Raw genomic sequence first — 57124 nt, forward strand, 5'->3', positions numbered from 1 at the left:
CGGCATGAGCGGCGCCGCGATGAACGACGTGGTCGAGCTCGGTTCCGCTCGCCTCCCCGGCGAGATCGTCGCGCTGGAGGGCGACGCCGCCACCGTCCAGGCCTACGAGTACACCGGCGGCCTCGCCCCCGGCGCGCCCGCCGCCACGACCGGACGCGCCCTGTCCGCGCCGCTCGGCGCGCACCTGCTCGGCGGCGTCTTCGACGGCCTGCTGCGCCCGCTGAGCGGCGCCGGGGTCTGGCTCGACCCCGCGGCCCGCGCCGCGCGGGCGGACGACGGCCGGGCCGAGTACTGGCCGATCCGGCGGCCGCGGCCCTACGCCGAGCGGCTGGACGCCGGCGCGTCCCTTCACACCGGCCAGCGCGTCATCGACCTGCTCTTCCCCGTGCCGTTCGGCGGGACGGTCGCCGTGCCCGGCGGCTTCGGCACGGGCAAGACGATGCTGCTCCAGCAGGTCGCCAAGTGGTGCGACGCCGACGTGATCGTCTACGTCGGGTGCGGCGAGCGCGGGAACGAGATGGCCGACGTCCTCGAAGAGCTCGCGGAGCTGGGCGACCCGCGCACGGGCGGCCGGCTCGCCGACCGTACCGTCGTCATCGCCAACACCTCCAACATGCCGATGATGGCCCGGGAGGCGAGCGTGCACAGCGGCGTCACCGTGGCCGAGTACTTCCGGGACCAGGGCAGGGACGCCGTGGTCATCGCCGACTCCACCTCCCGCTGGGCCGAGGCCCTGCGGGAGTTCGCCTCCCGGACCGGGGAGCTGCCCGGCGAGGAGGGCTACCCGGCCGCGCTGCCGTCCGCCCTCGCCGCCTTCTACGAGCGCGCCGGGCGCGTCCGGACACGGGACGGCGCCGAGGGATCGGTCACCGTCGTCAGCGCGGTGTCCCCGCCGGGCGGCGACATGACCGAGCCCGTCACCGCCTACACCGAGCGGTTCGTGCGGGCGCGCTGGAGCCTGGACAAGGATCTGGCGTACTCGCGTCACTATCCGGCGGTCTCGTGGTCGGGGTCCTTCGCACGGGACGTCCCGGCCCTCGCCCGCGGCCACGCCGCCGCAGGGGACCCCGGGTGGGCGCGCCGCCGGGCGCGCACGGCGGGCCTGCTCGCCGAGGCCGACCGCCTGACCGCCCTCGCCGAGCTCGTCGGCGCCGGCACCCTGCCCGCCGCCGAACGGGTGACGCTCCTGGCCGGGCGCCTGCTGCGGGAGGGCGTCCTGCAGCAGAGCGCCCTCAGCGCCGCCGACGCGTCGAGCACCCCCGAGCGCACCGCCGCGCTGGCCGACGCCGTCCTCGCCGTGGTGGACCGGTGCCAGGACCTGGCCGGCGAAGGCGTCGCCGTGGCCGCGATCGAGGACCTGGACTACTCGCCCCTCGTGCGGGCCCGCGAGGACGCCCCCGCCCCGGCGGACGTCCGCGGCCGCCGCGACGCGGTCCTGAGCAGGCTGGAGGGCCTGCGGTGACCGGTTGGCCGAGGCCGTCCTACACGGGGATAGCGCGGGTGCGCGGCCCCCTCGTGGTCGTGACGGGCGCCGGCGGCGTGGGGTGGGACGAGTTCGCCGAAATCCGGGTCGGGAGACGGGGCGCCGGGGCGGCGAGCGAGCCCGCGCAGGCCGACCGCCACGGGCTCGTGCTGGACACCGCGCGCGACCGGGTCCTGGTGCAGGTACTGGAGGGCACGGGCGGCATCCGCACCGAGGGCATGCGCGTCACGTTCAGCGGCGCGCCGCTGCGCGTCCCGGTCGGGACGGCCTGGCTCGGGCGGGTCTGCGACGGGATGGGGCAGCCGCTCGACGGCGGCCCGCCGGTGCTGGGCGGCGCGGGCGCCCCCGTCGCCGGGGTCCCCCTCAACCCCGTGCACCGCGAGCCGCCCGCCGAGCCGGTGCTGACCGGGATCTCCGCCGTCGACGCGCTCACCACGCTCGCCAGGGGCCAGAAGCTGCCGGTGTTCTCCCGCGCGGGCCTCCCGCACCTGGAGCTGGCCGCCCAGATCGCGGCGCAGGCGTCGGCGGGCGGCGAGCCGTTCTGTGTCGTCTTCGCCGCGATGGGCCTCACCCACGCCGACGCCGCCGCCGTCCGGGAGACCCTGGAAGGGCGGGCCGCGTCCGGTGAGCTGGTGCTGCTGCTCAACCTCGCCGACGCACCCGTCATCGAACGGATCGTCACGCCCCGCATCGCGCTGACCGTGGCCGAGCACCTCGCCTTCCAGGAGGGACGGCACGTCCTGGTCGTGATGGGCGACATGACGTCGTACTGCGAGGCGCTGCGCGAGGTGTCGGCGGCGCGCGGGGAGATCCCCGCGCGCCGCGCCTACCCCGGTTACCTCTACAGCGACCTGGCCTCCCTCTACGAGCGCTGCGGGCGCGTCCGCGGACGTCCCGGATCGGTCACGCTCGTCCCGGTGCTGACCATGCCCGGCGGCGACATCACCCACCCCGTGCCCGACCTCACGGGCTACATCACCGAGGGCCAGATCGTCCTGTCCGGCGACCTGCACGCGCTCGGCGTCTACCCGCCCGTCGACGCGCTGGAGTCGCTGTCGCGGCTCATGCGCAAGGCCGCCGGGCCGGGCCGCACCCGCGCCGACCACCTCGACGTCGCCGCGCAGACGACGGCCGCCCTCGCCGGAGCGCGCCGCGCCCGCGAACTCGGCGAGCTCATCGGGGCCGGGGCCCTCGGCGACACCGACCGCCACTACCTCGACTTCGAGCGCGTCTGCCAGAAGACCCTCATCTCCCAGGGCAGGACGGAGTCCCGCCCGCTGGAGCAGACCCTGGACCGGGCCTGGCGCGCCCTCGCCTCGCTGCCGCGCCGCGAACTCACGATGCTGCCCGGCGAGATGATCGACGATCACCTGGGCCGGGAGCGGTGAGCACCGGACCGCGGGGACGCGCGGGACGGCTCTGGCTCCGGCGGCGCATCGCGTCCGCCGAGGCCGCCCTCGACCTGCTGGAACGCAAGCTCGGCATCCTGCGGGACGAGCAGGACCGGCTCCACCGGCTCGCCCGCGCCACGGGCGGGGAATGGGAGCGCCGCTGCCGGGAGGCCGACCGGCTGCTGGCGCGCGCCGCGCTGCTGGGCGGACGCCGGGTGCTGCCCCTGGCCTCGACCGGCGATCGGGCCGGGCTGACCGTGGAGCACGGCACGCTCATGGGCGTGACCTACCCCCGGCGCGTCGCCTTCGACCTGCCCGACCGGCCCGCGCCGTCCCCGTCCGGCATCGCCCTGGCGCCCGCGCGGCGGGCCTCCCGGGCCGCGCTCGAAGCCGCCTGCGCCCACGCCGCCGCGACGGCCGCGGCCGCCGCCGTCGACGCCGAGGTGACCGCGACGCGGCAGCGGGTCCGCGCGATCGAGCGCCGCCGCCTTCCCCGGCTGCGCTCCGACCTGGACCAGATCGAGGTCGCCCTGGAGGAGCGCGAACGCGAGGACGGCGCCCGCCTGCGGCTGCTCGCCGGCCACGACGGCCGCCCCTGAGCCCGGGCGGAGCTGCTAAGAGGCCGTCAAGTTCCGCCAAAACTCCCTGAACAGGGGCTTTGCTTCGCGTGCTCCTGGAAGGAAGACGACCATGGGCGACGTCGTGTTCGTTCTGCTGACGCTGGCGGTCTTCGTCCTGCTCGTCCTCGTGGTGAAGGGGCTGGAGAGGCTGTGACGGCGGAGAACGCGATCGGCCTCGCGCTGGCCGCGCTCCTGACCGTCTTCATGATCGTCGCCCTGCTCTTTCCGGAGCGTTTCTAGATGAACCCGACCGCCGCCGGGATCGTCTTCATCGTCACTCTCGTCCTCGCCCTGGCGGCGGTGTACCGGCCGCTGGGCGACTACATGTACCGCGTCTACACCGGGACGGCGCACGCACGGGCCGAGCGGGTGATCTACCGGCTGGCCGGAGTCGCCCCGGACGCCCAGCAGACCTGGCCCGTCTACGCGCGCAGCGTCCTGGCGTTCTCGGCCGTCGGCGTCCTCTTCCTGTACGGCCTCCAGCGGCTGCAGAACCACCTGGTGCTGAGCCTGGGGTTCCCGCCGGTCGCGCCCGACCAGGCGTGGAACACGGCGATCAGCTTCGTCACCAACACCAACTGGCAGTCGTACGCGGGCGAGTCGACGATGGGCGACCTCGTGCAGATGGCGGGGCTGGCGGTGCAGAACTTCGTGTCCGCCGCCGTCGGCATCGCGGTCGCCGTCGCGCTGGTGCGGGGCCTCGCCCGCGAGCGGACGGACCGCCTCGGCAACTTCTGGGTCGACCTGGTCCGCGGCACCCTGCGGATCCTGCTGCCCATCGCGTTCGTCGCGGCCCTCGTGCTGGTCGCCGGCGGGGTGGTGCAGAACTTCTGGGACCCGGCCCGCCACACGGTGCACACGATCGCGGGCGGCGCCCAGACGCTGACGGGAGGCCCGGTCGCGAGCCAGGAGGCGATCAAGCTGCTGGGGACGAACGGCGGCGGCTTCTACAACGTCAACTCCGCCCACCCGTTCGAGAACCCCGCCGCCTGGACGAACTGGCTGGAGATCTTCCTGCTCCTGGCCGTCGCGTTCGCGCTGCCGCGCACGTTCGGCCGGATGGTCGGCGCGAACGGGCAGGGCTACGCCGTCGTCTCGGTGATGGCGACGCTGGCGATCGCCGCCGCCGTGCTCATGCAGGTCTTCCAGCTCATGCACCACGGCACGGTCCCGACCGCGGCGGGCGCCGCGGCGGAGGGCGTGGAGACCCGGTTCGGGGTGCCGGACTCCGGGGTGTTCGCGAGCGGCACGACGCTGACGTCGACGGGCGCGACGGACTCGGCCCACGACTCCTACACCAGCCTCGGCGGCATGATGACGCTGGCCGGAATGATGCTGGGCGAGGTCGCGCCCGGCGGCGCCGGCTCGGGCCTGTACGGGATCCTCGTCCTGGCGGTCGTCACCGTGTTCGTGGCGGGGCTGATGGTGGGCCGCACCCCCGAGTACCTGGGCAAGAAGATCGGGTCCCGGGAGATCAAGTTCGCCGCGCTGTACTTCCTGATCACACCGATCCTGGTGCTGGCCGGCACGGGCCTGGCGATGGCGACCGGCGACGGGAGGGCCGGGATCCTGAACCCGGGGCCGCACGGGCTGTCGGAGGTGCTGTACGCGTTCACCTCGGCGTCCAACAACAACGGCTCGGCGTTCGCCGGCCTGACCTCCGGCACCCTCTGGTACAACACCGCGCTGGGGCTGTGCATGGCCCTCGGCCGGTTCCTCCCCATGGTGTTCGTGCTGGCGCTGGCGGGTTCGCTGGCGCGGCAGGGCCGTGCCCCCGCCTCGGAGGGCACGCTGCCCACGCACCGGCCGCAGTTCGTCGGGCTGGTCGTCGGCGTCACCGTCGTCCTCGTCGCGCTGACGTTCCTGCCCGCGCTGGCGCTGGGGCCGCTCGCCGAAGGCGTCCACACATGACCGCGCGGGTCCGCCGCTCGCCCGGGCCCTCACCGCCGGAGCGCGGCGGCGTGCGGGGCGGCCGCGCGCGGGGCGGCCTGCTCGATCCGGGGCAGGTGCTGAGGTCCCTCCCGGACGCGCTGGTCAAGCTCGACCCGCGCACGCTGTGGCGGAACCCGGTGATGCTGATCGTCGAGGTCGGCGCGGTGTGGACCACGGTCCTGGCCGGCCTGCATCCGAGCCCCTTCGCCTGGCTGATCGCGGTGTGGCTCTGGCTGACCGTGCTCTTCGCCAACCTCGCGGAGGCGGTCGCCGAGGGCCGGGGCAAGGCGCAGGCCGCCTCCCTGCGCAGGGCGAAGACCGACGCCGTCGCCCGCCGCCTGCCCGACTGGACCGCCGGGCAGGAGCAGGTCCGGGAGGAGGCGGTCCCCGCCCCGGACCTGCGGGAGGGCGACCACGTCGTGGTGGAGGCGGGGGAGGTCGTCCCCGGCGACGGGGACGTGGTCGAGGGCATCGCGAGCGTGGACGAGTCGGCGATCACGGGGGAGTCGGCGCCGGTGATCCGGGAGTCCGGCGGCGACCGCAGCGCGGTGACCGGCGGGACGAAGGTGCTGTCGGACCGCGTCGTGGTGAAGATCACCCAGCGCCCCGGGGAGTCGTTCATCGACCGGATGATCGCGCTGGTGGAGGGGTCGAGCCGGCAGAAGACGCCGAACGAGATCGCCCTGCACATCCTGCTCGCCGCCCTGACGGTCATCTTCCTGCTGGCGGTGGCGACGCTGCAGCCGCTGGCGATCTTCTCCAAGGCCATCAACCCCGGTGTGCCGGATTCGCCGGCTCTGGATGCTCATGGGGTCACCGGGATCGTGCTGGTGTCGCTGCTGGTGTGTTTGATTCCGACGACGATCGGGGCGTTGTTGTCGGCGATCGGTATCGCGGGGATGGATCGGCTGGTGCAGCGCAACGTGCTGGCGATGTCGGGGCGTGCGGTGGAGGCCGCGGGCGACGTCAACACCCTGCTTTTGGACAAGACCGGCACCATCACCCTCGGCAACCGGGAGGCGGCGGCGTTCCTGCCCGTCCAGGGCGTCGGCGAGGACGAGCTGGCCGACGCGGCGCAGCTGTCCAGCCTCGCCGACCAGACTCCCGAGGGACGCTCGGTGGTGGTCCTGGCCAAGCGTCGCCACGGCCTGCGGGAACGCTCGCCGGGGGAGCTGACGCAGGCGCGGTGGGTGCCGTTCTCGGCGCAGACCCGGATGAGCGGCGTCGACCTCGGCGAGCCCGGGGAAGACGGGCCCGACCGGATGCTGCGCAAGGGCGCGGCAGGGGCGGTCGCCGAATGGGTGCGCCGCCGGAGCGGGACCGTGCCCGCCGAGTTGAGCCGCGTCGTGGACGGCATCTCCGCCTCCGGCGGCACCCCGCTCGTCGTCGGGGAGGTCGTGCACCGCACGGCGAGGGTCCTCGGAGTGATCCACCTCAAGGACGTGGTCAAGGCGGGGATGCGGGAGCGGTTCGAGGAGATGCGCCGGATGGGCATCCGCACCGTCATGATCACCGGGGACAATCCGCTGACCGCCAGGGCGATCGCCGACGAGGCCGGCGTGGACGGCTTCCTCGCCGAGGCCCGGCCGGAGGACAAGCTCGCCCTGATCAAGAAGGAGCAGGCGGGGGGCCGGCTCGTCGCGATGACCGGGGACGGGACGAACGACGCCCCGGCGCTCGCCCAGGCCGACGTCGGGGTCGCCATGAACACCGGCACCTCGGCCGCCAAGGAGGCCGGGAACATGGTCGACCTGGACTCCGACCCCACGAAGCTGATCGAGATCGTGAAGATCGGCAAGCAGTTGCTGATCACGCGCGGCGCGCTGACCACGTTCTCCATCGCCAACGACATCGCCAAGTACTTCGCGATCATCCCGGCGCTGTTCGTGACGCTCTTCCCCGGCCTGGACGCCCTCAACGTCATGCGGCTGCCCAGTCCGCAGTCGGCGATCCTGTCGGCGGTGGTGTTCAACGCGCTGATCATCGTCGCGCTGATCCCGCTGGCGCTGCGCGGCGTGACGTACAAGCCGAGCAACGCGTCCCGGCTGCTGTCGCGCAACCTCTACGTCTACGGCCTCGGCGGCGTCGTCGCCCCGTTCGTCGGGATCAAGCTCATCGACCTCGTCATTCAGCTACTTCCCGGGATGTCATGACATGCCATATCCAACCTGGGTCCGGCAGCACGTCGCCGCACTGCGCGCCCTGCTCGTCCTCACCGCGGTGTGCGGCGTCGCCTACCCGCTCGCCGTCTTCGCGGTCGCCCAGATCCCGGGGCTCAAGAGCCGGGCCGACGGGAGCGTCGTGAAGACCGCCGACGGCCGCACGGCCGGCAGCGCCCTCATCGGCCAGGCGTTCACCGGAAGGGACGGGAAGCCGCTCAGGCAGTACTTCCAGAGCCGGCCGTCCGAGGCCGGGAACGGCTACGACCCGACCTCGACGGCCGCGAGTAATCTGGGTCCTGAGGACATCGTGGACACCCTGCCCGGCCCGAAGGCGGGCACGGCGGGGGAGAGCGGCGGGCGGAGCCTGCTCACCCGGGTCTGCTCGCGCAGCAAGGCCGTCGGCGACCTCGAAGGCGTCAGCGGGGCGCGCCCGTTCTGCACCCCGGGCGGGGTCGGCGCGGTGCTGGCGGTGTTCGGGCGTCGGACGGCCGGCGGCACCGTCCCGCACCCGACCCGGGTGGTGAGCCTGAACGAGGAGCAGGGCATGGTGAAGGCGCCGTTCATCGCGACCTACAAGGGCGTCCCCGTGGAGCCGGCCCGGTCCGGGGAGGACTACGCCGACGGCCTGGTCGTCCCGATCAGGGGCGGCGCGCCCGCCGATCCCGCCGTCCCGGCCGACGCGGTCACCGCGAGCGGCAGCGGCCTGGACCCGCACATCTCGCCCGCCTACGCCGCGCTCCAGACCCGCCGGGTCGCCGGGGCCCGCGGCGTCGCCCCCGGCCGGGTCGGGCGGCTGGTCGAGGACAGCACCGACGGCCGCGACCTCGGCTTCATGGGCGAGCCGCGGGTGAACGTCCTCAAGCTGAACATCGCGCTGGACCGCGAGTACCCGGTCCGCGGCTGAACCCGCGAGGGACCTCGGCGACTGGAGGTGTGATGAGGCGCGGCAGGTTGCGCGTCTACCTGGGCTCGGCGCCCGGCGTGGGCAAGACCTACGCCATGCTCGCCGAGGGCGGCCGCCGCGCGGGACGCGGGACCGACGTCGTGGCCGGCTTCGTGGAGACCCACGGCCGGCCCCGCACCGCCGCGCTCCTGGAGGGGCTGGAGATCGTCCCGCGCGCCGACCTCTCCTACCGCGGCGCGAGCTTCACCGAGATGGACGCCGACGCCGTCGTCGCCCGGCACCCTCAGGTCGCGCTCATCGACGAACTGGCGCACACCAACGTGCCCGGCTCCCGCCACGCCAAGCGCTGGCAGGACATCGAGCGGATCCTGGACGCCGGGATCGACGTCGTCACCAACGTCAACATCCAGCACCTGGAGTCGGTGAACGACGTCGTCGAGCAGATCACCGGCGTGCCGCAGCGCGAGACCGTCCCGGACGAGGTCGTGCGCCGGGCCGACCAGGTCGAACTCGTCGACATGACACCCGAGGCGCTGCGCCGCAGGATGGCGCACGGCAACATCTACCCGCCCGAGAAGATCGACGCCGCGCTCGGCAACTACTTCCGCGTCGGGAACCTCATCGCCCTGCGCGAGCTGGCGCTGCTGTGGCTGGCCGACAAGGTCGACGACCAGCTCGACCGCTACCGCGCCGACCACGGCATCGCCGGGACGTGGGAGGCGCGCGAACGCGTCGTCGTCGCCCTCACCGGCGGACCCGAGGGCGACACCCTGATCCGCCGCGCCGCCCGCATCGCCGACCGCACCAAGGGCGCCGACCTGCTGGCCGTCCACGTCGCCCGCAGCGACGGGCTGGCCGGGGTGAGCCCGGCGAACCTGACCCGGCAGCGCGCCCTGGCCGAGAGCCTCGGCGGCAGCTACCACCAGGTCGTCGGCGCGAACGTGCCGGACGCGCTCCTGGACTTCGCGCGCGGCGTCAACGCCACCCAACTCGTCCTCGGCGCGTCCCGGCGCGGAAAGATCGCGCAGCTGTTCTCCCCGGGCGTCGGCGTCACGACGACGGCGCGGTCCGGCTCCATCGACGTGCACCTCGTCACGCACGAGGAGATCGGGCAGGGGCGCCGCTGGAGGGCGCTGCGGGCGGCGGGGCTCCCGGCCGGACGCCGCTACGCCGGGTTCGCGCTGGCCGCGGCCGGGCTGCCGCTGCTGACCCTCCTGCTGGTGAACATGCGCTGGCAGGTGCCGCTGGCCAGCGACATCCTGCTCTTCCAGGCCGCGGTGGTCGGGGTGGCGCTGGTGGGCGGGCTGTATCCGGCGCTGTTCGCCGCGGTCGGCGGTTCCCTGCTGCTGAACTACTTCTTCACCCCGCCGACCGGGCAGTTCACCGTCCAGCGGCCCCAGGGGCTGCTCCAGATCGCCGTCTTCGTCGTGGTCGGGGTGACGGTCAGCACGGTCGTGGACGTCACCGCCCGCCGCGGCAGGGAGGCGGCCGGCGCCCGAGCCGACGCGGAGGTGCTCTCCACCCTGGCCGGGGACATCCTGCGCGGCGAGCACGGCGCCGCCACCGTCCGCGGGCATCCCTACGACGCGCTCGGCGGCATCCTCGAAAGGCTCCGCGAGACCTTCGCGCTGACCACCGTGACGCTGCTGGAACGCGACCCCGACGCGCCGGTGACCCCCGACAGCCTCAGCGACCCCGGCTCCTGGGGCATCGTCGCCAGCGCCGGCGGCGAGCCCTGCACCAGCCCGGACGCCGGGGACTCCGACATCCTCATCGAGGACGGCGCGCTCTCCCTCGTCCTGCGGGGCCGGACCATGCCCGCCTCGGACCGCCGCGTCCTGGAGGCGTTCGCCGCCCAGGCCGCCGTCGCGCTGCACCACCGGCGGCTCGCCGACAGGGCCCGCCAGGTCCGGCCGCTGGAGGCCGCCGAGGAGATGCACACCGCGCTGCTCACCGCCGTCAGCCGGGACCTGCGCGCCCCGCTCGCGTCCGCGCGGGCGGCCGTCGAGAGCCTGCGCGGCGCCGGCGCGGCCCGGACCGGTGAGCGCCACGACGCGCTGACCGCCACGGCCGCCGACTCCCTGGCCCGGCTCGACCACCTGGTGGCCGACCTGCTGGACATGAGCCGCCTGCAAACCGGCTCGCTCGGGATCTCCGCGCGCCGGGTCGCCGCCGACGAGGCCGTCCCTCACGCCGTCGGCGAGGACGACCGGGAGGCCGTCGAGCTCCGCATCCCCGGGGGCCTGCCCGAGATGGTCGCCGACCCGGCGCTGCTGCGGCGCGTCCTGGCCGACGTCATCGCCGACGCCGTCCGCTTCAACCCGCCGGGCGCACCCGTCCTCGTCACCGCCAGCGCCCTCGGCGACCGGCTGGAGATCCGCGTCATCGACCGCGGGCCCGGCATCCGGCCCGCCGACCGCGGCCGCCTGTTCCAGCCGCTCCAGCGCCTCGGCGGCCGGGACGGCGAGGCCGGCGTCGACCTGGCCCTCGCCCGCGGCCTCGCCGAGGCCATGGGCGGGGACCTCGCCCCCGAGGAGACCCCGGGCGGCGGCCTGACCATGGTCCTCACCATGCCGACCCGGCCGCCGCGACCTCCGCGGCCGCCCGCGGAGGCGCCCCCCGCACCGCCCGAGGGCGCCCCGGAGCCCGACCTCGCCGACCCCCTGATCGTCGACCGCGTCGCCGCCTGGCGCGACCGCATCGGCCACGGCAAGGAACGTCCGGCCCCTCCGGACGGCCGCGGGCGAGGGTGACGGCGCGGCTATACAGGGCAGGTCCGGCCGATGTGGTGGTCGCACCTGATGGCAAGGCGGCAGCCCTGCGGTCACGATGGAGGCTGAGAACACCAGGTAAGGGCTCCGGACGGCAGGGGAGGGTGCATGACCAAGGGCCTCCCAAGGGAGCAGCTGCTGCCCGGCTTCCTCACGTGGACGTCGCTGGCCCTCCTGGCGTGCCTCGTCCTGATCATGTTTCTGGTCGTCGCGTCGGCGCGGGTGGTCCCCGAGGGGGAGCGCCTCGTGGTCACCCGCCTCGGCGGCCCTCCCGCCGTGCGGGGGCCCGGCCGCACGCTGGTGGTGCCGGGCGTCGACCGTTGGGTCCGCGTCCCGCTGAGATGGGGTCCCCTCGACGTGTGGCTGGAGGCCCCCACCCGCGACGGGGTGCTCCTGCGGCTGAAGGCCGTGGCCCTGATCTCGGTGTCCGACCCCGCCCGCCACGCGCTGCGGCCGGTTCCGGAGGCGGCGGCGATCAGCGTCATCCTGGAGGACCATCTGCGGCGCCATGTGGCGGACCGGCTCCTGGGCGAGCTGGGCGGCCTGGCCCCGGGCCGGGCCGCCCCCCTGACCGCCGACCTGCACGACGCCGTCGCCGAGTGGGGCCTGGAGATCATGATGCTGGAGGTCGTCCGGGCCGACGTCCCCCTCGCCGGCCTCCACCGCTGGCTGACCGGCATCACCCCCGCCCCGCCGGCGTGAGCCGCTCCCTCCCGCCCCTGACCGCCACCAGCGCGACCATGACGAGCGCGGCGGCTCCGCCGAGCAGCATGATCGTCGACGGCGACGTGCGGTCCATGACGGCCCCGCCGAGCAGGGCGCCCGTCGACAGCGTCGCCTGGAACGAGGCCGTGAACAGCACGGAGGCCGCCTCCGGGGCGTGCGGGGCCGATCTGGCGAACCAGGCCTGCGAACAGACCGGGACGGCGCCGTAGCCGGCGCCCCACAGGACGAGCAGGGCGATGGCGCCCGGATCCCACCGCCCGAGGAACGGGAGGGCCAGCGTGGCGAAGGCGATCAGCCCCCCGGCCGCACCGAACGTCGCGTGCGGATGCCGGGTGAGGGTCGCGCCCGCCAGGAAGTTGCCCAGAACGCCCGCGGCGCCGTAGGCCAGCAGGAACACCGTGATCAGCCCCGGGCTCACATTCGTCACCCGTTCCAGGAAGGGCGTCACGTAGGTGTAGGCGCCGAAGTGCGCGAGGACGATCAGGGCGGTCACCAGGAGCGCGTACCGGGTGCCGGCGCTCCGCATCATGCCGCGCAGCGCGGTGAGGCGGGCGGCCCCCTCGGCGGGCAGCGGGGGGACGAGCACGGCGAGCGCGACGAGCACCGCCGCCGACAGCAGGCCCATGACCGCGAAGCCGGCCCGCCAGCCCGCGAGGTCCCCGACCAGCGTCCCCAGCGGCACTCCGACCACCGACCCCAGGGGAACGGCCGAGAAGATCACCGCCGTCGCCCGGCGCGCCGACCGCGCCGGGACCAGCCGGCCGGCCAGGCCCGCGCCGATCGACCAGAAGCCGCCGATGACCACTCCGACGAGGACGCGTGAGACGAGCATCGCCCAGTAGGCCGGGGCCGCCGCGGCGACGAGGTTCGCCGACGCCAGCAGGAACATGCACGCGCACAGCAGGAGCCGCCGGTCGATCCGCGCCGCCGCGACGGTGACCGTCGGCGCGCTCGCCGCCGCGAGGTATCCGGGCATGGTCATCATCAGCCCGGCCGTCCCGTCGGAGACGGTGAGGCCGGAGCCGATGGACGTCAGCAGCCCGATCGGCAGGATCTCGGTGGTGACGATCGCGAAGATCCCCATCATCACCGAGACCACCGCCGGCCAGCCTGCCGCGGCCGGCCGGGTCGTCGCAGGGCCCTCGGCCGTGGTGGTCGCTGTGGACATCGGGTTCCGTCCTGTGAGGAGGCAGTGGTCGCGCTCACCCACTCAACAGGCGTCACCCGCGCGGATCTGGCGGGTTCACGACGTCATGGTCGGCCCGCCATCGGCGAGGCCGAGGCCCGGGGTGTCCATGAGGCGGCGCAGCATCATCAGGGGCAGCAGCGCGTCGAGCGCGTCCCGGTCGACGGCGGCCGCGCCGTGCCCCTCGATCAGCGGCCCGGTCTCGGCGCCGCGGGGAGACCACACCGTCCTCGGGAAGCGGTCCTTCCGGGCCGTCGAAGGCCGGGCTCGCCAGCCCGGCACGGATCAACGGAGCGAGCCGATCGTCGGGCGCCCACCCGGTCCGGATCAGCGCCCGCCGGTCGCCGACGTCGAGCCGCCCGCACACGGGTGCGCGCGCTCGGTCGAGCGGCTCGGCCCAGCGCCGCCGTGCGGCGTCCTCCGCAGAATGGCTTTCCGCCGGGGCCGGCGATCGGCCGACCGTCCAGTTCGATGTATGTTTATAGCACAGATTGTTCTGATAAGGTAATCCGGAACAGCAAACAAAAGAGCCGTTCCGGCTCTTGGTTCGCTCCGCAACACGGGGTGCAGCCAAGGAGCCGGGATCGATGATTTCGGGACTTCTTGGTGCGCCTTGGTGATCAAGGAGATCTCGTGAATCGACAACATGGGCCGTCGCGGGCGAAGCCCGCGCGGCCCGATAGGCGCTCGCCATTCGACGGGCTGAGTGCGCAGGACAAGAAAGTGCTCGCGTTGGTCGTGTTCTCCGACGTGAGCAACGTGGCCAAGGGCTAATTCCTGGTGGCCGTGGGCGTGACGGAGCGCTTGGGGGCCGCCACAACGGGCCTCGTCAGCGCCCTGTTCGGAGCGGCGGTCTACTGGATCGTGTATCCGCCGTCGCGGAAGACGGTCCGGTCCCAGTGGAAGACGTTCCTCCCGATGGGTGTCGCTCTGGCGGTGAATCACATCGTCTACCAGTACGTCCTGAGGTGGGTCCACCTTCAGATCCTCGCGCCCCTCATGTCCGTCTGCACAGCGGTGTTCATGATGGGCCCCGATGTCGTGCGCGACATCAGGGAGAAGAAGTACTCGACCGTCCTCCGGCCGTTGCTGGCGCTGCTGGGAACGTTGGCGCTGGTGAACGATCCGGCCGTCGAAGAGGACGGAGGGAATTTCTCTGATGCGATCCCGGACATTCACGTCCTGGGTCAGGGAATTCCCGACTGGGTCCTGGGCGTCGGTGTCGTCGCCCTCGCCGCCGCCACCTACGCACTCCACAACTGGTGGCTGTCGGTGATCCCTCGTCCACTCAAAGGGCAGGTCAACACCCTCGCCTTCTTCGTCTCCCTCCCCGTCTTCGCGACCGTCGCGTGGACCGGGGAAGGCGGAGTCGGGATCCTCACCGGTGAGAGTCGGCCGTACCTGCTGATCTGTGCGGGGACGGGGGCGCTCGGCACGCTGCTCGTCGGCGTGACGACGATCAAGGCGTACGAGCAGAACCTTCGGCCCACTCTGTACCTATTGGTATGTACACTGATGGGATGGGTGCCAGGGAGCGGTTGGTCGAGAGTGCGCGGGAACTGCTGTGGGAGCGCGGGTACGTGGGGACCAGCCCGAAGACGATCCAGCAGCGGGCCGAGGCCGGTCAGGGCAGCATGTACCACCACTTCGCGGGCAAGGAGGAACTCGCTCGCGCCGCCATCGACCGCACCGCCGAGGAGATGCGCGCCGCCATCGACGCGCAGCTGTCCGCCCCCGGGACGGCCGTCGAGCGCATCGCCGCCTACCTGCGCCGGGAGCGGGACGTCCTGAGGGGCTGCCCCATCGGCCGGCTCACGCAGGATCCCGACGTCATCGCCGCGCCCACGCTGCGCCGACCGGTCGAGGAGACCTTCGCCTGGCTGCGCACCCGGCTCGCGGCGGTGCTGCGGGAGGGGGTGGATCGCGGTGAACTGGAGCCGTCGGTGGAACCCTCGCCGACCGCGACCGCGATCGTCGCCACGCTCCAGGGCGGTTACGTCCTCGCCCGCGCCGCGGGCGCCCCCGAGCCCTTCGACCAGGCGGTCGAAGGGATCCTCGCGCTGCTCGACGCGCGCACCGTGCGCTGACCTTCGGAGACACGGCATGCAGATAACCCATGGATCCGCCCGTGGCGTCGCCGCCCCGTCCGAATGGTTCACCGGTGACGCCTGGATCGTGCCGGTGGCCGAGCCCGGGGGAGGGGCCGGGACACAGGTCGACAGCGTCTGCTTCGCCCCTGGAAGCCGCACGGTGTGGCATCGGCATCCGCTCGGGCAGGTGCTGGTCGTCACCGAGGGCACCGGGCGTGTGCAGCGTCGCGGTGGGCCGGTGGAGACGATCCGGGCCGGAGACACCGTGCACATCGCGCCCGGCGAGTGGCACTGGCACGGAGCCGCGCCCGACGTTCCGATGACGCATCTGGCCGTCGAGCCCGTTCCAGGCGACGGGTCTTCCGCCGAGGCCGGGGAGCCGGTCGGCGACGGCGAGTACGGCGGCCGCGCGGAGGACGTCCCGCCGGTCACGCGCACGGTCCTGCTCGACCAGGTGTTGGCGGCGCCTCGCAGCACGCATCGGGTCGAGGTCCGGCGCATCACCATCGCTCCCCGCCACGCGGCCGGACTGCACGTGCACAACGGGCCGGTCTTCGGCAGCATCGAGACCGGGTCGGCCGTCTACCAGGTCGAGGGCGAAGCGGCGGCGGTCCTCGGCCCCGGCGACGTGTTCCACGAGCCCGAGGGCGCCCGCATCGCGCGCTTCGACGCCGAGGATGACGGCGTGACGTTCCTCGGCTACTTCCTGCTCGCCGCCGGCGAGGCCGCCGAGATCGAGTTCCCCGGTCGCTGAGCGCGGCGGCGGGTCAGGCGCCCAGGCGCCCAGGTGCCGCACCGTCGTCAGGGCGGACCGCGGCGGGCCGGTCAGTCCTCGATGGTGATGCCGAGCTCCGCGGCGAACGCGTCCAGGAGGCCCATCGCGTCGCCGCTCGCGACGATCGCGCCGTGGAAGGAGTCAAGGCCGGCGACGCCGCGCAGGTCGCAGCCCCGGAACCGGACCGTTCTCATCTTCGCCCCGGAGAACTGCGCGCCGCCGAGCCGGCAGTTCTCGAACCGGACGTCGGTCATCTCGGCGGACTGGAACGTCGCCTCGGCCAGGTTGCAGTCACGGAACACCACGTCCCGCAGGCGCGCGAACCTGAAGCCGGCGAGGTCGGCGCGGCAGCCCTCGACCAGCACGTCCCGCAGCCCGCTCTCGGCCAGCTGCATCCCCGTCATCCGGGCGTTCACGATCTGCGCGCTGAACATCCGCGAGTTGAACGCCCGCAGGTTCGCCAGGTCCGCGCCGATGAACGCGCAGTCGGCGAACCCTGCCCTATGCAGGACCAACCCGGAGAAACCGGTCTGGGTGAAACGGCAGCGCTCGAACTCGACGTCCTCGACGCCGTCCGGATCGTCCATGGAGAGGGTGTCCGCGCCGTACTCCAGCGACAGGTACGTCCCATCGTGCCGGATGTGCCGCTCGACCTTCCCGGCGGGAGTGAGCCTTCGGGGGATCTGCGGCGCCTTGGGTTCTCTCACCGGGGAGGCGGGGGTGCGAGCGGGCATGCGGCCGACCCTACTAGCCGGCGGCGCTCGGCCCGCATGGCGCTTCGCCACAGTGCCTGTAGCGAGAACAGGCGGTCTTCGATCACTTCGCCACCAAAGAGGACCTGGTCTCCGGCCACGCAACGCGGTTCGAGGCGGTCCTGCTGGACGCCGTCCGGAACCGGGGGACGCCTCGGTCCTTCCGATGGACAGCCTCCCGGCGTCGACCGCGCGGTGGGCGCGGATCGGGTCGCGGTGGCCGAGTTCGCCGAGCCACCGGCCGCCGGTAGGGTGCCCGCGTGCGGATCTCCCAGTACGCCTACTTCGCCGTGAAATCGACGCGGATGTCGCCGGCAGAGATCACGGCTCGGCTGGGCGTCGATCCGGACGAGAGCGTCGTGCGCGGCGGCCGCGACGCGCGTCCGCCCCGTCCGCGGCACGTCTGGCGGGTCGTCTGCCGGCGGCCGCACCTCACCGTGGACGAGCAGATCGCGCGGATCGTGGACAGGCTCTTCGAGCACGCCGAACGCATCGGCGCCCTGGTCGCGGAGCTGGACCGCGCGGACGGAGAGATCTGCACCGGCACGCTCCAGGTGGTCCGGGTGTTCGAGGATCCGGAGGGCGAGGAGGACGACCTGACCGGCCCCGGGGAGGGCATGGAGAAGCTCGCCGGCCAGCACCGGCTGCTGGGCTGGCACCTCGACGCGCGGACGCTGGAGTTCCTCCGGCTGACGAGAGCGGAACTGGACGTCGACGAATACGCCTACGGGTGACCCCGCTCCGCCTGGCGCCGTCCCACCGGTCTGAGCCCCGGAACGTTTCGGGCGAGTCCACCGGGTCGCCGCGGCGGCGGCGCGCATCGGGCGGCGGCCGCGGACGCCGTTCGCAAGTGGTGGCCATGGCCGGAAGGGAGAGTCGTGCAGGGAGCGTTGCAGGCGGGAGGATGGGGCCTGCTGGCCGGATCGGCGCTGGTCGCGGGGGCCCTGGTCGGCTTCCTCGTGCCGGTCCCGGCCCGGATCACGGCGAGCGTGATGGCGTTCGGCAGCGGCGTCCTGCTGTCGGCGGTGTCGTTCGACCTGATCGCCGAGGCGAACGAGCGGGGCGGGCTGACCCCGACGGCGATCGGCGCGGTGACGGGCGCGGTGCTCTACGCCGGCGCCAACGCCGTCCTGTCCTGGAGGGGCGCGCGGCACCGCAAGCGCTCGGGCGGGCAGCAGCCGTCGGAGGAGCAGCGGCCCGGATCGGGGGGCGCGATCGCGCTGGGCGCGCTGCTGGACGGCGTGCCCGAGTCCATCGTGATCGGCGCGAGCCTCCTGGGCGGCGGCGCCGTCAGTGCGGTCACCGTGGTCGCGGTGTTCATCAGCAACGTGCCCGAAGGACTCTCCAGCGCCTCCGGGATGCGCCGGGCGGGGCGCGGCCGCGGGTACGTCTTCGGGCTGTGGAGCGGGATCGCGGCGATCAGCGCCCTGGCGGCGGTGGCGGGCTACACGGTGCTCGGCGACGCCTCCGCCGACGTCCTGGCCGGCATCACCGCCCTGGCCGGCGGCGCCATCCTCACCATGATCGCCGACACGATGATCCCCGAGGCCTACGAGGACACCCACCTGTTCACCGGCTTGATCACGGTCGTGGGGTTCCTGGCGGCGTTCGCCCTGTCCCACGCCTGACCCGCGGGCCCGGCTCCCCGCGCCAGGGTGCTCCGGCTCGGCGGGGGTCATGCGGGACGAGGCCGTCGGTGAGCGGCCCCGCCCCGTGACCGGCGGAGTCGTGGGGCGGGGCCCGCGCCGGCGGGCCACGCGACCGGCCGCCGACATCTCCTTCAGCGCCGCCGACCGCCCTCGTGTCACCCGACCCGCGAGGACGGCCCGGCGAGCACGTGCCCGAACCGGCCGCCGCCGGCTAGCCGTTCTGTCCCGTGAGGTCGGCGATCAGGACGCGGCCGGAACCGAGGGACCGTCTGCTGCGGACGGGCATGGTGAGACGCCCGGCCAGCGCGAGCAGATCGGTGTCGTCGGCCACCGCGTAACCGTGCTCTGCCAGAAGCGTGCGCATGGCGGCCGGTGTCCAGGCGGAGCGCCACGGTTCGTGCGCCATCGGGTCGGGCTGCCGGGACAGCCGCCGCATCGCGCGGGCCGCCGGTCGGCCGAGCGAGGCGACCAGCGACGGGGACTGGTAGTGGACGACGAGCCGGCCTCCCGGCGCGGAGGCTCCGGCGAGGGCCCGCACCGTGGCCGCCACCTCGGCGCGGGCCAGGTAGGGGACCACGCCCTCCCAGAGCCAGGTGGTGGGCAGGTCGGTCCGGTACCCGGCCGCCTTCAGGGACTCGTCGAGCCTGTCGGCGGTGAAGTCGACGGGCACGAAAGTGACGTCGCCGGCGGGCGAGGGGAGGGCGGCGGCGCGCTGCCGCTTGTCCTGCTGCGAACGGGGGTGGTCGACCTCGAAGACGGCGGTTCCGGCCAGCTCGGGCATCCGCCACGCCCGTCCGTCCAGGCCGGCGCCCAGGATCACGACCTGCGGGTCGGCGCGCTTCCTGACGGCGTCGTCGATGGCGACCGTCCGGGGCACCAGCCCCTCCGCCGTGGCCCGCAGGAACTCGTACTCCATCCGGGGGCCCCAGCCCTCGGGAGGCTCCCCCGAGCGGACCCGTTCCACGGCGACCAGTTCGTCCGGACGGAGCAGGGCCGACGCGGTGGGATCGTCGAACCGGCCGGGAGCCAGGCGCCCGTGCGCCACGGCCCGGGCCTGGCAGACGAGCACGGCGGTGCGGCTGCCCTCCGTCTTGTCCATGCCGGATCTCCCTTCGTCTTGTGGCCGTCCGGCCGCCTGGCCGGACGCGGCGCGCGTACTCTCATGATGATGCGGCTCGATCTCATCACGATCGTCGTGGACGACTACGACGACGCCGTCGCGTTCTTCACCGGCGCTCTCGGGTTCGACCTGGTGGAGGACTCGCCCTCGCTCACCAACGACGGGCGTCCGAAGCGATGGGTGGTCGTCCGGCCGCCGGGCGCCCGGACGGGCGTCCTGCTCGCCCGCGCGGACGGCCCGCACCAGGCCGCCGTGGTCGGGAACCAGGCAGCCGGGCGCGTGGGGTTCTTCCTGCGGGTGGAGGACTTCGACGCCGCTCACGAACGCATGACGGCCGCCGGCGTCGAGTTCGTCACCCCGGCCCGCTCCGAGCCCTACGGGCGCGTCGCCGTCTTCCTCGATCTCGCCGGCAACCGCTGGGACCTGCTCGGTCCCGCCGGGGACGTGCCGCGGGCCTAGTAGCGGCAGTTTTACACCTGGCGGCCGGAACCGCGGGCGCGCAGGGCCGACAGTTCCTCGTTCATCGCGCGGAGGAAGCGCAGGATGAGGCGCAGTTCGTCTTCGCCGAACCCGCTCCGCGCCGCATCGGTGCTCTCGGCCAGCGGGCGGAAGTACGCGCGGCCCATGACCATCGCGGACGGCTCGTACCGCAGGTGGACCACCCGGCGGTCGGCCGGGTCGCGCGTCCGGGTGACGTGGCCCAGGCGTTCGAGGCGGTCCAGGCAGGCGGTGACCGCGCCGGAGGTGATGTTCAGCTCCTCGCGCAGCCGCCCGGGCGTCATCGGGCGGCCGGGGGTGCGCAGCGGCGCATCCATGATCGCGACCAGGGCCTGGACGTCGGTGGGGTGCAGGCCGCTGGCGTGGGCGAACTCGTGCGCGATCCGGTTGAACTCGGCGTTCATCCGGCGCAGTTCGACGGCGAACGACCGCAGGCCGGCGGGGCCCTCCGTCTCCTGCGTTCCCTCGGCCATGCCGATCAGGGTACATTAATTCAATCATTGAGATAGTTAATGATTGAGGTATTAGTGGGTAGAGCCGCGGCAGGCCGAACTCGCCAGGAGGAACCGATGGGAACTCCGTCCCGCCCGATCCGCTGGGCGATCCCGGCCGTGCTGCTGCTGGTCTGGCTCGCCATCGGCGGCGCTCTCGGCCCCTACGCGGGGAAGCTCGGCGAGGTCTCCACCAACGACCAGGCGGCCTTCCTGCCGCGCAGCGCCGAGTCCACCCAGGTCCTGCGGGCGCAGCAGGCCTTCGCGGAGAAGGAGACGGTGCCCGCCATCGTCGTGTGGACGGCGGACGGCCGGGTCTCCGACGCCCAGCGGGACGCGGCCACCCGCGCGCTCGCCGGCCTGCGGGGCGCGCCCGGCACGCTCGGGGCGCCGTCGCCGGCCCTGCGCTCGGACGACGGCCGGGCGCTCGAGGGCGTCGTCCCGCTGCGCCCCGACCTCGGCGACGAACTGCCGGCCGCGCTGGACCGGGTCCGCGCGGCCGCGAAGACCGTTCCCGGAACGAAGGCGCAGATCAGCGGGCCGGCCGCCACCCAGGCCGACCTCTCCGACGCGTTCGCCGGGATCGACGGGCTGCTGCTGGGCGTCGCGCTCATCGCCGTCCTGGTCATCCTGCTGCTGGTCTACCGCAGCGTGCTGCTCCCGCTGGTGATCATCCTCGGGGCGGTGTTCGCGCTGGGCCTGGCGTGCGCGGTGGTCTACGCGCTGGCCAAGAACGACGTCGTCAGGGTCGACGGCCAGGTCCAGGGCATCCTGTCGATCCTGGTCATCGGCGCCGCCACCGACTACGCGCTGCTGCTGGCGGCCCGCTTCCGGGAGGAGGCCGCCGCGGGCCGGGACCGCTTCGCCGCCGGATGGGCGGCGGTGCGCGGGTCGTTCGGCGCGATCGTCGCCAGCGCCGCCACGGTCGCGCTCGGCCTGCTCGCGCTGCTGCTCAGCAACCTCACCAACAACCGGGCGCTCGGGCCGGTCGGCGCGATCGGCATCGTCTGCGCCGTCCTCGGCGCGCTCACGTTCCTCCCGGCGGTCCTCGTCGTGCTCGGACGGGTCGCGTTCTGGCCCGCGAAGCCCAAGCCGCCGGCCGAGGGCGCCCGCGGGGGAAGGAGCCTGTGGGCGCGCGTCGCCCGCCTGGTCGACCTGCACCCGCGCCGCGTCGTGGCCGGAACGGGCCTCGCCCTCATCGCCTGCGCCGCGTTCGCCCCGGGGCTGCGCGCCCACGGCGTCCCGCTGGACGAGACGTTCATCAACGACGCGCCCTCGGTCGCCGCTCAGCGGACGCTCTCCCAGCACTTCCCCGGCGGTTCCGGCCAGCCGGCGGTCATCATCGCGAACGCGGAGCGGGCCGCGGCCGTGACCGACGCCGCCGCCCGGACCGAGGGCGTCGCGGGCGCGGCGCCCGTCGGCGCGTCCGGCCGCCCCGGAGGCCCGCCCAAGGTCGTGGACGGGCGGATCCGGATCGACGCGACGCTGAAGTCGGCCGCCGACAGCGACGCCGCGAAGGGCGCCCTCCAGCGCTTGCGCACCGCCGTGCACGGCGTCCCCGGGGCGGACGCGAAGGTCGGCGGCTACACCGCCCAGCGGTTCGACACGCAGCGGACCGCCGCCCACGACCGGACCGTCATCATCCCGGTCGTCCTGGCGATCATCCTGGTCATCCTGGTGGTGCTGCTGCGCTCGCTGCCGCTGCCCGTCCTGCTGATCGCGACCGTCGCGCTGAACTACGTCGCCACGCTCGGCGTCGCGGCCCTGGTGTTCCGCCACCTGTTCGGTTTCACCGGCCTGGACGCCTCGGTGCCGCTCTACGGTTTCGTCTTCCTGGTCGCGCTCGGCGTCGACTACAACATCTTCCTGATGTCGCGTGTCCGGGAGGAGACGCGACATTGGGGCGTGCGGGAGGGCGTGCTCCGCGGCCTGACGGCGACCGGCGGCGTCATCACCTCGGCGGGGGTAGTGCTGGCCGCCACGTTCGCCGCCCTGGTCGTCATCCCGCTGTCGTTCCTGGCGCAGATCGCGTTCATCGTCGCGTTCGGCGTGCTGCTGGACACGCTCGTGGTGCGGTCCCTGCTGGTCCCGGCGCTCGTCCGGATGATCGGCCCCAAGGTGTGGTGGCCCACCCGCTTCACCGACCAGCCGCAGAGGACCGGAACGGCCGAGACCGTCCACTCCGTCCCGGGCGACAGGTGACGGGGCATGGGCAACACCTTCGAAGCCCTGGGGACGTCCGAAGGGGATCTCTATCTGTCCAACGGCGGGACCGACGTCTTCTTCGACGTGCTCACCCTCGCCGGGTGCGCCCTCGCCGGATCCGCCTGGGAGAGCAATCTCGTCCTGCTCTTCGCGGACGGGCACCGCATGAGCCGCGGCTGGGACGGGTTCGACCTGAACTCCCTGCCGTGGACCGCGAACTGGCGAGCCGAGAAGGCGTTCCTGCTGCGCGTCGTCGACCTGGCGATGACGCGTCACGGCTGGGACCTTCTCACGTACGACCCGCCCTTCGCCCTCGACTACCTGCGCCGGTACCGCGCGATGGTGGACCGATGGCCCGCTCCCGCCGCCGTGGAGACTCCGGCGACGCGGCCCGACTGGAGCGTCCCGCCGCCTCCCGAGTTCCTGCGCCGCTGCCCGGAGCACGGCGTCTACGAGGGCGCTCTGAGCTGCCGCCTCTGCGATCCGGCTCTCCAGCCCCTGCCCGAATAGCGGTCCGGAGCCGTCTCAGGATCCGGTGAAGTCGTCCCGGGACAGGCCCTTCTCCGCCATCTTGTCCTCGAGTTCGGCGCCCAGCTCGGTGCGCGCGTCAGATCGCGGTTCGCGCTCCTTGCCGGGCTCCACCTGATCGGTGTCCTCGGTCTTCGGAGCGTTCTCCTCCGGCGTGGTCAACTCCGCCCCCTCGATGTCGAACGAGTCACCGGCTGGCCCGGCCACCGGATACGGCTACCCGGCCACACCCGGCTCTAACGACCGAGGTCGGCAAGCCCTTCGCCCGGCGGGCATCGGGCAGGCGCCGGAGACGGTGCCGCGGCCGGTGGCGTACGTCACAGGGCGGAGCCGTCACGGGGGACCGGGCGCCGGCATCTCCATGACCGTCAGGACGCCGCGCGGACGATCCGCGCGGCGCGCACCTCCACAGGCTAGGAGCACGGCATGGAACCCCGTCTGAACCTGATGACCAACGAGTTCGCCGCCAAGGTCGGCAAGCGGTTCGCCGCCGTCAGCGTGGCGATCCAGGGGTCGTCGCTGCCCCGCGACCTCCAGGAGCTGGTGATGCTGCGCGCCAGCCAGATCAACGGGTGCGGCTGGTGCGTGGACCTCCACACCAAGGAGGCCGCGGCGGCCGGGGAGACCGCGGTCCGGCTGCACCTGGTCGCCGCCTGGCGCGAGTCGACCGTCTTCACGGGGGCCGAGCGGGCCGCGCTGGCGCTGGCCGAGGAGGGCACCCGGCTCGCCGACGCCTCCGAGGGCGTCTCGGACGAGACGTGGGGCCGGGTGCGCGAGCACTACGACGAGGACCAGATCGCCGCGCTGGTCTACCTGGTGGCCATGATCAACGCCGCGAACCGGCTCGGTGTGATCGTGCGCAACCGGGGCGGCTCCTACGAGCCCGGCATGTACGCCGCGCTGGGGAGCTGATCGGCGGGGGAGGGGCGGCGGAGGGGCGGCGGAGGGCGCGAGAGACGCGGCTCTCCCCGCCACTCTCAACGTATAGCGCACCGGGGGGCTTGCGGCAAGACCCGGGTCGTGCCGCAGAATCGTCCGCCGAAGCCAGAATCTGCGGAACCGGGGGCGCAGGTCAGGGGCGTCGCCCGCCGCGGGAGCCGCGCGGGGTCGGCGGCCCCGGCGGCGGGCTCCCGGGCGGCCGCGGGGACTCGGCGAAGCCACGACCAGCGACCACGAGCCGGAGCCGATACGTGAACCCTTTGACCGCCAGCGTGTTCGATCTCCCCGAACGCCTGTCACCCAAGGCCGACCCGGCGCTGATCGAGCGGGACGAGGGGCACTTCGCGGCCATCGCGCGGAGCCTCGAACAGGCGATCCGCGACCTGTCCGACCGGCTCGAAGCCGAGCGCAGGGCGCCGGGCGGGATCGGTCAGCGGGCGATGGACCGGGACATGGAGATCCACCGGCTGACCGCGCGCCTGCGCACGCTGCGCCGCTTCGGCCTGGACCTGTGCCTCGGGCACATGGCCGCCGCGGACGGCTCCGAGCCCGTGTACGTCGGACGGCTCGGCCTCACCGACGGCACGGGCCGCAGGCTGCTGCTCGACTGGCGCTCGCCCGCCGCCGAACCGTTCTTCGGGGCGACCCACGCCGACCCGATGGGGCTGGCGAGCCGCCGCAGGTACCGCTGGACCCGCGGACGGATCAGCGACTACTGGGACGAGGTGTTCACCGCGGACGGGTTCGCCGGGCACGCGGCGCTGGACGACCAGTCCGCGTTCATCGCGAGCCTGGGGAGCGACCGGTCGGACCGGATGCGCGACGTGCTCGGCACGCTCCAGGCCGACCAGGACGCGATCATCCGCGCGGGATCGCGCGGCGCCCTCGTCGTCGACGGCGGCCCGGGGACGGGCAAGACGGTCGTCGCCCTGCACCGCTCCGCCTACCTCCTCTACTCCGACCCGCGCCTGTCCCATCACCGGGGCGGCGTGCTGTTCGTCGGCCCGCACCAGCCGTACCTGGCCTACGTTTCCGACGTGCTTCCCAGCCTCGGCGAGGAGGGCGTCCAGATCTGCACCCTGCGCGACCTGGTCGCCGAGGGGGCCGGGGCGGTCGCCGAGACCGACCCGGAGGCGGCCCGGCTGAAGTCGTCCGCGGACATGGTGAAGGCGATCGAGAAGGCGGTCGGGTTCTACGAGGACCCGCCCACCGAGGGGATGGAGGTCGCCACCCACTGGTCCGACGTCTGGCTGAGCCCCGCCGACTGGGCCGAGGCGTTCCAGGCGCCGGAGCCCGGCACGCCGCACAACGAGGCGCGCGACCAGGTCTGGGAGGAGCTGATCACGATCCTCGCCGACAAGCACGGCGGCGAAGCCTCCCCCGAGCTGCTCCGCAGGTCGCTCCAGCAGGACCGGGAGCTGCGCGCCGCCTTCAACCGGGCGTGGCCGCTGATCGAGGCGGCCGACCTCGTCGGGGATCTGTGGTCGGTGCCCGCCTACCTGCGGCTGTGCGCTCCCTGGCTCGGCAAGGACGAGATCCGCCTGCTGCAGCGCGAGGACGCCCAGGCCTGGACGGTGTCGGACCTGCCGCTCCTGGACGCGGCGCGGCAGCGCCTCGGCGACCCGGAGGCGTCGCTGCGCAGGCGCCGCCACGAGGCCGCCGTCGCCGCCGAGCGCGAGCGCATGGCGAGGGTCGTGGACGACCTCGTCGAGGTGGCCGACGACGAGTACGGGACGGGACTGGTGACGATGCTGCGCGGTGAGGACTTCCATGACGCCCTCGTCGACGAGGGCGCCCTGGCCGGCGCCGACCCGGACCGGCTCGCGGGCCCGTTCGCGCACGTCGTCGTGGACGAGGCGCAGGAGCTGACCGACGCGGAGTGGCGGATGCTGCTGCTGCGGTGCCCGTCCCGGAGCTTCACGATCGTCGGGGACCGCGCGCAGGCCAGGCACGGGTTCACCGAGTCGTGGCGGGAACGGCTCGAACGGGTCGGGTTCGACCGGATCGAGCCGGCGTCCCTCAGCGTCAACTACCGGACGCCGGAAGAGATCATGGCGGAGGCCGAGCCGGTGATCCGGGCCGCGCTCCCGGACGCCAACGTGCCGACCTCGATCCGCGGCACGGGCGTCCCCGTCGTCCGCGGACCGGTCGCGGACCTGGACCGGGTCCTCGACGCCTGGCTCGCCGCGCACGACGACGGGGTCGCCTGCGTCATCGGCGATCCCGCGTTCCCGGGGCGGCCCCGCGTCCGGTCCCTGACTCCGGAGCTGGCCAAGGGGCTGGAGTTCGACCTCGTCGTGCTCATCGACCCGGACCGGTTCGGCGAGGGCGTCGAAGGAGCGGTCGACCGCTATGTCGCGATGACCCGGGCGACCCGGGAGCTCGTCGTCCTCACGAGCGCCTGAGCCCGCCGGGCCGGGGATCAGTCCCCGACCTGGCCCCTCCAGCCCGGGGCGTCGAGACCGGCGAGCAGTTCGCGCAGCAGGCCGGCGAGCTGCTCGCGGCGGTCGCGGGCGAGGTGGCCGATGAGGCGGTCCTCGGCCGCGAGCAGGTCGGCGACGACGCGGTCGAGCAGGGCGCGGCCCTCCCCGGTGAGGGTGACCGCGCGCGCGTGGTAGCCGGAGCCGACGGTGGTCCGCTCGACCAGCCCGGCCCCGGCGGCCCGCTCCACGCGCTGGGTGATCGCCCCGCGCGTCACCATGCAGGCCTCGGCCAGCTCGCCCGGGCTCATCCGGTACGGCGGGCCGGAGCGGCGCAGCGTGGACAGCAGGTCCAGCGTCGCGACGTCCACTCCCTGCCCCGCCAGGAGGCGGCGGCGCTCGTCGCCGAAGACCTTGGCGGCCCACCAGATCCGGGTGACGACCCCGATCGACTCCACCGGGACGCCCGGCAGCTCGCGCCGCCAGGCGTCCTGGACGGCGTCGGCGCCGTCGCGGGGCGGCTCAGCGGCCACGCTCGGCACCTCCGTTGACCTGGATGATCTGCGCGGTGACGTGCCCGGCGCCGGGCGAGGCGAGCCAGTGCACGGTCTCGGCGACGTCCCCCGGCGTCCCGGCCCGCCCGGTGTGGGTCTGCGCGATCTGCGCCGCCCGCCGCTCGTCGCTCATCGCGTCGCCGAAGAACTCGGTGTCCTCGATGTAGCCCGGGGCGACGACGTGCGCGCCATGTCGAAGCCTCCTTGAGTTTAGGTATAAAGTCAGCTTAGCGGGCTCCCGGAGCGGCGGCCGCCGGCGGCCTCAGCCCGCGGCCCGCCTCACCAGCTCGGCGATCCGCGCCTCGCCCTCGGCGGCCAGCTCCGGCAGGGCGAAGGAGGTCGGCCACATGGCGCCCTCGTCGAGAGCCGCGACGTCGCTGAACCCGAGGGTCGCGTACCTCGTCTTGAACTTCGCCTTGGCCTGGAAGAAGCAGAGCACCTTGCCGTCCTTGGAGTAGGCGGGCTGGCCGTACCAGAGCCTCGGCACGAGGTCCGGGGCGGCGGCCCGGACGATCTCGTGCACCCGCTCGGCGATGGCGCGGTCCGCCTCGTCCATCTCGGCGATCTTGGCGCGGACGTCGCTCTCTCCGTCGGCCTCGGCCTTGCCCGGGGCACGGCGCGCGGCCTTCTTCAGCTCCTGGGCGTGGTCCTTCATCGCGGCACGTTCCTCGGCGGTGAAGCCGTCGAACCTCTCGCCGGCCGCGGCGGTGCTCTCGGTGGTCTTCTTCGTGTCGCTCATGGCGGGATCCGTTCGGGTTCGCGGCGGGGTCGTGCGGGGACGGGGTGTGCGGGGACGGGGCGTGCGGGGACGGGGCGCGCTCAGCCCCACGCGCCGGCGATCTGCCGGGTCGTGGCGTTGAGCCGGTTGAACAGGTTGGTGACGCCGATCATCAGGACGATCGCGGCCAGCTCCTTCTCGTCGAAGTAGGTGGCGGCGGCGTCCCAGACCTCGTCGCCCACGGCGTCGGCGCGGTCGGCCAGCCGCGTCGCGGCCTCGGCCAGCGCCAGCGCCGCGCGCTCCTCCTCGGTGAAGTACGGGGCCTCCCTCCAGGCGGCGACGGTGGCCAGCCGCTCGTCGGTCACCCCGGCCTTGCGGGCCGTCTTGGCGCCGGCGTCCACGCAGGCGCTGCAACCGTTGATCTGGCTGACCCGCAGGTGCACCAGCTCCAGGGTCTCCTCCGGGACGCCGCCGGAGTGCACGGCCTTGAACAGCTCCTGGATGGGCTGCATCGCGCCGGACAGGACCATGGCGGGGTTCTTCATACGGGACTGCATCTGCGTTTCTCCTCTGCGGTCGTGCCCCCTCCCTCAGGGGCATGACCCCATCACAGCCGGAGCGGCCTACGATGACGACGTCGGTGGGACACCGTGGGACACGCGCAACGCCGCTGAACAGGAGCGACGCGCCCGCACGAGTTCCGCCGCGGTGGGACGGAGGCGGGGGAACGGTGGTCGTGGGACGGCAACGGGCGGAGAAGGCCGATCCGCAGGACGAGCTCGCGGCACGGCTGCGCATGCTGCACGAGCTGTCCGGACGCGGCGTCCGGGCCCTGGCGCGGGACGCCGGGCTCAGCTCGTCGTCGCTGTCGCGGTACCTCAGCGGCCAGACGGTTCCGCCGTGGACGGCGGTGATCGCGCTCTGCCGCCTCCTCAGGCGCGACCCGCGCCCGCTGCGCCCCCTCTGGGAGCGGGCCTCCAGCGCGCTGCCCGCGCCGCCGAAGACCAGCCGGCAGGTCCAGCCGCCGGCGCCGCCGACCGGGGCGCCGCGCCCGCCCCGCAACGACCTGCCGCGCGACGTCCCCGACTTCACCGGACGCGAGACCGAGCTGAAGGCCGTGCTCGCGGCGGTGGACGCCGGCGGCGTGGTCGCCGTGGACGGCATGGCGGGCGTCGGCAAGACGTGCCTGGCGGTGCACGCCGCGCACCGGCTCGCCGCCGACCACCCCGACGCCCAGCTCTACGTCGACCTGCACGGCTTCACCGCCGGGCGGGAGCCGCTCGGCCCCGACCCCGCGCTGCGGACCCTCCTCGCCGCCCTGGACGTGCCGTCGGAGAAGATCCCGCAGGAGGGCGGCATCGAGCCGCTGGCCGCCTGCTGGCGGTCGGAGCTGGCGCACCGGCGGGCCGTCGTGGTCCTCGACAACGCCGTGGACGCCGACCAGGTCCGCCCGCTGCTGCCGGGCGCCGGCCGGTCCGTCGCGCTGGTCACCAGCCGCAACCGGCTGCTCGGCCTGGAGGAGGTGCCCCCGGTGTCGCTGGACGTGCTGACGCCGCAGGAGGGCGCCGAGCTGCTGGCCCGCGCGAGCGGGGACCCGGGCGGGGCCGGCGGCCGGCTGGCCCGCGAGCCCGAGGCCGCCGCCGAAGTGCTGCGGCGGTGCGGCCATCTGCCGCTCGCCCTGCGGCTGGCGGCGGCGCGGCTGCGGCACCGCCCGGGCTGGACCGTGGGCATCCTCGTCGAGCGGATGGCCGAGGGCGCCACGGAGTTCGACACGGCGTTCGCGATGTCCGTGCGGCAGCTGGACCGGGGGCGCCGCCGCTTCTTCCGGCTGCTGGGCCTGGTGCCCGGCTCGACCTTCGACGAGCACGTGGCGGCGGCGCTGGCGGACGTCCCCCTGCGCGGCGCCCGGACGATGCTGGAGGACCTTCTCGACGCGCACCTCGTCCAGCAGTCGGCGGCCGGGCGCTACCGGCTGCACGATCTGGTGCGCCAGCACGCGCGCCGCGCCTGCGCCGAGCACGACTCGCCCGCCGAGCGGGAGCAGGCGCTCGGCCGGGTGCTCGACTACTACGTGCACGCCGCCGCGGCCGCGGACGCCGCGGTGTCGTACATGCCCTCCGGTCGGGAGGTCTCCGCGGGCCGGCGACCGCGCGACCTGCCCGAGTTCGCCGGCAAGCACGCGGCGCTCTTCTGGTTCGCCACCGAGTACACCAACCTGATGGCCGTCTTCGAGGCGGCGGTCGCCGCCGGAGCCGACGCGCACGTGTGCGAGCTGCCCCGGCGCATGCGGGCGTTCTTCGCGCGGCGCTGCGGCACGACGCACCTCAACGTCCTCTTCGAGCACTCGCTGGCCGCCGCGGGGCGCCTGGACGACCCGCTGCAACTGGCCGAGGCTCACAGCGATCTCGGCTTCGCCCGCTACAACGCGGGACGGATGGCGGAGGCGGCCACGGCGTACGCGGCGGCGGAGCCGCTGGTGTCCCGGGCCGGGAACGTCAGGACCGAGGCCGAGCTGACCATGCGCCGGGGCTACCTCGGGTGGGACGAGGGCAGGGTCGAGGAGCCGCTCGACCTGTTCCGGCGGGCGGGCGGGCTGTACCGGGACGCCGGCTGCCCGACGGGCACCGCCCACGCGACCGCGTACGAGGCGTGGGCGATGCTCCAGCTCGGGCACCGCGAGGAGGCGGCGCGGCTCGCCCGCGCCGTGCTGGAGATCCCGCACGCCGACCCCGCCTGGCCTCCCGCGCTGACGGCCCGGATCACCCTCGGCGTCGCCATCGCCGCCGAGGAGCCCGGCGAGGCGACGGGGCACCTGGAGCGGGCGCTCGCGCTGGCCCGCGAGGACGGGCACCGGCACAACGAGGCCTGGTGCCTGAACTGCCTGGGCGTCGCCCTGCGGCAGGCGGGCCGGTACGAGGAGGCGCTGGCCGCGCACCGCCGGGCCTTCGCCCTGCTGGACGAGCTGTTCGAGGAGCAGTGGAAGATCCACTTCCTCTACGGCCACGCCGAGACGTGCCGGCTGGCGGGCCTGCCGGAGGAGGCCCTGCGCCTGCACCGGCAGGCGCTGGAGCTGGCCCCGAGGCTGGGGTACCGCCACGCCGAGGCGCTGGCCCGCGAGGGGATCGCCGCCGTCCTCGACGAGACCGACCCGGCCGCGGCCGCCGCGCACCGCGCGGCGGGCCGGGCCGTCCGGCGGGACCTCGATCCAGGCGCCCGCACCGGCTGACGCTCCCGAGCTCGACGCGCAATGCCGCGTCCCGCACTGTTGCGGGGGCCTGATCCGGGGCATGACCCGGGTGTTCCTGTTGGAAGGGGGCCCTGGTGGAAGGTCAGTCCTGGCCACGGCTGCGCGTCGCCGACTGGACGCCGACGCGCGACACGCTGCACATGTGGACGCAGATCGTCGGCAAGATCCGGCTGGCCCACGCGCCGCTGGTGAACCACTGGTGGAACGTGACGCTGTACGTCAGCCCGCGCGGGCTGACCACGTCCGCGATCCCGTACGGCGGGGGCGCGTTCGACATCGAGTTCGACTTCGTCGACCACCGGCTGCGGCTGCGCGCCTCGGACGGCAGCCTCCGTGAGTTCGAACTCGCGCCGATGCCGGTGTCGCGGTTCTACGCCCGGACGATGGAGGCCCTGCACGAGCTGGGGATCGAGACGCACATCCAGGCGCGCCCGAACGAGGTCGACCCGGCGATCCCGTTCGAGGAGGACCACCAGCACGCCTCGTACGATCCCGAGGCGGCGCACCTGTTCTGGGGCCAGCTGCTCCAGGCCGCGCGGGTGCTGGGGGAGTTCCGGTCCCGCTACATCGGCAAGGTCAGTCCCGTGCACTTCTTCTGGGGCGCCATGGACCTCGCCTGCACGCGCTTCTCCGGACGGGACGCGCCCGAGCACCCGGGCGGCGCCCCGAACTGCGGGGACTGGGTGATGGTCGAGGGGTACTCGCGGGAGCTCAGCAGCTGCGGGTTCTGGCCGGGCGGCGGCGAGGAGGGGGCCTTCTACGCCTACGCCTATCCCGAGCCCGCCGGGTTCGCCGACCGCCGGGCGGGCCCGTCCGGCGCCTTCTACAGCAGGGAGAACGGCCAGTTCCTGCTTCCGTACGAGGCGGTGCGGGAGGCCCCCGACCCCGACCGGGCCCTCCTGGAGTTCCTGCAGGGCACCTACGATGCGGCGGCCGATCTCGGAGCCTGGGACCGCGCCGCGCTGGAGGCCGACCCGGCGCGGTGGGACCACAAGTCCCGCGAGGGCGCCTGAGCCGAGCCCCCCGGACCGGCGATCGGGATGTCGGACGCCGCCGCTAGTTTGCGGTGCCATGGGCGAGACGGCGGAGATCCCGGTCGAGTGGCGTGAGCACATCCATCCGAGGCGCGGCGGCGTCCCCGGTCCGCCGGTCGCGCTGGACGAGGGCGCGGCGGAGCGGGCCCGCGGGTGGGACCTCGCGGCCCGCGCGATCGCCGAGGAGATGGCGGAGCACGAGCGCACCGACCCCGACCTCGGCCGGGCCCTGCGGGCGCGGCTCGCCGGGGAGGCCGACCCGGCGGGCGCGGCGGCGGTGGCCGCCGTCGCGGTGAAGTACCTCGAAGGAGTCGACGGCACGGCGTTCCTGGACGCGTGGGTGCTGGACCACGGGCTCGCCTTCGCCGCCTGCGCGGTCACCGAGGCGTTCTCGATCGAGCCCGGCCCGGCGCCGCGCCCCGCGCCGTCCGGCTCCGGCCTCGGCGTCGGGCTCGTCGCCTTCGTCGGCGGCGCCGTGCCCCGGGGACGGCGCGGCGAGATCCGGCGCGTCACCTTCCACGACCACTTCCCGGTCGGCCGCTGGGCCGCGCAGGACGCGGTGGTCAAGCGGCTCCGCGCGCTGCTGGCCGCCGCGTCCGACGACGAGTACGGCGACGCCGTCGCGCGCCTCTCGCATCACCGCGGCGACGCGTGGAGGAGGCGCGTGGCGTCCTACCTCGCCCCGACCGAGACCGCCTGGCTGGACGGCTCCCCGGAGCGCTCCTTCGGTTCCCGAGAACTCGACTACGAGTTCCTGCTCTGCTCCCTGTCCAGCGCGGCGCAGATCGGAAGGGTGAGGTGGGTGCCGGCCACTCCCGCCGTGCTCGGGACGCTGCTCGACGGCCTCGGCGCGGACGCGCTCCCGCTGCTCGACATCGCCCTCGGGCAGGGGCTCGGCGCCGATGAGGCGCGCTCGGTCGTGCTGCGGGCGCTCGTGGGGATCGCCGACGAGGCGGTCTTCCCGCTCCTGCTCGACCGCATGGGCGAGAAAGGGGTCCCGGCCGCCTTGCAGGAGGCGGCCGGGCGGCATCCGGAGCGTGCGCTCCGGGCGCTGGTCCCGTTGGCCGGCGACGACACGGCCAGGGGCCTGCAAGCGGCCGGTACGGTGCGCGGGCTGCTGTACGCCAGGCCCGACCTGGCCGAGGCGGTGCCTTCGGGAAGCGCCGAGGCGCTGCTGCCGCGGCCGGCCGTGCCGGACAGTCCCGATCTGCCCGAGGTGCTCGACGGCAGGCCCGTCCGGGGCGCGAAGTCGGACTGGGCCGACCCGGCGCTGCTTCCGCGGATCCTCACGCGCGGCCGCGACCGGGCGCTGCCCGCGAGCGCGACGCGGCGCCTGCTCTCGCTGCTCGCCAGGAAGGCGCCCGAGGCCGCGGAGGTCCGCGCGTTCTGCGACCGGCACTCGCTGGCCGAGTTCTCCTGGGCGGTGTTCGAGCGCTGGTACGCGCTCGGCGCGCCGACGCGGCACAACTGGGCGCTGGCGCAGCTCGGCCTGATCGGCGACGACACGACGGTGCGGCGGCTCAGCCCGCTGATCAAGCTCTGGCCGGGGCAGGGGCTCACCGGCCGGGCCGTGTCGGCGCTGGACGTCCTGGCCGCGATCGGCTCCGACGTGGCCCTCACCCACCTGTTCGAGCTGACCCGCCGCGGCAGGTACAAGGGGCTGAAGGGCAGGGCCGCCCTCAAGATCGACGAGATCGCCGCGGCGCGCGGCATGACGCGCGAGGCCCTCGCCGACCGGGCCGTCCCGGACTTCGGGCTGGACGAGCGGGGCACGCTCGTCCTGGACTACGGCGCGCGCCGGTTCACCGTGGCCTTCGACGAGCAGCTCGTCCCGCTGGTCGTGGAGCCCGGCGGAAAGGTGCGCAAGAGCGCGCCGAAACCCGGCCCGAAGGACGATCCGGCCCTCGCCCCGGCCGCGCACGCCCTGTTCGCCGGCTTCAAGAAGGACCTGCGGACGATCGCCGACCAGGAGATCAGGCGCCTGGAGCTGGCCATGATCACCCGGCGGAGCTGGACGCCGGAGGACTTCCGGACCCTGTTCGTCGCCCACCCGCTGCTGGGGCACATCGTCCGCCGGCTGGTGTGGACGACCGACTCCGGGACGGCCTTCCGCGTCGACGAGGCCCGCGACTACGCCGGCGTCGGCGACGACCCGTTCACCCCCGAGCCCGACGCCCGCATCGGCGTCGCCCACCCCGTCCTGCTGGGCGACGACCTGCGCGCCTGGGTCGAGCTGTTCGCCGACTACGAGATCCTTCAGCCGTTCGAGCAGCTGGGACGGCCCGTCTACCGCCTGACCGAGGACGAGCGGGCCGCGCGTCGGCTGGCCAGAGTGGAGGGGCTCGTCCTGCCCTACGGCAAGGCCAAGGGCCACTCGCAGGGGCGCTGGGAGTCCGTGGACGCGGACGGCGGGTTCTCGGGCGGGTGGCTCGCCCGGCGCGACCCGGCCGGCTTGTACGTCGTGGCGGGTCTGAGCCCCGGCCTTGGCTACTACATGTACGGGGAGGGCGAAGACCAGAAGGTCAGCGCCCTCTGGGCGGGGCCGGCCCCGGCCCGCGCGCCGCAGGACGCGGTGCCGCTCGGCCGGGTCGATCCCGTCACCCTGAGCGAGGCCGTCCACGACCTCGTCCGCAGCGCGTCCCAACCCGACGGGCGGAGCGCCGGGCTCGGGACCTGACCGGTTCCGAGCCCGGCGCCACCCCGGCGCGTCCGGGGCGGGGAGCGGGATCCGAGGCCGCAGGGGGTCAGTAGTGGGGGTTGTTGCTCTGCGGGATCTCGATGCTGATCGGCATCTTGAATCCGGACAGGTAGAGCAGAGCGCCCTGGCGGAGGATCTCGTCGAAGGCCCAGTAGAGCTGCTGCAGCTCCTTCGGCGCCTTCGTGATGTCGAGGAGGCCTTCGCGGACGGCGACGAAGGGCGGCCAGAGGGTCCGGATGAGCGGGTCCCACAGCGGGTCCCGGGGGATCTTCAGCCATCCGGCGATCTCGTCGCCGAGCATGAAGCGGGTGAGCGAGCCGAGGATGGGCTTGGTGAGGATCCCGCCGTCGATGGTGGAGCCGAGGTTGAGCAGGATGTCGGCCAGCTTGACGCCCTCGGGCGTCGGCGCGAGCACCGGCGTCAGCACCTGCTCGGCCTGGGAGTTCGCCTCCCTCCACGACTTCGGGATGTACTCGTCCTGGATGCCGAGCATGTGCCCGGCGAGCTGCCAGGACAGCAGGAACGCCTCGGACTCGGCGTCCGGGATCGGCACCTTCCAGCCGACCAGGTTCTGCATGACGGTCGTCGGCAGGCTGTGCCACGTGACCATCATGTCGGCCTGGCTGATCGGGATCTTCTCGTCGGCGGCCTTGGTCCAGTACGGGGACTTCGGCAGCAGGTGGCGGACGGCGGCGTGCACCAGCCGCGTCTTGACGCAGGTCACGATCATCTCGCCGTCGGGCTCGAACGCCTTCTCCGAGCCGATGTCGTAGCCGAGCTTGGCGGTCTTGGTGATGCGGTCCTTCATGTCCGCGCCGCCCTGGGAGTAGTAGACCGCGCGCGCCTCCTTGGGGATGGCCGTGCTCATCATCCCGCTGGCGAAGCCGTAGGTGACGCCGAGGTAGAGGCCCCGCTTCTCGTTGAACTCGAACGCGGTGGCCAGCTTGCTCCGGTCGGCCCACTCCGGCAGCCGGCGGGCGCGTTCCATGAAGTCGCGCAGGTCGGCCGGCAGCCCGTCCGGCAGCGGCTGCCCGTTCTTGGTCCAGGTGCGCAGCAGTCCGTTGACCTCGGGGACGGCGCCCCGGTCGAGCAGCGAGGCGACCAGCGCGTCGGCCTCCGGGTCCCACACCCATCGCGGGTCGGCGCCCCTGCCCGCGCCCGCCACCGAGCCCTCGGGCGACCATGTCCACAGGGAGGACGCCTGCGCGGGCGAGGCGACGCCGAGGGCGCCGAGCGCCCCGAGCGCCCCGCCGGTCATCAACACGTTGCGTCTGCTGGGTCTGTCCATGCCTTCGCTCCTCCTGGGGGCCGGGAGCGTCCCGCCGATCGCGATGTCGGACACCCCCGGGTTTCCTGAGCTGACCGGAACACTAGACGCTTATTGGCACTCTGCCAATAGGCGTTGCGCGGTCAGCGCAGCGGGAAGCCGAGCTCGCGGCCCTGCTCGCGCAGCTCGTCGCGGGCGGAGGGGTGGGCGACGTTGTCGATGATCTGCTGGGCCTGGGAGGCGGCGTCGTTCCCCCAGACGGTGGCGGCGCCCCGCTCGCTGACGATGTAGCTGTGCTGGAACGAGGTGACCGGCCCGGCGAGGCGCGCGATGACGGTCGAGACGTCCGCGCGCGGATGCCAGGACGGAAGGGCGATGACGGCGTGCCCGCCGGGGGAGTGCAGCGCGCCGACGACGAAGTCGGTCTGCCCGCCGAAGCCGGAGTAGATCGCCCCGCGGACGCGGCTGGCGTTGGCCTGGGCGAACAGGTCGACCTGCAGCGCGGAGTTCACCGAGACCATGCGGGGCCTGCGGGCGATGAGGCTCGGGTCGTTGGTCTTCTCGGTGCGCAGCATCCGGATCCGGTCGTTGCGGTCGACCCAGGCGTACAGCTCCGGGCCCCCGAACGCGAAGGACGCGGTGATCGGGGTCCCGGGGTCGAGCGCGCCCGCCTTCTCCAGCGCCAGCACCCCGTCGCTGAACATCTCCGACCAGACGCGCAGCCCCCGCCGGTCGAGGAGCGAGGAGAGCACGGCGTCCGGTATGGCGCCGATGCCGAGCTGCAGGGTGGCGTCCTGCGGGACGAGCCCGGCCACCCGCTCGCCGATCTCGTGGGCGACCTCGCCGGGCGGCCGGGGGACCGGGGTGGCGAGCGGCTCGTCGTCCTCGATCGCCAGGTCGATCTCGTCGGTCGCCAGGACGGCGTCGCCGAACGTGTAGGGCATCTGGGGGTTGATCTGGGCGACGACCAGGCCGCCGCGCGCGCGGACCGCCTCGATGGCCGCGGGCAGGATGTTGACCTCGATGCCGAGCGAGACCGTCCCGCCGACCGGCGTGGAGGTCTGCACGATCACCACGTCCGGCGGCAGCGAGTCCTTCAGCAGGTTCGGCACCAGCGACAGCCGCGACGGGAAGTAGCGCAGGTTCGGGCGGCCGCGCATCCCCGCGCCGACGAAGGGCGTCTCCAGGTCGACCCCCTCGCGGTCCGGCATCTGCGTCTGCGCGTTCAGCATGAACAGGCGGTACTCGGCGACCGCGGCGTCCAGGACCCGCAGGGCCAGCCCAGGGGCGGCGAAGTTGCCGCCGGCGACGATCCGGGGCCGTCCCGGCAGTCCGGCCAGCACCCGTGCCAGATCCTCCTGGGAGACAACGCGCATCGAGATCCCTTTCCGAGAGACTTCCTGACCAGGTCGCGGCGGGTCCGCGTGGCCAGTGTGCCCGACCTGCCCGGACGGCGCCGACGCCGAGGGCGGTGAAGGGTGGGGAGGGGGACGCGGGCGACCCTGGACGCCGTCCGGCGGCTGCCGGAGATCGGCGCGGGTGGGCCGGTCGGCCCTCTCGGACCCAGCATGGGCCCGCCCGCCGAAGCCGCGCGGCCGGCGATGATTTCCCGGCGCCGCCGCGGTCATCATCTGCGACGCATCCACGACGCACGAGGAGCGACATGGCACTCGATCTCTTCGCCGGCATCCCCGTCACCGACTACGCGCGGGCGCTCCCGTGGTACGAGCGCTTCTTCGGCGCGGAGCCGTCGTTCCTGCCCAACGACGTCGAGGCCGTGTGGGAGGTCGCCGAGCACCGGTACGTCTACATCGTGCAGGACCCGGAGCGGGCGGGGAACGCCCTGGTGCTCGCGTTCGTCGACGATCTCGGCGACCGGGTCGCGGGTGCCGCCCGGCGGGGGATCCCGCCGGCGGGACGCGAGGAGTACGGCAACGGTGCGACCAAGGTGGTCTTCCGCGACCCGGAGGGCAACGAGATCTCCTTCGGCGGCGCCGGATGACGCGCCGGGTGTACCGCCTAGGCCGCCTGCCTCTCGGCCAGATGCCGCAGCTCGGCGGCGCACATCATGAGCCGGCGCACCGGAAGGTGCCGGACGTAGTGGTCCAGGTCCGCGCCCAGCGCGAACACGTGCACCGGGGTCCCGGCGTCGCGGCCGGAGCCGACGGCCTGGCGCAGCGCGGCCAGGACCGCCGGGTGCCGCGTCTGGTAGACCGACGAGACCAGGTGGTTGCCGCGGTCGGCCGCGAGATAGAACTGGATCAGGTCCTTGGTGCCGACGAACAGCTCTCCGGCTCCGGAGGCGCAGAAGTCGGCCGCCGAGTGCACGGCGGCCGGCGTCTCGACGAAGACGGCGAGCGGCGTCGCGTCCCCGAGGCCGAGGAACCGCCGCAGCCGCACGTACTCGTCCCGGTCGTTGATGAACGGAACGGCGAAGCGCACCCGGTCCGCGTCCGCGCCCAGCCGCTCCCGCAGGCGGGCCCGCAGCGCCCGGAAGGCATGGGGGTAGCGGTGCTCGCGCAGCAGCCACCGGGCGCCGTGCCGGCCGAGTTCGGGGTTCGGCTCGTCGTCCACGTGGTCCCCTGACGTGATCTTGGCGGCGTCGTCGGAGCGCAGGTCGAGGAGTCTCATGATCAGGCGCTGGCCGGGGAGGAGCTCGCGCACCATCGGGCACAGCTCCGAGGCCACGGCGGCCCCGTAGCGCTCGGCCTCCCGGACGCCCTCCCGGAGGGAGTCGATCGGGCTCAGGGCCGCCGAGAAGCAGACGAACTCCTCGCGGATGAAGAAGGTGTCGGCGTGCTCGACGCGCGGCGCGAGGGCGTTGACCGCCCGGATGTCCGCGGTGTCGGCGACGACCACGCAGATCGACTCGATGTCGCCGAAGACGGCGGCCGGGCACCGCGGCGCCGGCGCCGCCGGCGCGGCCTCGCCGAGCACGACCGACGCGCGGTCGAGCAGGACCGTGGCCTCGCCGGCGAGCGCGTCCAGTTCGGACGGGGCGACGCGCAGCACGGGGATTCCGCGCGAGCGGCACAGGGACTGCATGTGGCCCGTCCGGCCGCCTTTCGCGCAGATGACTGCGGAGCAGGAGACGATGGCGTCATAAAGTTCGGGGCCGAGTTCGTCGACGACCAGAATGGCGCCGTCGACCGCTTTTCTGCCGCGGTTGCAGAATCCCCGAACGGACCGCTGGTGTGAGTCGACGAGCACAACCCCTGGTACTTCGCGAGGGCTCACGGACGTCCTCTCTCTCGCCGGTCCCGGTTGGCGATGAGGGCCCGACCGCACTCGAAGGGCGATTCGCGGTCGGGCCCGTCCCGGGCGGAGCATCCTTAGAGAGTGTCAGCCGCGGATGAGAGAACGCACCCCTCGAAATCCGATGCGGCTTTTCGGTTATCCCGATTCCGGCGGCTCGTCGAGTTCGAGCAGTGAACGCAGATCCCGCGGCGTCACGGACAGGTCGTTGAGCCTCGCCGCGGCGGCCGCGTTCACGACGGAGCGCAGCGCGCCGCACGGCGCGGGGGCCTCGCCACCGGAGGTCATGGCGTCGCGCAGGGCGTCGAGGCCGCCTGCGAGGCGCGCCTCCAGGGCCCGGCGCTCGCGGCGGCGCCGGGCGGCCATCCGGCGCACGTCGAGCCCGACCGCGCGGGCGAACGCCTCGCGGACCGCGTCGTCCCCGCCGTGGGCCACGGCCTTGGCCGTGGTTTCGGTCGGCTCGTCGTAGCGGGATTCGAGGTGGCGCAGGACCACCGCGGCGACGCCGACCGAGTGGTTCTTGATCGCGGCGAGGTTGAACGTGAACGCGCCCATCCGGCCGTACCGGGTGATCTCGTCGCCCTCCCGGGGGCAGCCGACCACGGTGATCGGGGCGGTCCGCGCGCCGGCCGGGCCGAGGAGGAAGCCGTGGCCGTCCACCTCGACGCCGCGTCCGGTGCGCCGGTGCGGCGCGGCGGTCTCGCGGCGCAGCAGGTTCCGCCACAGCGCCGAGCCGACCCGCCCGTAGTCGGTCTCCCGCCCGAAGTTGGAGATCACGAGGTCCGCCTCGACCGTCCGCTCCGCCGCGGCCCCGGACACCGCCACCCGCAGGGCGCCGGTCTCGGTGGCGGTGATCGCGCCGACGGCGCCGGTGGTGAGGACGATCTGCCCGCCCTCCGCCATCGCCGCGTCGACGAGCCCGGTGATGTCGGGGACGGCGCTCACGCGGAGCGTGGCCAGCAGGCTCCCGTACCGGTCGAGGAGCGCGCGGAGATCGGCCGTGGGGACCCGGGCCAGCACCTCGGGCAGGTGGGGCTCCCAGGACTTGGCGATGCGCTCGCTCACGACCGCGGGCGCCACGCCGGGATGCCGCCGGGCGAGGAGTGCGCGGGCCCGCTCCCACTCGTCCCTGAAGAGCCGGACGAGCTCGTCGCATCCCTCGTAGGCGCCGGCGCGCAGCCGCGGAGCCGGCAGGTCGAGGACGCGGTGGCGGTGGTCGGGGGGATAGGTGCGCAGCGTCAGACCGGAGCGCGAGATCATGTGGATCTTTCCGGTGTGGCCGTGCCGCAGGAGGAGCGAGGCGGAGTCGTACGCGCTCAGCAGCGTGCCGACGATGGCGACCTCGGCGTCCGGGCGCACGCCGAGGATCCGCTCCATGCCCTGGTCGGAGTAGGGGTGCCGGACGAAGCAGGGGTGGTCCGCGACGCCGGCCGCGAACGGGAGATCCCGCTCCTCCAGCCCCGTGGCGAGGACGGCGTGGTCGGCCTCGATCGTCATCGTGTCCGGATCGGCGCCGGAGCCCGGCGACGCGTACCTCTCCACGACGACGTCCACGCGGCCCGTGCCGACCGCGATGTCGACCGCCTCGCCGTCGACCTCGCGCAGTTCGACGCCGTCCGACGCCTCGCGGGCGGCGTCGGCGAGGCGGGTGCGGAGGTAGTCGGCGTAGAGCCGGCGGGGCGCCGGCCCGGACTCGGTGAAGGTGGATCCGCTCCACCGCGGGGGCCAGCCGGTCCGGTCGGCCTCGGTGTTCGCCCACTTCACGAAATCGTCGACGTCCTCCCGGAACATCGACATGCGGCCGGCCTGGATATTGAAGACGTGGTGCCAGTGGTTGCCCGAGCGATGATAGGCCACGCCCGCACCGCGGTATTCGGGCCGCCGTTCTATCAGAACGACCTGTAAAGGTTCTCGGGCGAACTGCATGAGACGTATGGCGGTGGCGGTTCCGGCTAAGCCGGCTCCGACGATGACGACCCTTCGGGGCCTGGAAAAGCCCACGTCACTACCCCGCCCGCATCGAACGGCCACAGAAAACCCTCCTCCCGCCGAGCGTAGCGCGCATTATCGCCCGGGCTCAATGGTTGGGCGGCCGAGCGGGTGGCGCATATTCGCACGGCGGCGCCCCGTCAGGAGCCAGGACCAATCCATGGACGTTCGCAGCGGAAAGTCCGCTTCCCGGGAAATGGGGCCACCGCAAGCCATTTGCTATATGAATTATTAGCGAATGGCCTGGACGGGTGAAGGGTGATCCGCGCGCACAGGAGCCGTCTCACGTGCGGCGGGGCCGCGCGGGCGCGGGCGCGGCCGGTGCCCCGACCGCTACCGGTTTGCCGAGCGCCGGTCGCGGTGGGGCGGCGCGGGCGTCGCGCCGTAGACCGTGAGCCAGATCGTCCGGGCGAGGGTGCGCGCGATCCGCTCGTCTCCCGCGCCCTCGTCGTGGTGGCAGTGCGCGGAGATCGTCCGTTCCACGGTCCAGATCAGCACCTGGGCCGTCGACCGGACGTCCATCTCCGGGTCCACGGCGCCCGCCCGCCGCTCCCGCTCCAGCCGGTTCTGCACGACGGCGGCGAACCGCCGGATCCGCTCGCGCCAGAACTCGGCGACCTCGGGGTCGTACCCGGCGACCTCGGCCAGGGCGTGCAGGACGCGGCGGTGCTCGCGGTACGCGGCGATCATCTTCCGCATGGCGCGGGCGACGCCGTCGACCCCGTCGGAGTGGTCGGCCCGCCACCAGAGGACGGCCTCGCCGAACAGCGCGTCGACCGCCTCGTCGGCCAGCGCGAGGAGCAGGCGGCTCTTGTCCGGGAAGTGCAGGTAGAGGGTGGAGCGCGCGACCCGCGCGCGCTGCGCGATGCGCTGCACGGGCAGTTCGGTGTAGGGCGTGCCGTCGGCCATCATCTCCGTCGCCGTCCGCAGGACGCGGCGCCGGACGTCGTCGCGCCGCTCCCGGACCTGCCGGCGCGGCCGCGTGGTGGTCGCCATGGTCGCAGCGTACCGCCCCGAGATCTGAATCGGACAGTGTGTCGACACATTGCTTCACGCGGCGGGCTCGCCCGCCGAACGGCCCCGATGTGGAGGCTCTACCAGCCGCCCGAGCTGGACGGCCTCAAGAAGGTCGGCGCCCGGCGCTACCGCTCCGGCCTGCCGAACCTCTTCGACGCCCCTCCCGGACGACTCCTCCCCGCCCTAGACGGTGAGGCGGCGCCAGACCTCGTCGAGGGCCAGGTGCAGGGCGCCGGTGAGGACGGTGTCCTCGGCGAGGCCGGAGAACTCCACGGCGGGCGGGGTGAGGGTCAGTTCGGTCAGGCGCCGGGTGATGGCGTTGAGCAGGACCGGCCCGGCGCGGGCGACGCCGCCGCCGATCACGACGGTGTGCGGGTCGAGGACCAGCACGGCGGGGGCGATCGCCTGCGCGAAGGTCGCGGCCACGGCGTCCACGACCCGCTGCGCGGCGGCGTCGCCGCCGGCGGCCGCGGCGAAGACGGCGGCGGCGTCGGGCTCGCCGTGCCGCAGGGCGGACTCGGGGTGCCGGCGCGCGGCGCGGCGGGCGCGCGCGGCGATGGCCTCGGCGCCGATGGTGCGCTCCAGCGGTCCCCGCCCGTCGCCGGTCTCCGGGACGCGGCCCGGCGGGCGGATGAAGCCGATCTCCCCGGCGGCGCCCGCGCCCCGGTGGAGGCGGCCGTCGATCACGACGCCCGCGCCCAGGCGCTCCCCCCACTGCACGGCCAGCAGGGTCCCGCGCTCCCCGGCGACGGCCAGGGCGGCGAGGTTGGCGTCGTTCTCGACCTGGACGGGGCAGCGGAAGCGGTCGCGCAGGTGGCCGGAGAGGTCCACCGACGTCCAGCCCGGAACGCTCGGCGCCAGCAGGACGCGGCCGGCGCCGGGGTCGACGATGCCCGGCGTGGCGACCACCACCCCGGCGATCTCGTCCGCGCCGAGCCCGGCCTCCCGCAGGGCGCGCCCGACCACCTCGTCGACGGCGCGCAGCAGGTGGTCAGCCTCGCTCCGCCCGACCGGGCGCCGCACGGACGCCAGGCGCCGGGCGGCGAGGTCGCCGACCCCGGCGCTGACCGTGTGGGGGCCGACGTCGAGCCCGAGCACCGGCGCGGCGCGGCCCCGCAGCGAGACGCGCACGGCGGGGCGGCCGCCGTGCCGGGAGGCCGCCGCGGGATCGTGCTGCTGGAGCCAGCCCGCCTCGACCAGGTCGTCCACGGCCTGCCCCACGGTGGGACGGGTGAGCCCGGTCGACTCGACGATCTCGGCCAGGCGCAGCGGATCGGGCGCGCGCTCGCGCACCGCCCGCAGGACGGCGGCGGTGTTGAGGCGGCGCAGCACCGGGGTGCCGACCGCGCGATCCTCTCCCATGCCCCCTCCAGAAGATCGCGGACGGACCCTTGACCGCGGGACCCGACGCCCTCATGATGAAGGCCGCTCTAGTTTTTCAACGAGCTTAACAAACCTCGCCGTGGAGGTGTCCGCCATGGTCCCGGGCCGACGAAGGGGAACCGGTGGCCGCTTGCGGTCGGCCGCCGTCTTGCTGGTCGCGCTGCTGGCGGTCTCGCTGACCGCGGTGGCCCCGGCCGGGGCGCGCGACACGGAACCGGCGGCCAGCGCGGCGGGACCCGCCGCCCGCGCGCTGGAGCGGCTCCTCGGCCGGGGCAGGGCCGGCCAGGTCGAGCTGCGGACGATCCCCAAGGGCCCCGGCCCCGACCGCTTCCGGGTCTCCGCCGAGCGCGGCCGCCTGGTCGTCGCGGGCACGTCCCCGGCCGTCCAGCTCACCGGGTTCGGCCGCTACCTGCGCGAGGTCGCGCACGCGAACGTCGCGATCGGCGGGACGCAGCTCGACCTGCCCGCGCGGCTGCCGCTGCCGTCCGCGCCGATCGAGGCGGACTCCTCGGTCGAGCACCGGTTCGCGCTCAACGACACCAACGAGGGTTACGCCGGCGCGTACCTGAGCTGGGAGGAGTGGGAGCGCCGCATCGACGCGCTCGCGCTGCTCGGCATCAACGAGGTCCTGGTGTACGAGGGGCAGGACGCGGTCTACCAGCGGACCTTCCAGCAGTTCGGCTACAGCGCCGCGGACATGCGCGCCTGGATCCCGCAGCCGGGCCACCAGGCGTGGTGGCTGCTGCAGAACATGTGCTGCACCGACTCGCCGATCTCCCAGCAGCTGGTCGACCGGCGCGCGGCGCTGGCCCGGCGCATGATCGACCGGCTGCGCGAGCTGGGCATGACGCCGGTGCTGCCCGGCTACTACGGCACCGTCCCGACCGACTTCGAGACCCGCAATCCCGGCGCGAACACCGTCCCGCAGGGCACCTGGAACGGCCTGGAGCGCCCCGACTGGCTCGACCCCACCGGGCCCGAGTTCGGCAAGGTCGCGGCGGCCTTCTACAAGGCGCAGACCCAGCTGTACGGACCGAGCACGATGTACAAGATGGACCTGCTGCACGAGGGCGGACGGGCTGGGTCCGTGCCTGTGCCCGAGGCCTCCCGGGCCGTGCAGGACGCGCTCGAAGCGGCGCATCCCGGCGCCACCTGGGTGATCCTCGGCTGGCAGAACAACCCCCGCAAGGAGACCCTCCAGGCGGTCGACCGCTCGCGCATGTTCATCGTGGACGGCATCACCGAGCAGCCCGATGTCACCGACCGCGAGAAGGACTTCCTCGGCACGCAGTACGCGTTCGGCACGATCTGGAACTTCGGCGGCCACCAGAACTTCGGCGCCGGCCTCACCGTGTGGAACGAGAAGTTCCACGCCTGGCGCGCAAGGCGGGGCACGGCCATGAACGGCATCGCGCTGATGCCCGAGGCCATCGACAACAACCCGGCGGCGGCGGCGTTCTTCGCCGACATGCCGTGGCGGGACGGCCCGGTCGACGTGGACGCCTGGTTCGACGCGTACGCCGCCGCCCGCTACGGGGCCGCGGACCCGCACGCGCTCGCGGCCTGGCGGATCATCGGCCGGACCGCCTACGCGTGGCCCGCGGGCAAGGACACCCGGCACGTGACCGGCCTGTTCGACGACCAGCCGAGCCTGACCACCACCGGAACGCCGCTGCAGTACGACCCCGCCGAGTTCGAGAAGGCCCTGCGCGAACTGCTCGACGTCGATCCGCGGCTGCGGCGCTCCGGCGCGTACCGCTACGACCTCGTGGACGTCGCCCGGCAGGTGCTGGCCAACCGCGGCCGGCTGCTCCTGCCCAAGATCCGCGCCGCCTACCGGGACGGCGACCGCGCCGCCTTCGCACGGCTCACCGGCCGGTGGACGAGCGAGATCCGCCTCATGGACGACGTCCTCGGCACCGACCCGAACTTCCTCCTCGGCGCCTGGCAGCGCGAGGCGTCCCGGCAGGCGGCGGACCGCGGGGAGGCGGCGACCCTCGACTACAACCTCAAGTCGCTGGTCACGCTGTGGGAGAGCGGCAGCCCCGGCCTCCAGGACTACGCGCGCCGCGAGTTCAACGGGCTGGTCGGCGGCTACTACGCCGAGCGCTGGAGGCTGTTCTTCGACGAGCTCGGAACCGCCATGCGGACCGGCGCGGAGCCGCGGCGGATCGACTGGCGCGACTTCGCCGAGCGCTGGGCGCGCGCGGGCACCCGCTACGCCGCCGAGCCGCACGGCGACGCCCACCGGCTGGCGCGTCGGGTGGCCGAGGAACCGGCGGGCGCGCTCGCCCTCGCCGGCGACCGCAAGGGCGTCGAGCCGGGCGGCGCCGTCCGCGTCACCGCGACGTTCACCAACGAGTCGAGCCTCGGCGAGGCTCGGCGGGTGCGCTTCCGGCTGACCGCGCCCGCCGGCTACGAGATCGCGGAGGGGCCCGGCTCCTCCGGCGACGTCGGCCCCGGCAAGACCGCCACCGCGGCCTGGACGGTGACCGCGCCCGCCGACGCGACGCCCGGCGCCCTGCCGGGCCTGGACGCCACGGTCTCCTGGCGCACCGCCGGAGGCGACTCCGAGCAGGCGGGCGCGCACTCCCTCCTCATGGTCGGCGGCGGAGCGGTGGGGGATCCCTACACGACCTTCGCCTCGACCGCGGCCGAGTTCGCGCGGTCCGGCGACACGGTCGGCATCGCCGCGGGCGGCAAGGACATGTGGGGGGAGACCAACGAGTTCGCGACCGTCTACAAGGACGACGGGCTGGCCCCGGGGCACGCGGTCTCCACGAAGGTGACCAAGCTGGACGGATCGTCCGACTGGACGCGGGCCGGGCTGGTCGCGAGCGACGACCTGGGCAGGACCGGGTCCGCCGGGTACGCGACCATCGCCGTGACGCCCGCCCACGGGTGCGTCTTCTCCTACGACGCCGACGGCGACGGCCGGCTCGACCACTACACCGAGGTCGGCGGTTTCACCGCCGGCGAGGTCCACGTGCGGCTGGGCAGGGACGGCGACCGGACGACCGGTTCGTGCAGTTCGGACGGAAAGAACTGGGCCGTGGTCGGCTCCGGCACGGTCCCCGGCTCCGGGGGCGCCGAGGACGTCGGGATGTTCGTCAGCGCGGTGAACAGCCACACCGCGCAGGAGGCGATCGCCCAGTTCGGCGGCGGCATCGCCGCCTCGCCCGGCACGTCCAGGGACGGCTCGGGCGACCCGCTGCAGAGCCTGCGCAAGCCCGTGACGGCGCTGTCCTCCGAGCCCGGACGGCCACCGGAGGCCGCCAACGACGGCAGCCGCGCGAACTCGCCCTACTGGGGCGGCCAGATGACCTACGGCGAGACCTGGTGGCGCGTCGATCTCGGCGCCGTCGACGACGTGTCGCGCGTCAACGTCCGCAACTACGTCGACGGGACCCGCTACTACACCTACCGCCTGGAGGGCAGCCTCGACGGCGGCCGCTGGTTCACCCTCGGCGGGCGCAACGGGCCGCGGCCCGCCGCCGACGCGGGCGACACCACGGCGACCGAGGCCAGGGCCCGCTACATCCGGGTGGTCGGGCTCGGCAACACCGCCAACCTCACCTTCCACCTCACGGAGGTGAGCGTCTACGGCACTCCGGCCGGGTGACGGGCGCTCAGGGCTTGCGCCCGACGCCCCCGACGCTCCAGATCGGCCTGGACGACTCGATCGTCTCGTGCTCGGGGCGCCACAGGGGGAGGTAGACGACGCCGGGCTCGATCAGGTCCCAGCCGGAGAAGAGCCCCTCCACCTCGGCCCGGGTCCGGACGTTCGAGCGCGGGGTCCCGCGGATCGCGTGGGTCTCCTGCTGGTAGAGGAAGGCGAGCCTGGCCGTGACCTCCGGGCACAGGTCGCTGACCGGATGCGAGATCGCGATATGGCTGCCCGGCGCCGTCAGGTCGCCCAGCCGCCGGACGCTCCGCGCCACTTCCTCGTCTTCGGGAATGGTGTAGAGCACGTGGAAGAACAGCAGCGCCGTCGGCTGGTCCAGATCGATCAGGCCGCGCAGGCCGGGATGGTTCGCGATCCCCTCGGCGTCCCGCATGTCGGCCTCGACCACCGCGGTGCGGGGGTTCCCTCCCAGCAGCGCCTGCGCGTGGACGCGCACCACGGGGTCGTTGTCCACGTAGACGACCCGGCAGTCCGGCGCGACCGCCTGCGCGATCTGGTGCACGCTTCCCTGGGTGGGCAGACCGGTCCCGATGTCGAGGAACTGGCGTATCCCCGCCGCGGCGAGGAACCGGACGACGCGGTCCAGGAACTTGCGCCCCTCGCGCGCCAGGACCGGCAGCTCCGGCGCCAGCTCGATCGCCTGGAGCGCCGCCTGCCGGTCCGCGGCGTAGTTGTCCTTGCCGCCCAGGAAGTAGTCGTGCATCCGGCTCTCGTTGGGCGCCGTCGGATCGAAAGCCTGCGGTTCGTGCCCTGCGGGGAAGGGCATCGCTTCTCCATTCAACCGACATCCGGGCGGTGACGCGCGGCCGCCGCGAGGAATCGCCCAGTATGGCACGCACCCTTCCGGTACGCCCGACATACCCAACGCGGGCGGCCCCGTCCGGCGAGTCGATCGTCGGCGCCGCGCGACCGCGCGACCGCGCGGAGGGCGTCCAGGCCCCGCGCGACGGGCGGCTGCGACTCGCTGCCCCGGCGGACGATCGCGATCACTCGCAGCAGCTCCGGCAGCTCGGCCGCGACTTCGGCGCCGACCTGCGGATCGGCGATCGCCGGAAAGCACCTGATCTATCCGGCGATGGCGCGGCTGCCGGCCGGCGTCGCGTCCACGCTGCAGTTCCTCGGCCCGCTCACGCCGGCGCTCGTCAAGGTGCGCGGTCCGGCCGACCCGCTGTGGGCTGCCCTCGCGGGCGCCCCGCCGGCCTTGGCCGTGGCATTCGCGGCGCTGGGCCACGACGGCGAGGCGCCCCGCACGGACCGCTCGGACCGGGCCCGCCGCCGGACCGAATCGTGATCGGTCGTTTCCGCGGAGCGGTCCGACGCGGCGATTGAAGACCGTAGAGTTGGGTGTGAAGATGATCAGCGTGGGCGGCCGGCAGGGAGGCACGGTGGCAGGCGAGCGGTTTCGGCCAGGCGGATTCGACCCGAGCGTGCCGAACATCGCTCGCATGTACGACTACTACCTCGGCGGCAAGGACCACTACGAGGCCGACCGCCTCCGCGCCGAGGAGGCCAAGGCCGCTGACCCGACCCTGATCACCCTGATCAAGGAGAACCGGGCGTTCATGGGCCGCGCGGTCCGGTACATGGCCGAGCAGGGCATCGACCAGTTCCTCGACATCGGCACCGGACTGCCCACCCAGCAGAACGTCCACCAGATCGCCCAGTCGGTGAACCCCGCCGCCCGCGTCGCCTACGCCGACTACGACGGCCAGGTCGTCGCGCACGGACGGGCGATCCTCGCGGACTCGCCCGGCACCCGCATGGTCCAGGCCGACATCCGCCGCCCCCGGGAGATCCTGGAACACCCCGAGATCACCCGGCTGCTGGACTTCGAGAAGCCGGTCGCGCTGCTGACGATCGCCACCCTGCACTTCATTCCGGACGACGACGACCCGCCCGGCATCATGGCCGAGCTGCGCGAGGCGCTCGCCCCCGGCAGCCACATGGCGATCACCCACGCCTCCGCCGACGGCGTCCCCGAGATCGTGGCGAAGGTCGTGGAGGTCTACAAGAGGACCAACGCGCCCGGCACCCCGCGCACCCTGGACCAGGTCACGGGCCTGTTCGGCGATTTCGAACTGGTCGACCCGGGCCTGGTGTGGGCGCCGCTGTGGCGGCCCGAGCGTCCGGTCGCCCTGGAAGACGCCCTGCCGATCTGGTTCTACGCCGGAGTCGGCCGCAAGCTCTGAGGTGTGCGTGCACGACCGCTCCCTGACGAATGCCACCGGGATGAGGGAAGGCGACATGCGGGCAGTGACGGTCGGAGGGGCGCTCGAGGCCGCGGCGACGCGGGACGAGGCGTTCCTGTACGACGGCGAAGACACCATCACGTTCACCGGTTTCGACGAGATGGCGGACCGGGTCGCGGCGGGCCTGCTGACCCGCGGCGTCGGACGGGGCGACCGGATCGGCCTGCTCGGCCCCAACACCTCGCAGTGGCTCGCGGTGTTCTTCGGCGCGGCCCGGATCGGCGCCGTGGTCGTCCCGCTGAACGTCCGCTACCGGGAGCGGGAGCTGTCCTACATGCTCGGCCAGAGCGGCGCCCGGCTGGTCGTCACGGTGGAGGCCGTGCCGGACTTCGACTTCGCCGCGTACTTCGAGGCGTCCGGCGTCCCCGCCGTGCACTTCGGCGCGGGCTTCGACGCCCTGACCGCGGTCCCGGCTCCGCCGTCCCTCGCGGCGGCCCGCGCCGCGGTGGGCCCGGACGACCCGCTGATGATCCTCTACACGTCCGGCACCACGGGACGCCCCAAGGGCGCCGTCATCACCCACCGGGGGATCCTGGCCTCCGCCTCGGCCCAGGCCGACCACTTCGGGATGACCGGCGAGGACGTCCAGCTCGGCCACCTCCCGTTCAACCACGTCGGCGGCATCACCTGCACCATCATGGCCGCCCTGGTGAGCGGCGGCTCGGTCGCGCTGCTGCCCGCGTTCTCCCCGGACGCCGCGCTGCGCGCCATCGAACGGCGCCGGGTGACGTTCCTCGGCGCCGTGCCCACGATGTACGTGCTGATGCTCGGCCGCCCCGACTTCGCCGAGCACGACGTCTCGTCCGTCCGGCTGTGCATGGCGGGCGGCTCCAACGTGGAGCCCGCGCTCGCCGACGCGATCCGGCGGGGCTTCCCCGGAGCGCCTCTCTACGGCCTCTACGGTCTGTCCGAATCCTCGGGCGCCTGCGTCCTGTCGCCGACCGGCGACGCCCCCGAGACGGTCTCCCGGACCCTCGGCGCGGTCATCGGCGACTTCGAGGCGCGCGTGACGGCCCCCGACGGGGCCGCCCTGCCTCCGGGCGAGACCGGCGAACTCCAGATCCGCGGCGCCTGCGTCGCCGCCGGCTACTGGGACATGCCGGACGAGACCGCCGAGGTCTTCCTGCCGGACGGGTGGCTCGCCACCGGGGACATGGTCGCCCTGGAGCCCGACGGGCACCTGGTCCTGCGCGGCCGCGAGAAGGAGATGTACATCCAGGGCGGCTTCAACGTCTACCCGGTCGAGATCGAGAACGTCCTGACCGCCCACCCGAAGGTCGCGATGGCCGCCGGGATCGGCGTCCCCGACGAGGTGCTCGGCGAGGTCGGCCGCTTCTACGTCGTCCCGCGCCCGGACGCCGAACCGCCCACCGCGGGCGAGCTGGCCGCCTACTGCCGCGACCGCCTCGCCGACTACAAGGTCCCCCGCCAGTTCGTCATCACCCCGGACGTTCCGCTGACCCCCGTAGGCAAGATCCACAAAGCGCTCCTCAAGGACCGCGACCTTCCCGCCCCGAGCTGAGCCCGGCGCCGGGGGCGGCCTCCCCGGCGTCCGGACTCAGCTGTGCGCGTGGACGTCGAGGATCGCCTGGGCGAGGATCTCCGTGGCGGGCGCGTTGACGAGCCTCCACTGCGCGGCGCAGGGGATGAGGGCCCACCACTCCTTGGTGTGGGTGCCCCACCAGCACAGGACACCGAAGCGGGCGTGGAGGTAGGCGATCGTTTCCTTGTGCGGCGTGTCGGCGCGGGGCGGAGGGATCGGGAGCGCGGTGCCGTCCCTCACCGGACGGCGGGCCCGGGCGGCGAGCGCGGCCGCCACGTAGGGGGTGAGGATCCGGGTGACCCGCTCGGCCGCGCGGGCCGGGTCGGTGTGCGGGGCCAGATCCTCACCGGTGCTCGACCGGTACCACCAGGAGCCGGACGCCGGGCCGGGGGCGAGGGTGACGCTCTCCCCGAAACCCGGGACGGCCGGGTCGAAGACGCGCACGAGCGGAAGGGGGCCGTCGTAGTGCGGCACGGCCTTCCAGCCCGCGCGGATGACTTCCTGTGCAAGTCGGTCAAGATGGCTTGTAATGGAAGATGTTGAGGCCTCGGCGGTCAGATTCTTCGGTTCGATCCACCCCATTACCGGCGCACCCACTTGCGGTGGTCGTATGCGGGACGGCACGCCGCGCGACTGAGCTCGTGGGTGAGGGCCTTGCGGAGCTCCTCGGCGGTGTTGCATATAACGGTCGGGTCTATGCCGGCCTTTGGGTCGTGCAGGGTGGCGACCCAGTCGCCGAGCCTCCCGTCGTAGCGCGTGGCGCGCCAGATTCGGTGGCCTTGGAAGTCCTCGCGGAGTCGGGCTAACGCCTGGTCAGCGGGGTTGACGGGCGTGTCCATGATCAGTTCAAGCTTCCGTTGGTGTGGTTGCTCTCCGTTACCGTCCTCAATCTTCCCGTGACCGGGTCGTCTTTTGGAAGAGCGAGGAGCCCGACAGATGGAAAGCTCTCGGCGCCGTTAGAAAACACTTCGCTTTCGGCTCGCCCGGGTTTCCCGTCGTCGCCGCGCCGCGAGCGCGGGGTTCGGCGTACCTCCGACTGCTTTGGCGGTGAAAGCCTGTTTACCGAACCGACTCCATCTCGTTTCCCTCCGTTTCGTGCAATCCGGTGCAACCGGACAATTCTCCGCCGGATGTCGGCGCGCTGGGGATCAGCGGGGCTCGGACAGATCCACAATGGAACGCGTCCTCCGTTCGTGGGGCCGGGTGCCGGTAGCGTCAGGGACCAGGGAACGCGAGGCCGGGCGAAATGTAAGGCGATCGGCCACAAGCGGTCATCCTCGGGTTTCGGAATGGCGCATTACGGTCATTCCCATTCCGCTTGTGAAACTTGCGCGGCAAGTGTTGGTGTCATGGTCGATGAAGTATTAACCGGGCCCGAGTGGATCGGTATCCCCGTGGCGTGAATACGCGGCTAATGAAGCTTCCCGCATTGCGCCATGAGTTCGTGGCCGCTTGGCGCACTCGGGTTCGGGACGGCCCTCGCGGTAGGCGGCGAACCGGGAAAGCCCCAATGATCCGCCTGTACGGAACCGGCGTGAACTCAGAGGCGAGTGGTGGAAAAAACTCTTCCCTGGATGTGCCGGCGCTGCTGTTCGCGCAGGCGGAGGACGACTTGCCGGGTGAGAAGCAGGTGGCCGCCGGTCAAGTTCTTCCGATCGGGCATGCGGCGCCCCCCGTTGCCGCGCGGACGGCCATGGCCGACCGGTCCGCCTCGTCGTCACGCTGAGTTCCTTCGCCGAAGCGGCCGCGTTCCTGGTTGAAGGTGGGGCCCGCCCCGGTCGGCCGGGGCGGGGACCGACCGAGGCGCGTTGCATGTTCATGCAGCAGCGTGCATACTTGTGCTCATGTCCAAAGTGCTGACCTCCCTGCCCGTCGGTGAGCGCGTCGGGATCGCCTTCTCCGGCGGCCTCGACACTTCGGTGGCGGTCGCGTGGATGCGCGACAGGGGCGCGGTGCCCTGCGCCTACACCGCCGACATCGGGCAGTACGACGAGCCCGACATCGCCTCCGTGCCCGGCCGCGCCGCCAAGTACGGGGCGGAGGTCGCGCGCCTGGTCGACTGCCGGGCCGCCCTCGTGGAGGAGGGGCTCGCCGCTCTGGCGTGTGGCGCGTTCCACATCCGGTCCGGCGGCCGCAGCTACTTCAACACCACCCCGCTCGGGCGGGCCGTGACGGGAACCCTCCTGGTCCGCGCCATGCTGGAGGACGACGTCCAGATCTGGGGCGACGGCTCGACGTTCAAGGGCAACGACATCGAGCGGTTCTACCGGTACGGGCTGCTGGCCAACCCGTCCCTCCAGGTCTACAAGCCCTGGCTCGACGCCGACTTCGTCACCGAGCTCGGCGGCCGCACGGAGATGTCGCAGTGGCTGCTCTCCCGCGGCCTGCCCTACCGGGACAGCGTCGAGAAGGCGTACTCCACCGACGCCAACATCTGGGGCGCGACCCACGAGGCCAAGGCCCTGGAGCACCTGGACGCCGGGATCGAGACCGTCGACCCGATCATGGGCGTGCGGTTCTGGGACCCCGCCGTGGAGATCGCCGCCGAGGACGTCACGATCGGCTTCGAGCAGGGCCGCCCGGTGACCGTGAACGGCAAGGAGTTCGGGTCCGCCGTCGACCTGGTGCTGGAGGCCAACGCCGTCGGCGGGCGGCACGGCCTCGGGATGTCCGACCAGATCGAGAACCGCGTCATCGAGGCCAAGAGCCGCGGCATCTACGAGGCGCCCGGCATGGCGCTGCTGCACGCGGCCTACGAGCGGCTCGTCAACGCGATCCACAACGAGGACACCCTCGCCACGTACCACAGCGAGGGGCGGCGGCTCGGCCGGCTCATGTACGAGGGACGCTGGCTGGACCCGCAGGCGCTGATGCTGCGCGAGTCGCTGCAGCGCTGGGTCGGGACGGCCGTCACCGGCGAGGTCACCCTGCGGCTGCGGCGCGGCGAGGACTACTCCGTCCTCGACACCTCCGGGCCCGCGTTCAGCTACCACCCCGACAAGCTGTCCATGGAGCGCACCGAGGACTCCGCCTTCGGCCCCGTGGACCGGATCGGGCAGCTGACCATGCGCAACCTCGACATCGCCGACTCGCGCGCCAAGCTGGAGCAGTACGCCGGGCTCGGCATGGTCGGCAGCTCGCACCCGGCCCTGATCGGCGCCGCGCAGGCGGCGTCCACCGGGCTGATCGGCGCGATGCCGGCGGGCGGCGCCGAGGCGATCGCGTCCCGCGGCAAGGACTCCCGGGACGCCGAGGTCCTCGACCGCGCGGCCATGGAGTTCGGCACCGACTAGGCCGTACGCGACCGCCCCGATGCAGCTGGGGCCTGTCTCGAAGTGGCCTCGGCCACGCGCGCGAACGCGTGACCTGGCCGGTGGAGCGAAGCCGGAGGCGAGCGGAACCGGGCGGATCGCGAAGCGATGCCGCGTTCGCCCAGGCCCGGTCGCGTAGCGAGCCGCCAGGCGAGCGCAGCGGGCCGGGACTTGATCAACACAGCTAGGGGGCCTCGTCCTCCTCCACGGGAGGGAGCGGGGTCTCCTTCTCCGGCGGCCCGACGAAGCCGTGCAGCGCCGCGGCCACGACGGCCCCCACCAGGGGCGCGACGATGAACAGCCACACCTGCGACAGGGCCGTCCCGCCCACGACGACGGCGGGGCCGAGGCTGCGGGCCGGGTTGACCGAGGTCCCCGTGATCGGGATGCCGATCAGGTGGACGGTCGTGAGGGCGAGGCCGATGCCGACCCCGGCGACGGACGGGATGGCCGCCGTGCTCGTCATGGACAGCACGATGAACACGAACAGGGCGGTCAGGACGACCTCGGTGAGGAACGCGCCGCCCATGTCGATGCGGATGAGGCTCGCGTCGCCCCACCCGTCCGCGCCGAGCCCGGTCACGGAGCGGGCGTAGAGCGGCGAGCCGGAGAAGGTCGCCCACAGCAGGAGCGCGCCCAGGATGCCGCCGGCGAACTGGGCGATCCAGTAGCCGACGGCGTCGAGCGGCGGGATCCGGCGGGCGAGCAGCACGCCCAGGGTGACGGCCGGGTTGACGTGGCAGCCCGAGATCGGCCCGATCGCGTAGACCAGGACGAGGACCACGAGGCCGAAGGCCAGCGCCGTCGCGACGACGCCCGCCGAGAGGCTGCGCCCGGCGACGCCGAAGCCGAACGACAGGGTCGCCACGCCCACCGCGAAGTAGACCAGGATCAGGGTGCCCACGAGCTCCGCAGCGATCCTCCTGAACACGCGCTCCCCTTCCCCCGAGGCTCTGACGCACCTCGGCCTACCCCCGGGGGACGAAGAAGATCGTCTCGGTGTGATCGCGTGACCCAGAAATGGGGGCGGCTTGGGGGACCGGTCAGGCGTGCTGGGCCAGGCTGGTCCAGCTCTCGTCCCAGAGGGCGTCGCGGCGGCGGTCGCAGCGGCGGCGGGCGAGGAGGTAGGCGACCAGCAGGGGGACCCCCGCGACCGCGGCGGCCGTGGCCGCGGCGACCGCGGCGGTGGCCAGGGTCGCGGTGCGCGTCTGCGGGTGCTGGACCGGGTTGCCCGCCGCGTCCACCCAGATGCGCTGCTCCATGCCCGGCCTGACGGACTTGTCGGCCGGGACGACGGTGGTCCGCGTCCGGCCGTCGGAAGACGTCCAGGCCAGTTCGGCGTAGGTGTGCCGCACTCCCGCGCCGCCCTGGGAGTCGGTGTGGACGACCTGCGCCGTGACGCGGTGGACGTTGCGGTGCTCCGCCCGGACGCCGCTGCGGTAGGCGTCGACGGCCAGAAGCACGGACACGGGCGGGGCGAGCACCGTGAACAGCAGCGCGGCGGCCACGCCGACCGCCCACTGGCGGCGGTCCACGGCGCGTCGCAGATCGTTGCGGTCGAACCCGAAACGGCGGCGGACCCGTCCTAGCCTTCTCATCGCCTCCTCCTTCGCCCGTGACAGTAATCGCTCTTGGAAGCGGTCGAGCACGCGCCTCTTCTGGTGCGCCGCTGAAGCGCGCAGACTGGCAGGAGGAGGGCAGGATTATGGAGGGCGCTAGGAGCGACGAGCAAGCGCACGTCCTGTTCGGCTACGACGGGACGGCGGAGAACGACACGGCGACGCGCTGGGCGATCGAGGAGGCCCGGCTGCGGGGCCTCGACCTGGTGATGTGCCACTGCTGGCACTGGCCCTACCCCGGGGGGCACGAGGACCCGAGCGCCGAGGCGGTCATGAGGCGGGCGGGGGAGAACCTGCTGCAGCGCGGCGTGCGGCGCGCCCGCGAGCTGGGGGCGGCCGGCGCGGTGCGCGGCCGGCTGGTCCGCGGCCCGGCCCGCGACGCGCTGCCGCGCGAGGCCCGCGAGGCGGAGCTGACGGTGGTCGGGGCCCCCGAGCGGCTGGACGAGGGCGCGGGTGTGCTGGACCTCGCGGCGGGCGCCTACCACCCGGTGGTCGTCGTCAAGGACGGGACGGGCCCCGGCCGGGTCGTGGCGGGCGCCGACGGGACGACCTGGTGCGACCCGGCGCTGGGCTTCGCCGCGGCCGAGGCGGCGCTGCGCCGGTGGGAGCTGCGCGTGGTGTACGCGTGCTGGGAGCCCGCCGCGGTCGACGCGGACGAGCTGGCGCTGTTCCACGACAGGGAGCTGCTGGAGAAGACGCGCGCCGCCGAGCTGGAGGCGGCCGTGGCGCCCTGGCGCGAGCGGTACCCGGACCTCGACATCCAGGTCTCCCTGCTGCTGGAACGCCCCCTGGAGGCGCTGTTCGACGCCGCGGACGACGCCGGGCTGCTGGTGCTGGGCGACCGCGGCGGCGGGCTCGCCTCGCTCGGCTCGACCAGCACGGCGGTGCTCCGGCACGCCCGCCGCGCCGTGGC

Annotated in this window: 49 protein-coding genes (2 of these 49 only partly in view); 29 read left to right on the forward strand and 20 right to left on the reverse strand. The window is 73.6% G+C overall.

Annotated features, from left to right (window positions below):
* The 9 genes from ACQEU6_RS04105 to ACQEU6_RS04145 form a co-directional block, all read left to right on the forward strand.
* Window positions 1-1462: the 3' portion of a V-type ATP synthase subunit A gene (locus ACQEU6_RS04105; protein ID WP_499329249.1), read on the forward strand. 47 nt of this gene lie to the left of the window's left edge; only the last 1462 of its 1509 coding nucleotides appear in the window; the start codon falls outside the window, past its left edge; the stop codon is at window positions 1460-1462.
* A complete protein-coding gene (locus ACQEU6_RS04110; RefSeq protein ID WP_499329250.1) occupies window positions 1459-2871 on the forward strand; it encodes a V-type ATP synthase subunit B in 1413 nt (470 codons plus the stop codon). The genes ACQEU6_RS04105 and ACQEU6_RS04110 overlap by 4 nt, the downstream gene beginning before the upstream one ends.
* Window positions 2868-3473, forward strand: coding sequence for a V-type ATP synthase subunit D (locus ACQEU6_RS04115; protein WP_499329251.1), 606 nt, complete (start codon window positions 2868-2870; stop codon window positions 3471-3473). Before ACQEU6_RS04110 ends, ACQEU6_RS04115 begins: the two co-directional genes overlap by 4 nt.
* A gap of 171 nt (window positions 3474-3644) precedes the next feature.
* Entirely contained in the window at window positions 3645-3734 is a 90-nt protein-coding gene (locus ACQEU6_RS04120) for a potassium-transporting ATPase subunit F (protein ID WP_499329252.1), read from the forward strand.
* A complete protein-coding gene (gene kdpA / locus ACQEU6_RS04125) occupies window positions 3735-5405 on the forward strand; it encodes a potassium-transporting ATPase subunit KdpA (protein WP_499329253.1) in 1671 nt (556 codons plus the stop codon). It begins immediately after the preceding gene.
* Window positions 5402-7579, forward strand: coding sequence for a potassium-transporting ATPase subunit KdpB (gene kdpB, locus ACQEU6_RS04130; RefSeq protein WP_499329254.1), 2178 nt, complete (start codon window positions 5402-5404; stop codon window positions 7577-7579). Before kdpA ends, kdpB begins: the two co-directional genes overlap by 4 nt.
* Window position 7580: 1 nt before the next feature.
* Window positions 7581-8492 (forward strand): potassium-transporting ATPase subunit C, encoded by a 912-nt coding sequence (locus tag ACQEU6_RS04135; protein WP_499329255.1) that lies wholly within the window; start codon window positions 7581-7583, stop codon window positions 8490-8492.
* A 32-nt stretch (window positions 8493-8524) separates the two neighbouring features.
* Entirely contained in the window at window positions 8525-11245 is a 2721-nt protein-coding gene (locus tag ACQEU6_RS04140; RefSeq protein ID WP_499329256.1) for a sensor histidine kinase, read from the forward strand.
* A 126-nt stretch (window positions 11246-11371) separates the two neighbouring features.
* Entirely contained in the window at window positions 11372-11965 is a 594-nt protein-coding gene (locus tag ACQEU6_RS04145) for an SPFH domain-containing protein (RefSeq protein WP_499329257.1), read from the forward strand.
* On the opposite strand, the gene ACQEU6_RS04150 is transcribed toward ACQEU6_RS04145, so the two are convergent.
* Together ACQEU6_RS04150 and ACQEU6_RS04155 are read right to left on the reverse strand one after the other, a co-directional pair.
* Window positions 11943-13157: an MFS transporter gene (locus ACQEU6_RS04150; protein WP_499329258.1), complete on the reverse strand. Its 1215-nt coding sequence runs from the start codon at window positions 13155-13157 to the stop codon at window positions 11943-11945. The genes ACQEU6_RS04145 and ACQEU6_RS04150 overlap by 23 nt on opposite strands.
* A gap of 75 nt (window positions 13158-13232) precedes the next feature.
* Entirely contained in the window at window positions 13233-13400 is a 168-nt protein-coding gene (locus tag ACQEU6_RS04155) for a hypothetical protein (RefSeq protein WP_499329259.1), read from the reverse strand.
* Between the two features lie 1295 nt (window positions 13401-14695).
* Between ACQEU6_RS04155 and ACQEU6_RS04160 the strand changes: the two genes are divergently transcribed.
* Together ACQEU6_RS04160 and ACQEU6_RS04165 are read left to right on the forward strand one after the other, a co-directional pair.
* Window positions 14696-15262 carry a TetR/AcrR family transcriptional regulator gene (locus ACQEU6_RS04160; protein WP_499329260.1) on the forward strand — a complete coding sequence of 189 codons (567 nt, stop codon included), beginning with the start codon at window positions 14696-14698 and terminating at the stop codon, window positions 15260-15262.
* 16 nt (window positions 15263-15278) lie between these two features.
* Window positions 15279-16019, forward strand: a complete 741-nt coding sequence (locus tag ACQEU6_RS04165; protein WP_499329261.1) for a cupin domain-containing protein — start codon at window positions 15279-15281, stop codon at window positions 16017-16019.
* Between the two features lie 71 nt (window positions 16020-16090).
* On the opposite strand, the gene ACQEU6_RS04170 is transcribed toward ACQEU6_RS04165, so the two are convergent.
* A complete protein-coding gene (locus ACQEU6_RS04170) occupies window positions 16091-16774 on the reverse strand; it encodes a pentapeptide repeat-containing protein (RefSeq protein WP_499329262.1) in 684 nt (227 codons plus the stop codon).
* Between the two features lie 278 nt (window positions 16775-17052).
* Here ACQEU6_RS04170 and ACQEU6_RS04175 point away from each other — a divergent pair, with 278 nt between their 5' ends.
* Together ACQEU6_RS04175 and ACQEU6_RS04180 are read left to right on the forward strand one after the other, a co-directional pair.
* Complete coding sequence (locus ACQEU6_RS04175) at window positions 17053-17526, forward strand: DUF4279 domain-containing protein (protein WP_499329263.1); 474 nt, start codon at window positions 17053-17055, stop codon at window positions 17524-17526.
* Window positions 17527-17670: 144 nt separating this feature from the next.
* On the forward strand, window positions 17671-18420 hold the full coding sequence (locus tag ACQEU6_RS04180; RefSeq protein ID WP_499329264.1) for a ZIP family metal transporter: 750 nt from the start codon (window positions 17671-17673) through the stop codon (window positions 18418-18420).
* A 232-nt stretch (window positions 18421-18652) separates the two neighbouring features.
* Here the strand turns inward: ACQEU6_RS04180 and ACQEU6_RS04185 are convergent, their stop codons facing one another.
* On the reverse strand, window positions 18653-19540 hold the full coding sequence (locus tag ACQEU6_RS04185) for a class I SAM-dependent methyltransferase (protein WP_499329265.1): 888 nt from the start codon (window positions 19538-19540) through the stop codon (window positions 18653-18655).
* Window positions 19541-19609: 69 nt separating this feature from the next.
* Between ACQEU6_RS04185 and ACQEU6_RS04190 the strand changes: the two genes are divergently transcribed.
* Window positions 19610-20020, forward strand: coding sequence for a VOC family protein (locus ACQEU6_RS04190; RefSeq protein WP_499329266.1), 411 nt, complete (start codon window positions 19610-19612; stop codon window positions 20018-20020).
* Window positions 20021-20031: 11 nt separating this feature from the next.
* Here ACQEU6_RS04190 and ACQEU6_RS04195 read toward each other — a convergent pair whose 3' ends face one another.
* Window positions 20032-20532, reverse strand: coding sequence for a MarR family winged helix-turn-helix transcriptional regulator (locus ACQEU6_RS04195; protein WP_499329267.1), 501 nt, complete (start codon window positions 20530-20532; stop codon window positions 20032-20034).
* A gap of 96 nt (window positions 20533-20628) precedes the next feature.
* Between ACQEU6_RS04195 and ACQEU6_RS04200 the strand changes: the two genes are divergently transcribed.
* The gene (locus tag ACQEU6_RS04200; RefSeq protein WP_499329268.1) at window positions 20629-22752 is read left to right on the forward strand and encodes an MMPL family transporter; all 2124 of its coding nucleotides are present in this window, start codon (window positions 20629-20631) and stop codon (window positions 22750-22752) included.
* Window positions 22753-22758: 6 nt separating this feature from the next.
* Window positions 22759-23265: a hypothetical protein gene (locus ACQEU6_RS04205; protein ID WP_499329269.1), complete on the forward strand. Its 507-nt coding sequence runs from the start codon at window positions 22759-22761 to the stop codon at window positions 23263-23265.
* Between the two features lie 15 nt (window positions 23266-23280).
* Here ACQEU6_RS04205 and ACQEU6_RS04210 read toward each other — a convergent pair whose 3' ends face one another.
* Window positions 23281-23445: a hypothetical protein gene (locus ACQEU6_RS04210; RefSeq protein WP_499329270.1), complete on the reverse strand. Its 165-nt coding sequence runs from the start codon at window positions 23443-23445 to the stop codon at window positions 23281-23283.
* 264 nt (window positions 23446-23709) lie between these two features.
* Between ACQEU6_RS04210 and ACQEU6_RS04215 the strand changes: the two genes are divergently transcribed.
* Both ACQEU6_RS04215 and helR read left to right on the forward strand, forming a co-directional pair.
* Window positions 23710-24195 (forward strand): carboxymuconolactone decarboxylase family protein, encoded by a 486-nt coding sequence (locus ACQEU6_RS04215; RefSeq protein ID WP_499329271.1) that lies wholly within the window; start codon window positions 23710-23712, stop codon window positions 24193-24195.
* Window positions 24196-24473: 278 nt separating this feature from the next.
* The gene (gene helR / locus ACQEU6_RS04220) at window positions 24474-26627 is read left to right on the forward strand and encodes an RNA polymerase recycling motor ATPase HelR (protein ID WP_499329272.1); all 2154 of its coding nucleotides are present in this window, start codon (window positions 24474-24476) and stop codon (window positions 26625-26627) included.
* Between the two features lie 17 nt (window positions 26628-26644).
* Here helR and ACQEU6_RS04225 read toward each other — a convergent pair whose 3' ends face one another.
* The 4 genes from ACQEU6_RS04225 to ACQEU6_RS04240 all read right to left on the reverse strand — a co-directional run bounded on the left by ACQEU6_RS04225 (window position 26645) and on the right by ACQEU6_RS04240 (window position 28471).
* The gene (locus tag ACQEU6_RS04225) at window positions 26645-27175 is read right to left on the reverse strand and encodes a MarR family winged helix-turn-helix transcriptional regulator (RefSeq protein ID WP_499329273.1); all 531 of its coding nucleotides are present in this window, start codon (window positions 27173-27175) and stop codon (window positions 26645-26647) included.
* Window positions 27165-27329 (reverse strand): SDR family oxidoreductase, encoded by a 165-nt coding sequence (locus tag ACQEU6_RS04230; RefSeq protein WP_499329274.1) that lies wholly within the window; start codon window positions 27327-27329, stop codon window positions 27165-27167. The genes ACQEU6_RS04225 and ACQEU6_RS04230 overlap by 11 nt, the downstream gene beginning before the upstream one ends.
* Before the next feature lie 129 nt (window positions 27330-27458).
* Window positions 27459-27935: an iron chaperone gene (locus ACQEU6_RS04235; RefSeq protein ID WP_499329275.1), complete on the reverse strand. Its 477-nt coding sequence runs from the start codon at window positions 27933-27935 to the stop codon at window positions 27459-27461.
* An 80-nt stretch (window positions 27936-28015) separates the two neighbouring features.
* Window positions 28016-28471 carry a carboxymuconolactone decarboxylase family protein gene (locus tag ACQEU6_RS04240; protein WP_499329276.1) on the reverse strand — a complete coding sequence of 152 codons (456 nt, stop codon included), beginning with the start codon at window positions 28469-28471 and terminating at the stop codon, window positions 28016-28018.
* Window positions 28472-28650: 179 nt separating this feature from the next.
* Here ACQEU6_RS04240 and ACQEU6_RS04245 point away from each other — a divergent pair, with 179 nt between their 5' ends.
* The 3 genes from ACQEU6_RS04245 to ACQEU6_RS04255 all read left to right on the forward strand — a co-directional run bounded on the left by ACQEU6_RS04245 (window position 28651) and on the right by ACQEU6_RS04255 (window position 34872).
* Window positions 28651-31140, forward strand: a complete 2490-nt coding sequence (locus ACQEU6_RS04245; RefSeq protein ID WP_499329277.1) for a tetratricopeptide repeat protein — start codon at window positions 28651-28653, stop codon at window positions 31138-31140.
* A 95-nt stretch (window positions 31141-31235) separates the two neighbouring features.
* A complete protein-coding gene (locus ACQEU6_RS04250; protein ID WP_499329278.1) occupies window positions 31236-32174 on the forward strand; it encodes a DUF5996 family protein in 939 nt (312 codons plus the stop codon).
* A gap of 58 nt (window positions 32175-32232) precedes the next feature.
* Window positions 32233-34872 (forward strand): DUF4132 domain-containing protein, encoded by a 2640-nt coding sequence (locus ACQEU6_RS04255; protein ID WP_499329279.1) that lies wholly within the window; start codon window positions 32233-32235, stop codon window positions 34870-34872.
* Window positions 34873-34939: 67 nt separating this feature from the next.
* Here the strand turns inward: ACQEU6_RS04255 and ACQEU6_RS04260 are convergent, their stop codons facing one another.
* Window positions 34940-36181, reverse strand: a complete 1242-nt coding sequence (locus ACQEU6_RS04260) for an oxygenase MpaB family protein (RefSeq protein ID WP_499329280.1) — start codon at window positions 36179-36181, stop codon at window positions 34940-34942.
* 122 nt (window positions 36182-36303) lie between these two features.
* Window positions 36304-37536, reverse strand: coding sequence for an acetyl-CoA hydrolase/transferase family protein (locus tag ACQEU6_RS04265; RefSeq protein ID WP_499329281.1), 1233 nt, complete (start codon window positions 37534-37536; stop codon window positions 36304-36306).
* 287 nt (window positions 37537-37823) lie between these two features.
* Between ACQEU6_RS04265 and ACQEU6_RS04270 the strand changes: the two genes are divergently transcribed.
* Entirely contained in the window at window positions 37824-38162 is a 339-nt protein-coding gene (locus ACQEU6_RS04270; protein ID WP_499329282.1) for a VOC family protein, read from the forward strand.
* Between the two features lie 17 nt (window positions 38163-38179).
* Here the strand turns inward: ACQEU6_RS04270 and ACQEU6_RS04275 are convergent, their stop codons facing one another.
* The 4 genes from ACQEU6_RS04275 to ACQEU6_RS04290 all read right to left on the reverse strand — a co-directional run bounded on the left by ACQEU6_RS04275 (window position 38180) and on the right by ACQEU6_RS04290 (window position 43783).
* Entirely contained in the window at window positions 38180-39490 is a 1311-nt protein-coding gene (locus ACQEU6_RS04275) for a putative PEP-binding protein (RefSeq protein ID WP_499329283.1), read from the reverse strand.
* A 63-nt stretch (window positions 39491-39553) separates the two neighbouring features.
* A complete protein-coding gene (locus ACQEU6_RS04280) occupies window positions 39554-41446 on the reverse strand; it encodes an FAD/NAD(P)-binding protein (RefSeq protein ID WP_499329284.1) in 1893 nt (630 codons plus the stop codon).
* A 291-nt stretch (window positions 41447-41737) separates the two neighbouring features.
* A complete protein-coding gene (locus tag ACQEU6_RS04285; protein WP_499329285.1) occupies window positions 41738-42400 on the reverse strand; it encodes a TetR/AcrR family transcriptional regulator in 663 nt (220 codons plus the stop codon).
* A gap of 204 nt (window positions 42401-42604) precedes the next feature.
* Window positions 42605-43783 (reverse strand): ROK family protein, encoded by a 1179-nt coding sequence (locus tag ACQEU6_RS04290; protein ID WP_499329286.1) that lies wholly within the window; start codon window positions 43781-43783, stop codon window positions 42605-42607.
* 151 nt (window positions 43784-43934) lie between these two features.
* On the opposite strand from ACQEU6_RS04290, the gene ACQEU6_RS04295 reads away from it, so the two are divergent.
* Window positions 43935-47426: an alpha-N-acetylglucosaminidase TIM-barrel domain-containing protein gene (locus ACQEU6_RS04295; protein ID WP_499329287.1), complete on the forward strand. Its 3492-nt coding sequence runs from the start codon at window positions 43935-43937 to the stop codon at window positions 47424-47426.
* A 7-nt stretch (window positions 47427-47433) separates the two neighbouring features.
* On the opposite strand, the gene ACQEU6_RS04300 is transcribed toward ACQEU6_RS04295, so the two are convergent.
* On the reverse strand, window positions 47434-48255 hold the full coding sequence (locus ACQEU6_RS04300; protein ID WP_499329288.1) for an SAM-dependent methyltransferase: 822 nt from the start codon (window positions 48253-48255) through the stop codon (window positions 47434-47436).
* Between the two features lie 309 nt (window positions 48256-48564).
* Between ACQEU6_RS04300 and ACQEU6_RS04305 the strand changes: the two genes are divergently transcribed.
* The 3 genes from ACQEU6_RS04305 to ACQEU6_RS04315 all read left to right on the forward strand — a co-directional run bounded on the left by ACQEU6_RS04305 (window position 48565) and on the right by ACQEU6_RS04315 (window position 51260).
* Window positions 48565-48780 carry a hypothetical protein gene (locus tag ACQEU6_RS04305; RefSeq protein ID WP_499329289.1) on the forward strand — a complete coding sequence of 72 codons (216 nt, stop codon included), beginning with the start codon at window positions 48565-48567 and terminating at the stop codon, window positions 48778-48780.
* Between the two features lie 61 nt (window positions 48781-48841).
* Window positions 48842-49678: an SAM-dependent methyltransferase gene (locus ACQEU6_RS04310; RefSeq protein ID WP_499340087.1), complete on the forward strand. Its 837-nt coding sequence runs from the start codon at window positions 48842-48844 to the stop codon at window positions 49676-49678.
* A gap of 55 nt (window positions 49679-49733) precedes the next feature.
* On the forward strand, window positions 49734-51260 hold the full coding sequence (locus ACQEU6_RS04315) for a class I adenylate-forming enzyme family protein (protein WP_499329290.1): 1527 nt from the start codon (window positions 49734-49736) through the stop codon (window positions 51258-51260).
* A 36-nt stretch (window positions 51261-51296) separates the two neighbouring features.
* Here ACQEU6_RS04315 and ACQEU6_RS04320 read toward each other — a convergent pair whose 3' ends face one another.
* Entirely contained in the window at window positions 51297-51755 is a 459-nt protein-coding gene (locus ACQEU6_RS04320) for a hypothetical protein (protein WP_499329291.1), read from the reverse strand.
* A gap of 1036 nt (window positions 51756-52791) precedes the next feature.
* Between ACQEU6_RS04320 and ACQEU6_RS04325 the strand changes: the two genes are divergently transcribed.
* Window positions 52792-53007, forward strand: coding sequence for a hypothetical protein (locus ACQEU6_RS04325; RefSeq protein WP_499329292.1), 216 nt, complete (start codon window positions 52792-52794; stop codon window positions 53005-53007).
* Window positions 53008-53125: 118 nt separating this feature from the next.
* Complete coding sequence (gene argG, locus ACQEU6_RS04330) at window positions 53126-54574, forward strand: argininosuccinate synthase (RefSeq protein WP_499329293.1); 1449 nt, start codon at window positions 53126-53128, stop codon at window positions 54572-54574.
* A 202-nt stretch (window positions 54575-54776) separates the two neighbouring features.
* On the opposite strand, the gene ACQEU6_RS04335 is transcribed toward argG, so the two are convergent.
* Window positions 54777-55523: an aquaporin gene (locus ACQEU6_RS04335; RefSeq protein WP_499329294.1), complete on the reverse strand. Its 747-nt coding sequence runs from the start codon at window positions 55521-55523 to the stop codon at window positions 54777-54779.
* A gap of 112 nt (window positions 55524-55635) precedes the next feature.
* The gene (locus tag ACQEU6_RS04340) at window positions 55636-56190 is read right to left on the reverse strand and encodes an Rv1733c family protein (RefSeq protein ID WP_499329295.1); all 555 of its coding nucleotides are present in this window, start codon (window positions 56188-56190) and stop codon (window positions 55636-55638) included.
* Window positions 56191-56297: 107 nt separating this feature from the next.
* Between ACQEU6_RS04340 and ACQEU6_RS04345 the strand changes: the two genes are divergently transcribed.
* On the forward strand, window positions 56298-57124 hold the 5' portion of the coding sequence (locus ACQEU6_RS04345; RefSeq protein ID WP_499329296.1) for a universal stress protein. 25 nt of this gene lie beyond the right edge of the window; the window shows 827 of its 852 coding nt (coding positions 1-827); the start codon lies at window positions 56298-56300; the stop codon falls past the right edge of the window.

This window comes from Spirillospora sp. CA-108201, from assembly GCF_050936235.1.
Taxonomy (GTDB): Bacteria; Actinomycetota; Actinomycetes; order Streptosporangiales; family Streptosporangiaceae; genus Spirillospora.

Coding starts and splice junctions, on each gene's coding strand:
- kdpA (WP_499329253.1), top strand. CDS start 3,735: ATGAACCCGACCGCCGCCGGGATCGTCTTCATCGTCACTCTCGTCCTC.
- kdpB (WP_499329254.1), top strand. CDS start 5,402: ATGACCGCGCGGGTCCGCCGCTCGCCCGGGCCCTCACCGCCGGAGCGC.
- ACQEU6_RS04135 (WP_499329255.1), top strand. CDS start 7,581: ATGCCATATCCAACCTGGGTCCGGCAGCACGTCGCCGCACTGCGCGCC.
- ACQEU6_RS04140 (WP_499329256.1), top strand. CDS start 8,525: ATGAGGCGCGGCAGGTTGCGCGTCTACCTGGGCTCGGCGCCCGGCGTG.
- ACQEU6_RS04145 (WP_499329257.1), top strand. CDS start 11,372: ATGACCAAGGGCCTCCCAAGGGAGCAGCTGCTGCCCGGCTTCCTCACG.
- ACQEU6_RS04150 (WP_499329258.1), bottom strand. CDS start 13,157: ATGTCCACAGCGACCACCACGGCCGAGGGCCCTGCGACGACCCGGCCG.
- ACQEU6_RS04160 (WP_499329260.1), top strand. CDS start 14,696: ATGGGTGCCAGGGAGCGGTTGGTCGAGAGTGCGCGGGAACTGCTGTGG.
- ACQEU6_RS04165 (WP_499329261.1), top strand. CDS start 15,279: ATGCAGATAACCCATGGATCCGCCCGTGGCGTCGCCGCCCCGTCCGAA.
- ACQEU6_RS04170 (WP_499329262.1), bottom strand. CDS start 16,774: ATGCCCGCTCGCACCCCCGCCTCCCCGGTGAGAGAACCCAAGGCGCCG.
- ACQEU6_RS04185 (WP_499329265.1), bottom strand. CDS start 19,540: ATGGACAAGACGGAGGGCAGCCGCACCGCCGTGCTCGTCTGCCAGGCC.
- ACQEU6_RS04190 (WP_499329266.1), top strand. CDS start 19,610: ATGCGGCTCGATCTCATCACGATCGTCGTGGACGACTACGACGACGCC.
- ACQEU6_RS04195 (WP_499329267.1), bottom strand. CDS start 20,532: ATGGCCGAGGGAACGCAGGAGACGGAGGGCCCCGCCGGCCTGCGGTCG.
- ACQEU6_RS04200 (WP_499329268.1), top strand. CDS start 20,629: ATGGGAACTCCGTCCCGCCCGATCCGCTGGGCGATCCCGGCCGTGCTG.
- ACQEU6_RS04205 (WP_499329269.1), top strand. CDS start 22,759: ATGGGCAACACCTTCGAAGCCCTGGGGACGTCCGAAGGGGATCTCTAT.
- ACQEU6_RS04215 (WP_499329271.1), top strand. CDS start 23,710: ATGGAACCCCGTCTGAACCTGATGACCAACGAGTTCGCCGCCAAGGTC.
- ACQEU6_RS04230 (WP_499329274.1), bottom strand. CDS start 27,329: ATGAGCGACGAGCGGCGGGCGGCGCAGATCGCGCAGACCCACACCGGG.
- ACQEU6_RS04235 (WP_499329275.1), bottom strand. CDS start 27,935: ATGAGCGACACGAAGAAGACCACCGAGAGCACCGCCGCGGCCGGCGAG.
- ACQEU6_RS04240 (WP_499329276.1), bottom strand. CDS start 28,471: ATGCAGTCCCGTATGAAGAACCCCGCCATGGTCCTGTCCGGCGCGATG.
- ACQEU6_RS04255 (WP_499329279.1), top strand. CDS start 32,233: ATGGGCGAGACGGCGGAGATCCCGGTCGAGTGGCGTGAGCACATCCAT.
- ACQEU6_RS04260 (WP_499329280.1), bottom strand. CDS start 36,181: ATGGACAGACCCAGCAGACGCAACGTGTTGATGACCGGCGGGGCGCTC.
- ACQEU6_RS04265 (WP_499329281.1), bottom strand. CDS start 37,536: ATGCGCGTTGTCTCCCAGGAGGATCTGGCACGGGTGCTGGCCGGACTG.
- ACQEU6_RS04270 (WP_499329282.1), top strand. CDS start 37,824: ATGGCACTCGATCTCTTCGCCGGCATCCCCGTCACCGACTACGCGCGG.
- ACQEU6_RS04275 (WP_499329283.1), bottom strand. CDS start 39,490: ATGCTCCGCCCGGGACGGGCCCGACCGCGAATCGCCCTTCGAGTGCGG.
- ACQEU6_RS04285 (WP_499329285.1), bottom strand. CDS start 42,400: ATGGCGACCACCACGCGGCCGCGCCGGCAGGTCCGGGAGCGGCGCGAC.
- ACQEU6_RS04290 (WP_499329286.1), bottom strand. CDS start 43,783: ATGGGAGAGGATCGCGCGGTCGGCACCCCGGTGCTGCGCCGCCTCAAC.
- ACQEU6_RS04300 (WP_499329288.1), bottom strand. CDS start 48,255: ATGCCCTTCCCCGCAGGGCACGAACCGCAGGCTTTCGATCCGACGGCG.
- ACQEU6_RS04305 (WP_499329289.1), top strand. CDS start 48,565: ATGGCGCGGCTGCCGGCCGGCGTCGCGTCCACGCTGCAGTTCCTCGGC.
- ACQEU6_RS04310 (WP_499340087.1), top strand. CDS start 48,842: ATGATCAGCGTGGGCGGCCGGCAGGGAGGCACGGTGGCAGGCGAGCGG.
- ACQEU6_RS04315 (WP_499329290.1), top strand. CDS start 49,734: ATGCGGGCAGTGACGGTCGGAGGGGCGCTCGAGGCCGCGGCGACGCGG.
- ACQEU6_RS04325 (WP_499329292.1), top strand. CDS start 52,792: ATGATCCGCCTGTACGGAACCGGCGTGAACTCAGAGGCGAGTGGTGGA.
- argG (WP_499329293.1), top strand. CDS start 53,126: ATGTCCAAAGTGCTGACCTCCCTGCCCGTCGGTGAGCGCGTCGGGATC.
- ACQEU6_RS04340 (WP_499329295.1), bottom strand. CDS start 56,190: ATGAGAAGGCTAGGACGGGTCCGCCGCCGTTTCGGGTTCGACCGCAAC.